We start from the raw sequence: 56375 nt of genomic DNA, 5'->3' as shown, positions 1-56375 counted from the left end.
ATGAATAACGTCAACCCGACCGGCAGCGACGCGCTGCCGGCGTATTTGTCCCGGCTGCCGGCCAGCGAGGCCGAGCGTGAAGCGCTGGCACAGGCTTGGGTGTCGCGTGGTGCCGATGCCGGCGGGGCGTGGACGGCCGCCCTCGCACCCCGTGCGGACGGGCGAGGTGCCGGCGCCAGCCAGCGCGAACGCCTGACCAGCGCCTTTGGCCAGGAACTCCAGGAGCAGGGCGTGCTGCGTGAAGACGCCGATACCGGCGCCTGCATGCTTGCCGCACCGGAACTGGCACGTGCCTCGATGGTGCCCGAGCCCTGGACGACCAATCCCCTGGTGCGGGCCTGGAGCCGCGCGCGCGGCAAGGCTGAACGTCGCCGCTCCGAACCGCGACAGTCCGACGACGCACGTGGTTGGCGAGCGGCGGGGCACTTTCGCCGATCCGTGCTCCTTGTGCTGGTCTTTGCCCAGACCGCGGTAGCCACGTGGTACATGCGCGGCGTGCTGCCGTATCAAGGCGGGCAGTGGCTCGAGATCGCCATCCTGCTGCTCTTCGCCCTGCTGTTCTGCTGGGTGTCGTCCGGGTTCTGGACGGCACTGATGGGCTTCGTGCAACTCATGAAGGGGCGCGACCGCTACAGTATCTCGGCCAGCACCGTGGGCGACGAGCCCATCGCGCCCGAGGCGCGGACCGCCATCGTCATGCCGATCTGCAATGAGGATGTCGCCCGGGTCTTCGCCGGCTTGCGCGCCACCTTCGAATCCGTCGCACGCCACGGCAATCTCGACCGCTTCGACTTTTTCATCCTGAGCGACAGCTACCACGCCGATAACTGCGTGGCCGAGCAGCGCGCCTGGGTCGACCTGTGCCGCGAGGTAGGTGGCTTCGGCAAGATCTTCTATCGCCGACGGCGCCGGCGCGTCAAGCGCAAGAGTGGCAACATCGACGACTTTTGCCGTCGCTGGGGCAACGATTACCGCTACATGGTGGTGCTCGATGCCGACAGCGTGATGAGCGGGGAGTGTCTTACCCGACTCGTGCAGCTGATGGAAGCGCACCCGGATGCCGGCATCATCCAGACGGCGCCCCGTGCGGCGGGCATGGATAGCCTCTATGCGCGCATCCAGCAGTTCGCCACCCGTGTGTACGGACCGCTCTTCACGGCGGGCCTGCACTACTGGCAGTTGGGCGAATCCCATTACTGGGGGCACAACGCGATCATCCGGCTCAAGCCCTTCATCGAGCACTGCGCCTTGGCGCCGCTGCCGGGCAAGGGCTCATTCGCCGGCGCCATCCTGTCGCACGACTTCGTCGAGGCCGCGCTCATGCGCCGGGCCGGCTGGGGCGTGTGGATCGCCTACGATCTGCCGGGCAGCTACGAGGAATTGCCGCCCAATCTGCTGGACGAGTTGAAACGCGACCAGCGCTGGTGCCACGGCAACCTGATGAATTTCCGCCTCTTCCTGATCGAAGGCGTGCACCCCGTGCACCGCGCGGTGTTCCTGACGGGCGTGATGTCGTATCTGTCCGCGCCGCTGTGGTTCCTTTTTCTCGTGCTGTCCACGGCGCTGCTGGCGGTGCATACGCTGATGGAGCCGACGTACTTCGTCGAGCCGCGCCAGCTTTTCCCGATCTGGCCGCAGTGGCATCCGGGCAAGGCCATCGCCCTGTTCACGACCACGGCCATCCTGCTCTTTCTGCCCAAGATCCTGAGCGTGGTCCTGGTCTGGGCCAAGGGCGCGAAGCTCTACGGCGGCTCGGCCAAGCTCTTTGGCAGCATGCTGCTCGAGGTCTTGTTCTCGATGCTGCTGGCGCCCGTGCGCATGCTGTTTCATACCAAGTTCATCGCGGCGGCCTTCCTCGGCTGGAAGGTGCAGTGGAATTCGCCCGCCCGCGGCAATGACGAGACCGGCTGGCCGGAAGCCATTCGCACCCATGGCTTCCAGACCTTGCTCGGCATCGTGTGGGGTGCAGGTGTGGCTTGGCTCAATCCCAACTTTCTCTGGTGGATGGCGCCGATCCTGCTCGCGCTCTTCCTGATCATTCCTGTGTCGGTGTTCTCCAGCCGCGTGAGTCTGGGCCAGGGCGCGTTCCGCTCACGTTTGTTCCGGATCCCGGAGGAAACCGAGCCGCCGCGCGAGCTGCGCGCGACGAGCCGCTACGTGCGCTTCAACCATTCGCAGCCCCAGCCGGGCTTCCACGATGCCATCGTCGATCCGGTCAGCAATGCCTTGGCATGCGCCATGGCCACGGCGCGGCATCGTCCGGTGCCGTTGATCGAGACCGCACGTGAGCACGCGGTGCGCCAAGCGCTCGATGGGGGCCCTGACAGCCTGTCCCAGGCTGCCCGGATCAAGTTGCTGGACGATCCTGTCGTCCTGGCGCGTTTGCACCGTGACGTGTGGTCAGATCCTGCCAGGCGTGCGTCCTGGGCGCCGAGCGACGCGACGTCTTAACGGAATCGACGCTGAAAATCACTCGGTATTGGTGACAAACGTAAATTTGTGTCACAATTCGGCTACGTAAGCACCATTTCGCGCATGCCGCGCGTGTCGTGACTCACGTCAACCGCATGAAGGTTCCGGATTTCCCGCATCTGAACGCCTTGCGGCCCTCCCCGGATGGGGAGATGCCGCAGGCGGTTCCGTTCCGGCCGATGGAGTTGCCTCCGCTGGCCGGCGCCCCCCTGCATCGCCGCTCGCTGCTCATCGGTATTGCGGCAGGGATGCTGGCGGCCGGCGCTGCGGTCATCCTGCTGACGGATGCCTGGCGTCACGAGGATCCCCGCCAGTTCATCGCACAGACCGAACCCGTGCCCGCCCGGCCAGTACCGGAGCGCGCCTGGCCCGGTGCGCGTCTCAATACCGGCGCGGCCGCCACATGGCCCGGTAGCGGCGCCGTTGCGCCGGAGGTACTGGCGCTTGCCATGCCGCCATTGGATCTCGCCGAGGTGGGCCCGACGCTCTCGCCGGAGTGGCAGTTGGTGCTCGCGCCGCCGCCCGTGGCGCCCCCCGTGCCGGCGACGTTGCCGCCGCTGGCCTCGGCGCCTGCCACCGTCGCGCCTGCGGGTGTGCCGACCGCATCGTCGTCGGCAGCCGGCCATCCGAATATTTCCATGCGCGTCTATCGTGTGGCGGGCGCGGGGCCGACCTTGCAGGAGCAGTTGGCGGCCTGCGATGCCAAGAGCTTCTTTTCCCGGCATTCGTGCCGGGTACAAGTGTGCGAGCCCCATCTGGGCAAGGCGGCGGAGTGCCCGGTGCCGCGCCAGGAAGTGCTGCCTTGACAGGCGGTGCTACAATCAGTGGCTGTACTTTCGTGTGCTTGGCTCGGTTAGACGCTAGCGCACGGCCCTTCATTCTGGAGCGCCTGGCACTGTCCGGGCTGCGCCCCACCTTCATCGACTCGATTTGAGCGAATCCATCACTCCCGACGGCACCCCGGTTGCCGGCAGCGAAGGCGCGAGCGCCGACGTTGCACCCCCGACGTTCGATCAGTTCGGATTCCATGCGGATATCCGGCGTGCGATCGCGGACACTGGCTACACCACGCCCACGCCTATCCAGGCGCAGGCCGTGCCGGTCGTCATCGCTGGCCGCGACGTCATGGGGGCGGCGCAGACAGGCACGGGCAAGACCGCAGCATTCACGCTGCCGATCCTGCAGCGGCTGATGCCGCTCGCCAGTCACAGCACATCGCCCGCGCGCCATCCGGTGCGTGCGCTCATCCTCACGCCCACTCGTGAGCTCGCCGACCAGGTCGCCGAGAGCGTCAAGCGCTACGGCAAGTACACGCCCTTGCGTTCGGCCGTGGTGTTCGGCGGTGTGGACATCAAGCCCCAGAAGGAAGCGTTGCGCCAGGGCTGTGAGGTGTTGATCGCCACGCCGGGGCGCCTGCTCGATCACGTCGAGCAGCGCAATGTGGATCTGGGGCAGGTGGGACTCTTCGTTCTGGACGAAGCCGATCGCATGCTGGACATGGGCTTCATGCCGGATCTGGAGCGCATCATCCAGCTCCTGCCGCGCCAGCGTCAGAATCTGCTCTTCTCGGCCACCTTCAGCAACGAGATCCGCAAGCTAGCCCGCTCGTACCTCAGTCATCCGGTGGAGATCGAAGTCGCCGGGCGCAATGCCACAGCGGATACCGTTACGCAGATCGCCTACCCGCTGTCTTCCGACGCGAAGCGGGCGGCCGTGGCGCACCTCGTGCAGTCGCGCGGGCTGAAGCAGGTCATCGTCTTCTCGAATACCAAGATCGGGACGTCCCGGCTTGCCCGCCAGCTGGTGCTCGACGGGGTGAAGGCCGAGTCGATCCATGGCGACAAGTCACAGCTCGATCGCATGAAGGCGCTCGAAGCCTTCAAGGCTGGCGAGCTGGAAGTGCTCGTGGCCACCGATGTCGCTGCGCGCGGCCTGGACGTGGCTGGCGTGCCGTGCGTCATCAATTACGACCTGCCGTACAACGCGGAAGATTACGTGCACCGCATCGGTCGCACGGGTCGGGCGGGGGCCTCGGGCGAGGCTATCTCGCTCTTCACGCCGGAAGAGGAGAAGTTCCTCCTCGACGTGGAGAAGCTCATCGGCCGTCCCGTTCCGCGCGGCAAGCTCGAGTTGCCGGGTGGGGCCCGGAGTGGTCGGGATCGCGAGAGCGGCGAACGCAGCCGCGGTGATCGCCCCGAGCGTGGTGCTCGGCGCGATGAGCGCTCGCGACCGGCCCACGGCCGCTCGCCGTCGCGTCAGCCGGTGGACGAGTTCTTCCTCAAGCCCTACGTGCCGGCGCCGGCGAGCGACACGACGTCGCGGCCGACCGGGAACACCGCGTCCCAGAGCCATGGCAACGGCAGCGGCAAGCGTCAGGTGGGGCTGCTGTTGGGCGGCGGTCGCAAGCCGAGCTGAACGGTCGGCGCGCCTGGCGTGTCAGGGATGAACGGCGGCTGAGGCCGCCGTTTTGCATGGCGGCACAACGGTGAGGTGCTGCATTCGACGACGCCCCGAGCGCATACGCCGCGGCTAGTGGCCCGAGCGGTCGGACGGTGGGGGCACGGCCGGCTTGTCAGGCGCTGCAAGGGTGGATGTGCCAGCGCAGTCGCCACGCGTCGGTGGCCTGCGTCAGAAACGCCGCTGCCGTGGACGCATCCGGCAGGGGGGCAAAGCCGAGCGCCGTCCAGGCTGCCTGCAGCGCGACCAGCGGAGCCTGCGTGTCCACCGCAGGCGCACCATTCTGCTTGGATAGCTTGCGCCCATCGGTATCCACGATCAAGGGCACGTGCATGACGCGCGGCAAGGGCAGGCCCAGGGTCTGTCCCAGGACCTGCTGGCGTGCCGTCGAGCTCAGCAGGTCGGCGCCACGCACGATGTCGGTCACGCCCTGATCGGCGTCGTCGATCACCACGGCAAGCTGATAGGCCCATTGACCGTCCGCGCGGCGCAGGACGATGTCGCCGACTTCGCGGGCGACGTCCTGGCATTGCCGGCCCAGCCAGCGATCCTCGAAGCAGTGCACCCCCGCCGGCATGCGTACGCGCCACGCGCGGGGTCCGCGTCCGGGCTGCAGGCCCGTGCGGCAAGTGCCGGGATAGGGGCGTTCTCCGCTGACCGCGTGGATCGGTGCGGAATCGGCGATCTCGCGGCGGGTGCAGCCGCAGGGGTAGATGAGCCCCATCGCCGTGAGGCGAGCAAGGGCGGCCTCGTAGACCGCGTGTCGCGACGATTGGTAGATGACGTCGTCGTCGCTCGTCATCCCGAGTGCGGCGAGCTGGGCCAGGATCACCTGGTCGGCGCCGGGCACCGTTCGCGGCCCGTCCACGTCTTCCATGCGCACCAGCCAGCGTCCGCCATGCGCGCGGGCATCGAGCCAGCTGGCGAGCGCAGCCACCACGGAGCCCAGGTGCAGCGGCCCGGACGGGCTGGGGGCGAAGCGGCCGACGTAGGGGGAGGCGGGCGATGTCATGGCGCTGGCTGACAGGGGAGGGGCAGTGTAGCCCAGTTGCCCGATGCCGCCGCCCGGGCCCCGGGCTACAATCCTGGCCATGTCCGAGTCCCCCGTTCCCGTTCCCTTCGTCCACCTGCGCGTGCACACCGAAATGTCGGTGTCCGATGGCATCGTGCGCATCCCGGATCTGGTCGCCCGCGTGGCCGAGCTGGGCCAGCCTGCCGTGGCCATTTCCGATCTGTCCAACCTCTTTGGCCTGATCCGCTTCTACACGAAGGCCCGGAGCAAGGGGGTCAAGCCCATCGCCGGCTGTGACGTCTGGATCACCAACGAGGCTGACCGCGATCAGCCCCATCGCATGCTGCTGCTGGTGCGCTCGCACGCGGGCTACCTGAACCTGTGCGAACTGCTCACCCAGGCCTACCTCACCAATCAGCATCGCGGCCGTGCCGAGCTGCGGCGCGAGTGGCTGCAAGAGCGTGCCGAGGGCCTGATCGCGCTCTCGGGTGGACGCCATGGCGACGTGGGCGCCTGCCTGGCCGCGGGCAACCGTGCCGCCGCCGAGGCCAGCGCCCGCCACTGGGCGCAGGTGTTTCCGGGCGCCTACTACGTCGAACTGCAGCGCGGCGGCATGGAAGGCGACGAGGCCTACGTGCGGGGCGCCGTGGCCGTCGCGCAGGCGACTGGGTTGCCGGTGGTCGCCACCCACCCGGTGCAGTTCCTGGACCGTAGCGAATTCCGGGCGCACGAGGCGCGGGTGTGTATCGCCGAAGGCGAACTGCTCGCCAATCCGCGCCGGGTGCGCCGCTTCTCGGAAGAGCAGTACCTCATGTCCTCGGACGAGATGGCCGAGCGCTTCGCGGATATCCCCTCGGCGCTGGCCAACACCGTGGAGATCGCCCGCCGCTGCAATCTCACGCTGGAGCTCGGCAAACCCCGGCTGCCGGATTTCCCGACGCCGGACGGCATGCCGCTGTCGGACTACCTCATCCAGCTGTCGGAGGAGGGCCTGGCCACGCGCATGGAGCAGCTCTTCAAGGATCCGGCCGAGCGCGAGGCCAACCGCGAGGCGTACTACGCCCGCCTGCACCTGGAGTGCAACACCATCATCAACATGGGGTTCCCGGGCTACTTCCTGATCGTGGCGGACTTCATCAATTGGGCCAAGAACAACGGCGTGCCGGTGGGACCGGCCGGGGTTCGGGCGCAGGCTCGCTGGTGGCGTTCAGCCTGGGCATCACGGATCTGGATCCGATCCGCTATGACTTGCTGTTCGAGCGCTTCCTGAATCCGGAGCGGGTGTCCATGCCCGACTTCGATATCGACTTTTGTCAGGACAATCGCGACCGCGTCATCGAGTACGTGAAAGAGAAGTACGGGCGGGCGGCCGTGAGCCAGATCGCCACTTTCGGTACGCTGGGCGCGAAGGCCGTGGTGCGTGATGCCGGCCGCGTGCTGGACATGCCCTATCTCTTCTGCGATGGGCTCTCCAAGCTCATCCCGCACAATCCGGCCGATCCGTGGTCGCTCGATCGCGCGTTGGCCGAAGAGCCTGCCTTCAAGGAGCGCTACGAGAACGAGGAAGAGGCGCGCGCCCTGATCGATCTCGCCAAGCCGCTCGAAGGCCTGACGCGCAACGTGGGCATGCACGCCGGGGGCGTGCTGATCGCGCCGGGCAAGCTCACGGATTTCTGCCCGCTGTATTGCCAGCCGGGCCAGCAATCGAGCGCGGTGTCGCAGTACGACAAGGACGACGTCGAGGCCGTGGGCTTGGTGAAGTTCGACTTCCTGGGCCTGCGCAACCTCACGATTCTTGAACTGGCCGTGCGCTATGTGCGCGAGTTCAATCCGGGGCGGGCCGATCTGGACCTGATGACCCTGCCGCTGGACGATGGCGGCTCGTACAAGCTTCTTTCCGACGGCAACACCACCGCCGTGTTCCAGCTGGAATCGCGCGGCATGAAGGAGCTTCTGAAGAAGCTCAAGCCCAGCAACTTCGAAGATATCATCGCCGTGCTGGCACTCTACCGTCCGGGCCCGCTGGGCTCGGGCATGGTGGACGACTTCGTCAACCGCAAGCACGGCCGCGCGCGCGCCGAGTACTTTGACGATGCTTTGGAACCTGTCCTGAAGAGCACGTATGGCGTGATCGTGTATCAGGAGCAGGTGATGCTGATCTCGCAGATCATCGGCGGCTATACGCTCGGTGGCGCGGACATGCTGCGCCGGGCCATGGGCAAGAAAAAGCCCGAGGAGATGGCCAAGCACCGTGAGCTCTTCCAGGACGGTGCGGCCGCGAAGGGCTACGACAAGCAGCTTGCCGTCACGCTCTTCGACCTGATGGAGAAGTTCGCGGAGTACGGCTTCAACAAGAGCCACACCGCCGCGTACGCGTTGATCGCCTATCACACGGCTTGGCTGAAGTACCACCATCCGGCCGAGTTCATGGCCGCGACCCTGTCCTCGGACATGGACGACACGGACAAGGTCCAGATCTTCTGGGCCGACACGCTGGCCAACGGCGTGAAAGTGTTGCCGCCGGACGTGAACGAATCGCAGTATCGCTTCTCGCCCGTGCACGACGAGCACATGGTCGCTGGCCGCCCGCCCCGTACCATCCGCTACGGCCTGGGCGCGGTCAAGGGCACGGGGCAGGGTGCCGTCGAGGAGATCCTGCGCGAGCGCGGCAATGGCCGCTTCACCGATCTCTTCGACTTCTGCCGCCGTGTCGATCGCCATCAGGTCAACCGCCGCACGATCGAAGCGCTGATCCGTGCGGGCGCCTTCGACGCGCTGCAGCCGAACCGCGCTGCCCTGTTGGCCACGCTCGGCAGCGCCATCGAAGCGGCGGAGCAGACGGCGCGCGCGGCCAGCCAGGTCTCGCTCTTCGGCGACAACGACGTCGCCGAGTCGCTCAACCAGGAGCTGGCCACCGTGCCCCCCTGGGACATGCGCGAACAGCTCATGCAGGAGAAGACGGCGCTTGGCTACTACTTCGGCGGGCACCTCTTCGACTTCTACAAGGAAGAGGCGCGGCGCATCGCGCCCACGCCGCTCGCGCGGCTGCAGCCCTCGCGCGATCCCCAATGGCTCACCGGCATCCTGGCCGACGTGCGCGTGCAGATGACCCGGCGCGGCAAGATGGTGTTTGCCGTTCTGGACGACGGCTCCTCGCAGCTGGAGATCTCGGTCTTCAACGAGCTCTACGAGATGCACCGGGCACGCCTGCGCGTGGATCAGCTCATCATCCTGCAGGGCAAGGTCTCGAACGACGAATATTCGGGTGGCATGCGCATCGTCGCCGATTCGATCTACGACCTGCAGCTGGCACGCGAGAGTCGCCTGCGCGCGCTGCGCATCACGCTCAACGGCAATGCCGACGCGAAGCGCCTGCGCGAGCTCCTCAATCCGTATCGCGCCGAGCCAGAGAACGGTATTCCCGGCACGCCGGTGGAGGTGGCCTACACGAGCGATTCGGCGCGCTGCGTCGTGCGCCTGAGCGACGATTGGCGCGTACGCGTGCCGGATGTGCTCATTGATCAACTCACGCAGTGGGCAGGGGCGCCGGGTGTCCAACTCGAGTATTGAGGCGGTGCCGCGCCTGTCGGTCATCGTCATCACGCGCAACGAGTCCGCATCGATCGCGCGCTGCCTCGCGTCGGTCAGCTTCGCCGACGAGATCGTGGTGGTGGATTCGGGCAGCGAGGACGACACGGTGGCCCGTGCGCAGGCCTGCGGCGCGCGGGTGGTGTCGCACCCGGATTGGCCGGGCTTTGGCCCGCAGAAGAATCGCGCGCTGGATCTCGCCCGGGGTGAGTGGGTCTTGTCGATCGACGCCGACGAGTGCGTCACGCCCGAGCTCGCGGCCGAGATCCAGGCGGTGCTCGCGGCACCTACCCATGCGGGCTACGAGATTCCGCGGCTGTCCAATTTCTGTGGTCGCTACATGCGCCACGGCGGCTGGTGGCCGGATCGCGTGCTTCGGCTCTTCCGCCGCGACGCCGGGCGTTTCACCGATGCGCGGGTGCACGAGAAGGTGCTCGTGCAGGGCAGCGTGGGGCGACTGCGTGCCCACTTCCTGCACGACACGCACCCCACGCTCGACAGCGCGCTCGCCAAGATGAACCGCTACGCCATCGACGGGGCGCTGGCCGCGCACGCGCGCGGCAAGCGGGCATCGCTCGGCACGGCCATTGGGCACGGCGCCTGGACGTTCATCCGCATGTACGTGATCCGACGCGGGTTCCTGGACGGCCGGCACGGCTTCGTCCTCGCCACGGTGTCCGCCATGGGCACCTTCTCGCGCTACGCCAAATTGATGTTCCTCACGTCCTCGCCCAAAGCGGGCTCCGAAGGCAAGCCTGATGATGGTCACTGAAAAGCCCGTACTCACTGGCAGCGTCGCGGGCAATCATGCCGCGAGGAACGCGCTGTCTGCACCGGCGCCGACAACCGTGCGCGTGGTGTGGTACGTCACGCTCGTCGCGGCGATCTGCTTGCCCATGCTGTCGCTCGGTGTGCGCGGCGGCACGAACGCGAGTTACTTCCTGCTCGTGCTGACGAGCCTGGTGGGCCTGCTGCTGCTCACCCGCACGCCGCACGACCGCGGGCTGTCCCGCGCCGAGTTCCGCGCCGTCTATGGGCTCGCCAGCGTGGCCATGATGCTGCCCTTTCTCGCGGTGCTGTCCAGCCAGGTGTTCACGGGCGACTATGCCGATCGGCCGTTCGATTCGCCCGCACGCATGGCGGCCGTCGGCCTGGTCGTCTGGTGGCTCACCCGGTGCCCGCGGCCGTTGCTGCGGCACGTGCAGTGGGGCATGTGCCTCGGCGCCGTGGCCGGTGCCGCCGCGCTTGGCGTCTTCACACATGCCTGGGTGGGTGACGTGCGCCCCACGCCGGGGTTCGCCACGGCCATCACCTTCGGCAATCTGGCGCTGCTGCTTGGGGTGTTCGCGTGGCTGTCGCTCGGCTGGCGGCTGACGCGTTCGGCCATCGAGGCGCCGCTCAAGCTGCTCGCCGGTGCCGCGGGCCTGGTCGCTTCCTTCGTATCGCAGTCACGCGGCGGCTGGGTCGCCGTGCCCGTGCTGGTCCTTGCGCTGTTGTTCGTCTGGCGCGGTCACTGGCGCCTGAAGCTCGCCGTGCTCGGCAGTGCCGTCGTATTGCTCGGTGCGGTCTATGGCGGCAGCGACATGGTCCAGGAACGCGTCGAGCAGGCGGGCACAGAACTCGCAAATTACGCGCACGGGCAGCGCGACGATTCCTCCATCGGCTTGCGCATGCAGTTCTGGCAGGCATCCGTGGACATGTTCTCGGCCCACCCGTGGACGGGCGTAGGCCCTCAGAACATCCGCAGCGAATTCCAGGCGCGAGCCGCCCGCGGTGAGGTCAACGAAGCCGTGGCCGAGTTCACGCACTCGCACAGCGACGTGTTGTGGGCGATGGCGTCGCTGGGTGTGCCGGGACTGCTCGCGCTGCTCGCCATCTACCTGGCACCGCTGGCCGTCTTCGTGCGCGCGGCCCGCTCACCGCGACGCGAGGTCTGCGTGGCGGGATGCATGGGCGTGTGCCTCGTCACCGGTTTTGCCGTGTTCGGCCTGACGGAAGCCATGTTCGCCATCACCATGAACGCGGCGTTCTATGCGGGCATGACCGCCATCCTGCTGGCTCTGTGCCGGCCCGAGCCCTCTCGCGCTATCTGACGCCATGCCGTTTCGAACCGTCCCTGTTCTGATGTACCACCATGTCTCGCCGACACCGGGCATGATCACCATCACGCCCGAGCGTTTTGCCGATCACGTCGCATGGCTGGCGGGTGCGGGCTACACCACGCTGGATGCAGCGGGTTTTGCCCGTTTCCTGGCAGGCGAACCCGTGCCGGAGAAATCCGTGCTGCTCACGTTCGACGACGGCTATCTGGACAACTGGGTCTACGCCCACCCGATCCTGGCCAAGCACGGCCTGTGCGCCACGCTGTTCATCATCACCGGCCAGCTCGGTGACGGACCGGTGCGCGCCCATGCGGGCGAGCAGGGCGTGCTGCCGGCCACGCCCAGCCATCACGAGTGCGAGGCCGCCGTGACCGCCGGGCGTGCAGACGACGTCATGCTGCGCTGGAGCGAAGTCGAGGCGATGCAGGCCGCCGGCACCTTCGACTTCCACAGTCACACCCACACCCGCTGGGATCTGCAAGGCACGCCGGCCGAGGTCAAGCGCGAGCGGATCCGCGAGGACATCGCGGCCTCGCGCGCCGCGCTGCAGGCGCGCCTGGGCGGCGTCTCCGAGCACCTGTGCTGGCCCCAGGGCTACTTCGATGCCGACTACGTGGCCGAGGCGCAGGCGCAGGGCTTCTCGCACCTCTACACCACGGATCCGGTCGGCCAGAACGTGCCCGGCACGTCACCGGCCCACATTCATCGCATCACGGCCAAGGACAAGCCGGCCGCGTGGCTGCGTCGGCGTCTTTTTCTCGCGCGTCACCGGGTGCTCGGGCCACTGTATGACAAGGTGCGGTATTGAGCACGCCGCCTGCGCCGCCCCGGCGTTACCGGGTGCTGTTCCACATCCGGCAGATCGGCGTGGGCGGCATCGAGAATGCCCTGCTGGGTTGGCTGCGCGCGCTGGATCGCAACCAGTTCGACGTTGACGTCTCGGTGGCCCTGCCGACACGCGAACTCGACGTCTATCAGCAGCGCCTGCCGCAGGACGTGACACTGCACACGCTGCTCGCGCCCGGCGCGCTCGTCTCGTTGCATCAGCGCCGGCGCGACCACGCGCTGTCTGCGGGTGGGCGCATGCTGCTCGGCATGGGCATGGCCTTGCGGGGGCGACGCGAGATCCATGCTCGCTTGCGCACCTTGGCGGCGCAGTACGACATCCTCGTGGATTTCGACCTCACCTTGCGCAAGGCCGTGGCCAGCATGCCGGTGCCTGTCGTCGGGGTGCGGCACTTCGCGTTCTGGCCGCGACGTACCGCCAAGGCACGCCGGGTGGGGGCGGATCTCGCCCGCTACGACGGCGTCGCCATGCTCAACCCGACCATGCAGGCTCAGGCGCGCGGGCTGTATGGCGACGCCTTGCGTGCGGTGTTCGAATTGCCCAACGCATTCGATCTCGAGTCGATGCGCCGCCAGGCGGTGCGCGATGGGCCGCCGGACATCGCGGGCGAGTACGTCGTCTGCGTGGCGCGCCTGGACATGCGCACCAAGGGCCTGGATCTGCTGTTGTCTGCCTGGGCACGCCTGAAGCGCGAGCGGCCGGATCTGCCGTATCGCCTGGTGCTCGTGGGAGAGGGCCCAGACCGTGCGGCGCTGGAAGCGCGATGTGCGCAGCTCGGGATCGGGGACGCGGTGCTCTTCACGGGCGTGCAGCGCAATCCGTTTCGCTGGATGCGGTGGGCGAGGGCGCTGGTGCTCGCCAGCCGACACGAAGGCTCTCCCAATGTGCTCATCGAGGCCATGGCCATGGGCTGTGTGCCCGTGAGCACGGACTGCCCTGTCGGGCCGCGCGATCTGTTGGAGGGCGGGCGCATCGGCTTGCTCGTGCCGGTGGACGATGAGACGGCCCTCACGCAGGCGCTCGTACGGGCCGTCACGGATGAGACGCTGCGGCGCGAGAGCGTGGCGGCGGGGCTGGCGCGCGCCGCCGGGTTCGGCGTGGCGGCGAGCAACCAGCGATTTCTTGCCATGACCCGACAGTTGGTCGAAGCGCGGCATTCTCGTTAGAAGGGGCGTGGGCTTGGCTTCGTGGTGGGCGGATGTGCCGGTGGTGGCGATGCTTGTGCGCATGGCCGCCACCGCGGCGGTGGTGGTGGCGATCTCCTGGGCTGTGGGCGCCTTGGGGCCGAGGATCGGTGGTGCCCTGGCGGGCCTGCCCATCGTGCTGGGACCCGGGTTCTTTTTTCTCGCCCATCAGGCGCCGGCTGATTTCGCCGCGCACGCAGCCGCGTACGCGCTGCTCTCGCTGTGCGCGACGCAGTGCTTTTTGCTCGCCTACATCGTGGCCGCGAGCCGGCGCGGTCCGGCGGTGTCGCTGCTGGCCGCGCTCTCCGCCTGGGCTTGTGGGGCGCTGGTCTTTCGCGAGGCGCCTGCGTGGCCGCTCGCGGGTGGGGCGCTGTTCGCCTTGGCGACCTGGCTTGCCTGGCGCATCGGGGGGCCGTTCGTGCCTGCGGCACCCCGTGCCAAGGGCAAGGCCGGTGTCGTGCTCTTGCTGGTGCGTGGCGGCCTCGCGGGCCTGCTGGTCGCAGCCGTGACCACCGCGGCATCCTGGCTCGGTCCCGCTGACGCCGGGCTGCTGATGGCGTTCCCGATCGGCTTCACGGTCATGGCGCTCACGATCCACCAGCAAATGGGCGGGCCGGTCGTGGCGGCCACATTGCATTCGGCGTTGCTGGGCACGCTGGCCCTGGGCAGCTTCTGCTTGTGTCTTGCCCTGACGCTGCGCACCTGGCCGCCTCTGGCTGCCTTGGGGGCCGGTCTCGCGGTGTCGATGGGCGTGACGCTGCTGCTGCTCACGCGCCACCGATGGTGGCCGCGTCGCGCCTGACCCGCGGGCAAGCAAAAGGCCCCGACGCTTGCGCGCCGGGGCCTGTTGACGAAGCGTCGGCCGGGGTCAGAGGACGGCGGCGATCGCCTTGGCGACGTTGTCGATGTTGCGGCTGTTCAGCGCGGCCACGCAGATGCGGCCGGTGGCCACGGCATAGATGCCGTGCTCTTCACGCAGGCGCTCGACTTGGTCGGCCGTGAGGCCGGAGTACGAGAACATGCCGCGTTGCTGCAGCACGAAGCTGAAGTCCTGCTTGGCGCCGTGGGCGGCGAGCTTCTCGACCAGCTCCTTGCGCATGAGGCGGATGCGGTCACGCATCTCGGCGAGTTCCGTCTCCCATTCCTGGCGCAGCGCGGCTTCGTTCAGCACCGAGGCCACCACCGTGCCGCCGTGCGTCGGCGGGTTGGAGTAGTTGGTGCGGATCACGCGCTTGACCTGGCTCAGCACGCGCTTGGCCTCGTCGCCAGAGCCCGCCACGATGGTGAGGGCGCCGACGCGCTCGCCGTACAGCGAGAACGACTTGGAGAACGACGAGCTGATGAACATCGTGACGCCGGCATCGGCGAACAGACGCACGGCGGCGGCGTCAGAGTCGATGCCGTCACCGAAGCCCTGGTAAGCGATGTCGAGGAAGGGGGTCAGCTGACCAGCCTTGACCACGTCGACGACCTGGGCCCACTGGGCATCGGTCAGGTCCACGCCCGTCGGGTTGTGGCAGCACGCGTGCAGCACGACGATGGATTGCGCGGGCAGGGCACGCAGGGCCTCGAGCATGGCGTCGAACTTCACGCCGTGCGTGGCTGCGTCGTAGTAGGGGTAGCTCACCACCGGGAAGCCGGCGCCTTCAAACAGGGCACGGTGGTTTTCCCAGCTGGGGTCGCTGATCGCGACGCTGGCGTTCGGGCTGATGCGCTTCAGGAAATCGGCACCGATCTTGAGGGCACCCGTGCCGCCCAGGGCCTGGACGGTGACCAGACGACCTTCGGCGATTGCCTTGGCGTCATTGCCCAGCAGCAGCTTCTGCACGGCCTGGTTGTAGGCAGCAATGCCTTCGATCGGCAGGTAGCCACGGGCAGCGGCGGCCTCGAGACGCGCGGCCTCGGCTTGGCGCACGGCGCGCAGCAGCGGAATTCGGCCCTGGTCGTCGTAGTACACGCCCACGCCCAGATTCACCTTGGTGGAACGAGTATCAGCATTGAATTGCTCGTTCAGACCCAGGATGGGATCACGGGGGGCCATTTCGATGGCGGAAAGAAGGGAGCTCGACATAGGCGGGTACGGGACGCGAGGGCAGGAAACGGGATGTAAGACGCAAAGAACTGGCTTGATATACAGCAGTTTCGGCGCGAAAATGGCCGGTTGCGTCTCAATCGAAGAGTCTAGCATGTCCGATTCCGGCTTCGTTCGTTACCCGGACAGCCCGTTCCAGCTCTACCAGCCTTACCCGCCCGCAGGCGACCAGCCGCGGGCCATTGAGGGCCTCGTGCAGGGTGTGCGCGATGGTCTCATGTACCAGACCCTCCTGGGCGTGACGGGCTCCGGCAAGACCTACACCATGGCTAACACCATCGCCCAGCTCGGGCGCCCGGCCCTGGTCATTGCGCCCAACAAGACACTCGCCGCGCAGCTCTATTCGGAGATGCGCGAGTTCTTCCCGCGCAATGCGGTCGAGTATTTCGTCTCCTATTACGACTACTACCAGCCCGAGGCCTACGTGCCCTCGCGCGATCTCTTCATCGAGAAGGATTCCTCGGTCAACGAGCACATCGAACAGATGCGCCTCTCGGCCACCAAGAGTCTGCTCGAGCGCCGCGACACGGTCATCGTGGCCACGGTGTCGTGCATCTACGGTATCGGTAATCCGAACGATTACCACGCCATGGTGATGACGCTGCGCACAGGGGACAACCTCGGCCAGCGCGATATCTTGAAGCGGCTCGTGGCCATGCAGTACACCCGCAACGACGTGGATTTCACGCGCGGCAGTTTCCGCGTGCGCGGCGAGACCATCGACATCTTCCCGGCCGAGCACGCCGAGCTCGCGGTGCGCGTGAGTCTCTTCGACGACGAGATCGAGACCCTCGAGCTCTTCGACCCGCTCACGGGGCGCGTGCGTCAGAAGATCCCACGATTCACGGTCTATCCTGGCTCGCACTACGTGACGCCACGCGAGACGGTGATGCGCGCCATCGAGAACATCAAGGACGAGCTGCGTGACCGGCTCAAGGTGTTCTACGACGAAGGCAAGCTCGTGGAGGCCCAGCGCCTGGAGCAGCGCACGCGCTTCGACCTGGAGATGCTCCAGGAGCTCGGCTTCTGCAAGGGAATCGAGAACTACAGCCGGCATCTTTCAGGCGCCCGCCCGGGGGATCCGCCGCCCACGCTCGTCGATTACCTGCCGCAGGATGCGTTGATGTTCATCGACGAGAGCCACGTCACCATCGGCCAGCTGGGCGGCATGTACAAGGGCGATCACGCGCGCAAGTTCAACCTGGTCAACTACGGTTTCCGGTTGCCCTCTGCGCTCGACAATCGTCCGTTGCGGCTGGATGAATTCGAGACCCGCATGCGGCAATGCGTGTTCGTGTCTGCCACGCCGGCCGCGTACGAGAAGGAGCATGCGGACCAGGTCGTCGAACAGGTGGTGCGGCCTACGGGGCTCGTGGACCCGATCGTGGAAGTGCGGCCGGCGAGCACGCAGATCGACGACGTGCTGGGCGAGATCCACACGCGCGTGCAGTTGCAGGAGCGCGTGCTCATCACGACGCTCACCAAGCGCATGGCCGAGGACCTGACCGAATACCTGACCGAGAATGGCGTGAAGGTGCGCTATCTGCACTCGGACATCGATACCGTGGAGCGGGTCGAGATCATTCGCGACTTGCGCATGGGCGTGTTCGACGTGCTAGTGGGCATCAACCTGCTGCGGGAAGGCCTGGATATCCCGGAAGTGTCGCTGGTCGCCATTCTGGATGCGGACAAGGAAGGTTTCCTGCGGTCCGAGCGCAGTCTCATCCAGACCATCGGCCGGGCCGCGCGCAATCTGAATGGGCGGGCCATCCTGTACGCCGACCAGATGACCGATTCAATGCATCGCGCGCTGGACGAAACCGGGCGCCGCCGCGAAAAGCAGATGGCGTTCAACACCGAGAACGGCATCGTGCCGGCCGGGGTGCGCAAGGAAATCCGCGATCTCATCGACGGTGTGGTGGCAGGCGACGACATGGTCACTGCGGTGGCAGAGCCGCAGGCGGGCACGATGAGCGAGAAGCAGTTGGCTCGCGAGATCAAGCGCCTGGAGAAAGCCATGCTCGAGCATGCACGCAATCTGGAGTTCGAACAGGCTGCCCGCTTGCGCGATCAGCTTGGCCAGCTCAAGCAGCAGGCGTTTGGCGCGGCGGGTGGTGCGGCCATCGAAGGGGTCACGTCGAATGCACCATGATGGTGCGATCCGGGAGCCGCAAGTTCTTGGTTTTGGGGTGATTCGGAGTGCATTACTGCCACTCGCCGCGGGTTGGCAACAGTGTGTTGTCGCTCGCGGTCGAACCGTTCTGGATGGGCCTTTTGGACAGGTTCTGTTGCATGCTCGAAACCGGTCTGGCCTATAAAAAAGGCTTGAAATATATCGGGTTTTCCCTCACACTTTGCACCATGATGACCAAGGTTCTTTTCGTAAGTATGGGCAATGTCTGCCGCTCCCCGAGCGCGCAGATGGCGTTCCAGCATATGGCTGACGAGGCCGGGTTGACCGATTTGGTGCGTGTCGAGTCCGCCGGCACTCACGCGTTCCATATTGGTGAAAGCGCCGATGCTCGCGCACTGGCCGCTGCACGAAAACGGGGCCTGGATATTTCCGCGCACACTGCTCGTCAGGTGCGGCCGGAAGATTTCCACGACTTCGACCTCATCCTCGCCATGGACTGGGACAACCTCGCTGCACTCCAGCAGCAGTGCCCGAAAGCCTATCAGCACAAGCTGATGCTGCTCATGCGCTTTGCCAATGAATACGAAGAGGCCACGGTGCCGGATCCGTATTATGGCGGGCCGGAGGGCTTCAATAAGGCGCTCGACTATGTCGGCGACGCCTGCCAGGGCGTGCTGGAGCTGGTGCGCAAGCGTGCCACGCAGTATCAGGCTGCCTGATCGCTCCTGCCACTGAGTATCGATATCGCGCCCAAGGGCGCGATGTTTTTGCCCGTATTCCCTAGTGATTTGGTCGGGTTCCTGGTATACTTGACTAAATTGTTGGGGATTTCTCACCATGCGGCTAACGACAAAAGGCAGGTTCGCGGTCACCGCCATGATCGATCTGGCGCTGCGTCAGCACAGCGGCCCGGTGACGTTGTCAGCGATCAGCGAACGGCAGAACATTTCCCTCTCGTATCTCGAGCAGCTCTTCGGCAAGTTGCGCCGTCACGAACTCGTGGACAGCGTGCGCGGGCCGGGCGGGGGTTATTCGCTCGCCCGGCTGGCCCGTGAAGTCACGGTGGCAGACATCATCTTCGCCGTGGACGAGCCCCTGGATGCCACGGATTGTGGTGGCAAGAAGGACTGCACTCGCGGTACGGATGGCTTGCGTGGCAAGTGCATGACGCACGAGTTGTGGTCCACGCTCAATCGCAAGATGCTGGAATACCTGGATTCCGTGTCCCTGCAGGATCTGGCCGATCAGCAGCGCATGCGCGAGCTCGAGGAGGCCACCAAGGCCCGCTCGGTCCGCATGACGCAGCGCACCGGCCCTGCTGCCACGCCGGCGTCGCCTCTACCGTGTTGAGCGGTCAAGGGCGTTTCACAGAATTGCATTCGTTGAGGACGGTATGAGCACCAAACCGATTTATTTCGATTACTCCGCGACCACGCCCGTCGATCCGCGCGTGGCGGAGAAGATGATTCCCTGGCTCGTCGAGCGTTACGGTAATCCGGCCTCGCGCAGCCACGCGATCGGCTGGGAAGCCGAAGAGGCCGTCGAGGCTGCGCGCGCCGAGGTGGCCGCGCTGGTCAATGCCGATCCTCGCGAAATCATCTGGACGTCCGGCGCCACGGAATCGGACAACCTCGCCATCAAGGGCGCGGCGCACTTCTATGCCGAGCGCGGCAAGCACATCATCACGGTCAAGACCGAGCACAAGGCCGTGCTCGACACCTGTCGCGAACTCGAGCGCCAGGGCTTCGAGGTCACCTACCTGGATGTGCAGGAGAACGGCCTCATCGACATCGAGGTGTTCAAGAAGGCACTGCGCCCGGACACCATCCTCGTGTCGGTGATGTCGGTGAACAACGAGATTGGCGTCATTCAGGACATCGACCAGATTGGCGAGATCTGCCGCGACAAGGGCATCATCTTCCACGTGGATGCTGCGCAGGCCACGGGCAAGATCGCCATCGACCTGCAAACGCAGAAGGTCGATCTCATGTCCTTCTCGGCCCACAAGACGTACGGCCCGAAGGGGATCGGTGCCTTGTACGTGCGCCGCAAGCCGCGCGTGCGCATCGAGGCGCAGATGCACGGTGGCGGCCACGAGCGTGGTTTCCGTTCGGGCACGCTGGCGCCGCATCAGATCGTCGGCATGGGTGAGGCCTTCCGTCTGGCCCGTGTGGAGATGACCACCGAGAACGAGCGCGTGCGCATGCTGCGCGATCGTCTCTGGAACGGCGTGTCGGACATGCAAGAGGTCTACCTCAATGGCGACATCGAGCGCCGCGTCCCGCACAACCTGAACGTCAGCTTCAACTACGTCGAAGGTGAATCGCTCATCATGGGCATCAAGGAGCTCGCGGTGTCCAGCGGCTCGGCCTGCACCTCGGCGAGTCTGGAGCCGTCCTACGTGTTGCGCGCCCTGGGCCGCAACGACGAACTCGCCCATAGCTCGATCCGCTTCAGCATGGGCCGTTTCACCACCGAAGCGCACATCGACTTCGCGATCGACCTCATCAAGCAGCGCATCGCCAAGCTGCGGGACATGTCCCCGCTCTGGGAAATGGCGCAAGAGGGCATCGATCTGAACACGGTGCAGTGGGCTGCACACTAAGGAGAACACCATGGCATACAGCGACAAGGTCATCGATCACTACGAAAATCCGCGCAATGTCGGCGGCTTCGCCAAGGACGAATCCGGCGTTGGCACCGGCATGGTCGGCGCGCGGCCTGCGGCGACGTCATGAAGCTGCAGATCAAGGTCGGCGCTGGCGGCGTCATCGAGGATGCCCGCTTCAAGACGTATGGCTGTGGCTCGGCCATTGCCTCGAGCTCGCTCATCACCGAGTGGGTCAAGGGCAAGACGCTCGACGAGGCGCTGCACATCCGCAACACGGACATCGCGCAGGAGCTCGCGCTGCCGCCTGTGAAGATCCACTGCTCGATCCTGGCCGAGGACGCCATCAAGGCTGCGGTCGAGGATTACCGCAACAAGAACGCCGAGTAAGGCAGGGGGAGCCATGTCCATTGCTTTGACCGAGAACGCCGCGCGCCACGTCGAGCGCTACCTGCAGAAGCGGGGCAAAGGCATCGGGCTGCGCCTGGGCGTGCGGACCACCGGCTGCTCGGGCCTGGCCTACAAGCTGGAGTTCGTCGACGATGCCGACGCGACGGACAGCATGTTCGAGAGCCACGGCGTGAAGGTGTATATCGATCCGAAAAGCTTGCCGTATCTGGCGGGCATGGAGCTCGATTACACGCGGGAAGGGTTGAATGAGGGCTTTCGCTTTCACAATCCCAACGAGAAGGCGCAGTGCGGCTGCGGCGAGTCCTTCACCGTTTGATCGTGCGCCAGGATTCCGCTTCGGGGCGAGACCTCGATCATTTCGCGCTGCTGGGGTTGCCCCGGCGGTTTCAGGTGGATGCCGCGCGGCTCGACGCCGCCTGGCGCGAGCTGCAGGCGAAAGTCCATCCGGATCGCTTCGCCACGGCGTCGGACGCCGAGCGGCGCGTGGCCATGCAGTGGGCGTCTCGGGTGAACGAGGCCTACCGCACGCTGAAGTCGCCGCTCGCGCGGGCGCGCTATCTGTGCGAGTTGCATGGGTCGCCCATCCAGGCCGAGAGCAACACCGCGATGGCGCCGGCTTTCCTCATGCAGCAGATGCAGTGGCACGAGGCGCTGGATGACGCGCGCAGCGCAGGCACGGCGGACGCGTTCGACAGCTTGCACCGCGACATCCAGGCTGCGCGCGCCGAGGTCCTGTCCGCGGTGGCGGGCCTTCTGGACGCGGATCCGCCTGATGCGGCCGCGGCCGTGGGGCGCATCCGGGAATGGATGTTCCTCGAACGACTCGCGGATCAGGTAGACGACGCCGCTTCCGACTAGAACTCACGACCGGGTGGGCGCCGCCGGCCACGCGCAACGACGGGGCAGGGCCCCACCCGAGGACTGTTATGGCTTTACTGCAGATTTCCGAGCCCGGCATGGCGCCGGCACCCCACCAGCGGCGTCTGGCGGTGGGGATCGACCTGGGTACAACCCACTCGCTCGTGGCTGCCGTGCGCAGCGGCGCGGCCGAGGTGCTGGCTGACGAGAGCGGGGCGGTGTTGCTGCCCTCGGCCGTGCGTTATCGCGCCGGTGGCGCGGTGGACATCGGTGCGCCGGCGCTCGCTGCACAGCGCGAAGATCCGCTCAATACCATCGTGTCGGTGAAGCGCTTCATGGGTCGCAGCGCGGCCGATGCCCGCACCGAGGGCACGCCGTATCGTTTCGTGCAGGCGCCCGGCATGCTGCGCATTGCCACGGATCACGGCGAGATCAGCCCCGTGGAAGTCTCCGCGCAGATCCTGGCCAAGCTGCGCCAGCGTGCGGAGGATGTGCTGGGTGACGATCTCGTCGGTGCCGTGATCACGGTGCCCGCGTACTTCGACGACACGCAACGCCAGGCCACCAAGGACGCCGCGCGTCTGGCAGGCCTGAACGTGCTGCGCCTGCTCAACGAGCCGACGGCCGCGGCGATCGCCTATGGCCTGGACCATGGTGTGGAAGGCGTCTACGCCGTCTACGACCTGGGCGGCGGCACCTTCGACATTTCGATCCTGCGTCTGTCCAAGGGCGTGTTCGAAGTCATCGCCACCGGTGGGGACACGGCATTGGGCGGGGATGATCTGGATGACGTCCTGACCAATGACCTCATCGCAAGGCATGCGCTGGGCACGCTCTCGCCGCGCGCGCTGCGCTCGCTGCAGGTGGCGGTGCGCGCGGCGCGTGAGCAGCTGTCCAGCGTCGAATCGGCGGCGCTGCACGCCACGCTCGACGATGGCCGCGAGCTGAATGACACGCTCACCCGCGCTGCCTTCGAGGCACTTGCCGAGCCGCTGATCCGTCGTACGCTGCAGACGGTGCGCCGCACGCTGCGCGACGCGGATCTGGCGGCGGATGCCGTGGCAGGCGTGGTGATGGTGGGCGGAGCCACGCGCACGCCGGCCGTGCGCCGTGCCGTGGGCGAACTCTTCGGCCGCGAACCGCTGATCGACCTCGATCCGGACCAGGTCGTGGCGCTGGGCGCGGCGATGCAGGCCAATCTGCTCGCTGGCAATGGCGCACCAGGCGAAGACTGGCTGCTGCTCGACGTAATCCCGCTGTCCCTGGGTCTGGAAACCATGGGCGGGCTGGTCGAGCGCGTCATCGATCGCAACACGACGATTCCCGTGGCGCGTGCCCAGGAGTTCACCACCTTCAAGGATGGCCAGACGGCCATGGCGATTCACGTGGTGCAGGGCGAGCGCGAGTTGGTTGACGACTGCCGCTCGCTCGCGCGCTTCGAGCTGCGCGGTATTCCGCCCATGGTGGCGGGCGCTGCGCGCATTCGCGTCACGTTCCAGGTGGATGCCGATGGCGTGCTGGCGGTGACGGCCACCGAAGAGAGCACGGGCGTGCAGGCCAACATCAGCGTCAAGCCTTCCTACGGTCTGACCGACGATGAGGTGGCCACCATGCTGCAAGACGGCATGAACCGCGCGGACGACGACATGCGGGCGCGCGCGCTGCGCGAGCAGCAGGTCGAGGCCCGCCGTCTCGATGAAGCCGTGGCAGCTGCGCTGGCGGCCGACGGCGATCTGCTGGACGAGGCCGAGCGTGCTGCACTGGACGCCGAACGCGAATCCTTGCGGGCCAAGGCCGCGGGCGACGACACGCAGGCCATCCGCGAGGCCATCGCGGCCTTGTCCCAGGCCACTGACACCTTTGCTGCGCGCCGCATGGACCGCAGCATCCGGGCCGCATTGACCGGCCGCAAACTCGACGAACTGGCCTGATGCCTAAGATCACGATTCTCCCGCACCCCGACGTCTGTCCCGAGGGCAAGACCATTGATGACGCGCCCCAGGGCGTGTCTATCTGCCGTGTCATGCTGGATCACGGTGTGAACATCGAGCACGCCTGCGAGCTCTCGTGCGCGTGCACCACCTGCCACGTCGTCGTGCGCCAGGGCTTCTCCTCGCTGGACGAGGCCACTGACGACGAGGAAGACCTCCTGGATCGTGCCTGGGGCCTCACGTCCACCTCGCGCCTGTCATGCCAGGCCAAGATCGCCGGCACCGATCTCACCATCGAGATCCCGCGCTACACGATCAACCACGCGAAAGAAAACCACTGAGGCGGGGCAAGCCCCCCGGGCGCAACGCGCGGGGGCATACGGTGCGCGGCCGCGACGCGGTTTGCGCACGGCGTGCGGGCATCAGGCGAGCGGCAGACGCGCCTGTTTCAGCCGCCGCAGCACGAATGACGACTTGCTGTGCCGGATGCCGGGAATGCGATAGAGCTTCTCGCGCAGCAGTCGCTCGTAATCGCGCGTGTCGCGCACGGCGATCCGGATGTAGTAGTCATAGTCGCCCGACACCAACAAGGCCTCCAGCACCTCCGGGATCTCCGCGAGGGCGCGGCCGAACTCGTACAGCGTTTCCTCGCTGTGGCTCTCCAGCGTGACGTGGACGATGACGGTGTCCTGATAGCCCAGCGCCTCGGGATCCACATCGATGGTGTAGCCCCGGATCACACCGGCGGCCTCCATGCGCTTGATGCGATTCCAGCACGGGGTGGACGACAGCCCGACGGCTGCGCCGATGTCCGCCAGACTGGCGCGCCCATCCTTTTGCAACGCGGCCAGAATGGCGAGGTCGAACTTGTCTAGGGTCATTTTTCTTCACTTGTGGAAGTTCGAGGAATGATATTCCTCTAAAGCGTCGTTTGCCCAGGAAATAAGACAGAAATTCTCCATGCCTGTGCGTAGAATTTTCGTCATGAATCCCTCTTTCTCCGGCGCGCTCTCCAATCGTCTGGCCGGCGACGATGCCCTGACCTGTGCCACAGCGACTGATGACGCGTCCCTGCAATCGGCGCCCGTCTTCTGCTGGATGCGCTGATCGCGCGCGGCGTGGATACCGTGTTCGGCTATCCCGGCGGCGCGGTGTTGCCGCTCTACGATGCCTTGTTCGACGAGCCTCGCCTGCGCCACGTCCTCGTGCGTCACGAGCAGGCGGCCGTGCACGCCGCGCAGGGGTATGCACGCTCCACGGGCCGGACGGGGGTCGTCTTCGTGACCTCGGGGCCGGGCATGGCGAACACGACCTCCGGGTTGCTCGACGCCTTGTGCGACTCCATTCCGGTGCTGTGCGTGAGCGGGCAGGTGGCCACCACGGCCATCGGGACGGATGCCTTCCAGGAGTGTGATGCCCTGGGGATCTCGCGGCCCGTGACCAAGGGGAATGTGCAGCTGCGTCGCGCAGAGGACGTGTTGGCGGTCGTTACCGCGGCCTTTGACCTGACGCAGCAAGGGCGTCCGGGCCCCGTGCTCGTCGATGTCCCGAAGGACGTGCAGGCCGCCGTGGTCTCCACCTCGGCCCCACAGAGCGCGATGCCCGACGCTGCGACGGCCGGCGGGCCGAACGCTGGGGCTCGCGCTGACATTGACGGTGATCGTCGGCCTGCAGACGGCGCGGCGAGTGATGCCATGCGCAGTCTCCTGGCCTCCTTGACCAAGCCTGCCTCACGGCCGACCGGCATGCTGCGGGCGGCGAGTACGGATGTCTTTGCTGCTGCCGATCTGATTGCCGCTGCCCGGCGACCTGTGTTCTACGGTGGTGGCGGGCTCATCAATGCCGGCGACGCCGCGTGCGCCGCGTTCACGGCGCTGGTGCGCGCCACCAGCGCGCCGTGCACGTTGACCCTGATGGGGCTGGGCGCGTTCCCGGCATCGGATCCGCTGTTCCTGGGGATGCTGGGCATGCATGGCACCCTGCAAGCCAACCTCGCGATGCATCGGGCGGACTTGGTCGTGTGCGTGGGGGCTCGGTTCGACGATCGCATCACGGGCCGAGTGGATGGCTTCTGTCCGGATGCCCGCATCGTGCACCTGGACGTGGACCCTGGTTCGATCGGCAAGGTGGTGTCCACGGATGTGGGCCTCGTCGGCGATTGCGCAGAGACGGTCGTGGCGTTGCACGCTGCGCTGGCGCATCGTCATGGTCGCCTGGCGTCGGGCCGGCTGGACGCCTGGTGGACGCAGATCGCGCGCTGGCGCGCCGAGCGCTGCCTGGACTTCACCGCGGCGACCGACGCCATCCTGCCGCAGCACCTGATGCAGACGCTGGATGCGCACTTGGCGGGGCGGGACGCGGTGGTCTCTACCGACGTCGGGCAGCACCAGATGTGGGCCGCGCAGTATCTTGGCTTTGATGTGCCGCGCCGATGGTTGACCTCGGGCGGCGCGGGCACCATGGGCTACGGCCTGCCTGCGGCCATCGGGGCACAGGTCGCCCATCCGGACAAGACCGTGGTGTGCGTGAGTGGCGATGCCTCCGTGCTCATGAACATCCAGGAGCTCGCCACGGCGCGCCAGCACGACACCCCGGTCAAGGTGGTGTTGTGCAACAACGGCCACATGGGCATGGTGCGGCAGTGGCAGGACCTGAATCACGGCGGGCGCCGCAGCCATAGCTACAACGAGGCCCTGCCGGATTTCGTGGCGCTGGCCAAGGCTTTCGGCTGGGGCGCGGCCCGCGTCGAGGATCCGTCGGCGCTGGATGCCGCGCTCGCGGCCTGTCTAGCCTGGGAGGGACCGTTCTTCCTGGACGTGAGGGTGACCGCCCAGGAGAACTGCTTTCCGATGATGCCGGCGGGCGGCACGCACGACCGCATCCTGCTGGCGCAGGACAGGTGGTACGCGCAAGACTAGGCACAGGCCGCGTCAGCGCTGACGCGGCCCGAAGGGCCTCAGGCGTCGGACGAGGTACCGCCTTGCTGCGACGCCATCAAGGCCTGGATGCGCGCGTCATCCCAGCCCAGCACGCGCGAGAGCACGTCCTGGGTGTCTGCGCCCAACAGGGGCGGGGCCTTGCGGTATTGCACCGGGGTCTCGGAGAACCGGATCGGGTTGGCCGTGGTGGGCGCGGTACCCGCGGTGGGGTGGGGCACCGTGCGCCAGATCTCGCGGGCCTTGACCTGCGGGTCGGCAAACACCTGGTCCAGCGTATTGATCGGACCGCATGGCACGCCGACGCTCTCGAGCCTGGCGAGCCAGTCGTCACGCTTGCCTTCGCGCATGATGCCGGTGAGGATTTCGATCAGCGCGACGCGGTTGGTGATCCGGGCGCGATTGGTGGCGTAATCCGGATCGGTGCCCAGCTCGGGGCGGCCGATGGCCGCGGCGTACGCGCGGAACTGGCTGTCGTTGCCCACGGCAACGATGAGGTGCCCGTCGGCCGCCTGGAACACCTGGTAGGGCACGACGTTCTGGTGGGCGTTGCCCGCGCGTTGTGGGGCCACGCCGGACGTCATGTAGTTCAGGTTCTGGTTGGCCAGCATGGCCACGTGGGTATCGAGCAGGGCCAGGTCGATGTGTTGGCCCAGTCCGCTGCGCTGGCGTTCCTGCAGCGCGGCCAGGATGCCCACGGTGGCATACATGCCGGTGAAGAGATCCGTCACGGCCACGCCGGCCTTCTGGGGGCCGGCACCGGGCAGGCCGTCACGTTCGCCCGTGATGCTCATCAGGCCGCCCATGCCCTGGATCATGAAGTCGTAGCCCGGACGCTTGGCGTAGGGGCCGGTCTGGCCGAAGCCGGTGATCGAGCAGTAGATCAGGCGCGGATTGAGTTCGCGCACCGAGGCGTAATCCAGGCCGTAGCGGGCAAGCCCGCCGACCTTGAAGTTCTCGACGAGAACGTCGCACTGCTTGACGAGCTCACGCACGGCCGCAGCGCCTTCCGGCGTGGCGATGTCCAGCGTGACCGAGCTCTTGTTGCGATTGGTGCTGAGGTAATACGCCGCCTCGGACGTCTCGCGGCCTTCGGCATCGCGCAGGTAGGGCGGGCCCCAACCGCGCGTGTCGTCGCCCGCGCCAGGCCGCTCGATCTTGATCACCTCGGCGCCGAGATCGGCCAAGGTCTGGGTGCACCAGGGGCCCGCGAGGACGCGGGTGAGGTCCAGGATGCGGGTACCGGTGAGCGGGCTGGAGCGTTCGGTCATAGGATGGCAGTGGTCAGATGGGATCCCAGGCGATCACGTCGCCCGAGCGTTCAAGGGGGAAGAAGCTGTTGCGCATCGCGGGGATGGCAATTTCGGCCACGGATTCCGGCGTCCAGCCTTCGCTCTGGTGCACGGAGCGCACCGGGCGCGGCTGCGAGAACAGCATGATCTCGTTGGCCCGCACGGCGAAGATCTGGGCATTGACTTCCTTGGCCTGGTCGCTTGCCAGGTAGACCGCCAGCGGAGCGATCTTGCCGGCTTCCATCTTCTGCAGGCGCAGCACGCGGGCCTTCTCCTCCGGCGTCTCTGCGGGGATCGAGCTCGTCATGCGGCTCCAGGCGAAGGGCGCGATGCAGTTCGAGCGCACATTGTAGCGGGCCATGTCCAGGGCGATGGACTTGGACAGCCCGACGATGCCCAGCTTGGCCGCCGAGTAGTTGGCCTGGCCAAAGTTGCCGATGAGGCCGGAGGTGGAGGTCATGTGCACGAAGGCGCCGGCTTCCTGGTCACGGAAGTGGTTGGCGGCAGCGCGGCTCACGTGAAAGCTGCCGAAGAGGTGGACTTCGAGCACCTGGCTCCATTCCTCTTCGCTCATCTTGTGGAACATGCGGTCGCGCAGATTGCCCGCGTTGTTCACGACGGCGTCGATGCGGCCGAACGTGTCCAGGGCGCATTGCACGATCTGGTTGGCGCTCGCGGCACCGGCCACGCTGTCGGTATTGGCCACGGCTTCGCCGCCCGCGGCGCGGATCTCGTCGACCACGCGCTGGGCGGGGCCTTGATCGCCACCCTTGCCGTCCAGGCCCACGCCCAGGTCATTGACGATGACCTTGGCGCCCGCGGCCGCCATGCCCAGGGCCACGCCGCGGCCAATGCCGCCGCCTGCGCCCGTCACGATCACTACCTTGCCTTGCACCATGCCACTCATTGCTATCTCCTGTGTCCTCAGTGGGTCGGGAAGGCCGCCTCGACACGTGCCGGGGCGGCCGAATTGTTCTGTCAGTCCGTCTTGCGCGCGATCAGTTTGAACGTGGCACGGGCCACGGCGAGCACGCGAGTATCGTCCGCGCGGCGGATGGTGCCCTCGCAGAAGGCGATGGAGCGACCACGGCGCAGGCACCGCGCCTCGATCACGACGTCGCCGGTGACGGCGTCCATGAAGTGCGTGGACATCTCGATCGTCATCACACCCGTGGTGTGGGGGGCGTGCGAGCGCGCGGCCGCGCTCAGCGTGAAATCGAAGACCGACATCACCGTGCCGCCGTGCATGTCGCCACGACTGTTCGTGAGCTCGGGGCGCAGGGTGAGCCGCGTGCGGCTGTAGTCCTCGTCGATCACCTCGGGCTGCAGGCCGAGATACTGCATGAACGGCACGGAAATGCCAAAGTAGTCAATCGGGTCGGCAATGTGGGCGTTCTGGGGAGCCATCGAGAATCCTGGGGGAGCGACCGCGGCGCGGCGCGAAGCGCCGCCATTGTAGGAGGGGCCGCAGGCCGGCCAAGCGAAACATGATAGATTTCCTCGGCAGGCCCGGGAAGTCCGGTTTGGTGAAGGGATGCTTTGGCGCGGTGAAACATGCGGTATGACCTGACGGATCTCCGTCTCTTTCTGAACGTGGGCGACACGTTGAATCTCACGCGGGCCGCGGAGAAGAGCTTTCTGTCGCTGCCGGCGGCGAGCACGCGCATCAAGCAGATGGAGGACGCCTTCCAGACCCCGCTGCTCATTCGCCAGGTCAAGGGGGTGAGTCTCACCCCGGCAGGCGAATCCCTGCTCACGCATGCGCGCGAGGTGTTCCATCGCCTGGAGTGCATGCATGCCGATCTCTCGCCGTATGCAAGCGGCGTCAAGGGGCGTTTGCGGGTGCTGGCCAACACCACGTCGACGAATTCCTTCCTGCCCGAGGCACTGTCGAGCTTTCTGGCTGAGCACGCCAAGGTGGACGTGGAGCTCGAGGAGCGCCTGTCGCGCGACATCGTGTCCATGCTGAGCTCGGGCAGCGCGGATCTGGGGATCGTGGCCGGCAACGTCGCCACCGAAGGCCTGGAGGTGATGCCACTCTATACCGACGAGCTCGTCGTGATCGCCTCGGTGAATCACCCCATGCACGAGTTCAAGCGCATCCGTTTCGCGGACCTGCTGGACAACTACCGTTTCGTGGGCATCAGCCAGGCGAGCGCGATTCAGTCCTTCCTGGATCACATCGCCCACGGCATCGGCAAACGCATCAGCCTGCGCATCCAGGTCGGCAGTTTCGATGCGGTGTGCCGCATGGTCGAGGCCAACGCCGGCATCGCCATCGTGCCCGTCACGTGCGCGCAGCGCTACTCCAACCAGAAGGCCTTGCGCATCATCCGGCTGGAAGACGACTGGGCCTTGCGCGAGATCCGGCTGTGCCGGCGCCCCGGCGGCGACCTGCCACGCTTCGCGCAGGACTTCATCCAGCATCTGGTGCAGGCGGCCACGCGTCAGCGCGCACAACGGCGCGTGAAGTAGGGCGCCGGCTTTCCAAATCGGCTAATCCTCTCTTCGGCAAAAGTGAACAGGGCAGGGCAGGTGCGCGGGCCATAATGGCCACGTCTCATTCACCCGCCTGCATTGCGCTGCCATGACGCCTACCCAAGATCATCTGTATCCCGATATCCGCGCCGCCCTGCGCGACCTCTGCGGGGGCTTCGACTCGGCCTACTGGCAGGAGATCGAGGAGCAGAACGCCTTCCCCGAGGCCTTCGTCAATGCGCTGACCTCGGCGGGGTGGCTCTCGGCCCTGATTCCGGAAACCTACGGCGGCGCGGGCCTGCCCCTGGTGGCGGCCTCGGTGATCATGGAAGAGATCAATCGCAACGGCGGCAATTCCGGTGCGTGCCATGGCCAGATGTACATCATGGGCTGCCTGCTGCGCCACGGCTCGGATGAGCAGAAGCAGCGCTACCTGCCCGGCATCGCCTCGGGTGAACTGCGCATGCAGTCCATGGCCGTGACCGAGCCCACGACCGGCACCGACACCACCAAGTTGAAGACCACGGCTGAGCGTCGCGGCGACAAGTACGTCGTCAACGGCCAGAAGGTGTGGATCTCGCGCGTGCAGCACTCCGATCTCATGCTGCTGCTGGCTCGCACCACGCCGCTGTCGGAGGTCAAGCGCAAGTCTGAGGGCCTGTCGGTCTTCATCGTGGACCTGCGCGAAGCCATCGGCCACGGCCTGACGGTGCGCCCGATCCGCAACATGGTCAATCACGAGACCAACGAGCTCTTCTTCGACAACCTCGAGATCCCCGCCGCCAACCTGATCGGCGAGGAAGGCAAAGGCTTGAAGTACATCCTGGACGGGCTCAACGCTGAGCGCATCCTGATCGCCGCCGAGTGCGTCGGCGACGGCTACTGGTTCACCGAGCGCGCGCGCCAGTATGCGAGCGAACGCCGTGTGTTCGATCGCCCCATCGGCCAGAACCAGGGCGTGCAGTTCCCGATCGCCAAGGCATTCATCAACGTCGAGGCGGCGAGCCTCATGCGCATGAAAGCCGCGGAGCTCTTCGACGCCGGAGAGGCGTGCGGCGCGCAGGCGAACATGGCCAAGCTGCTCGCGGCCGACGCGTCCTGGGAAGCCGCCAACGCATGTCTGCAGACGCACGGTGGCTTTGGCTTTGCTGCCGAATACGACATCGAGCGCAAGTTCCGCGAGACCCGTCTCTACCAAGTGGCGCCGATCTCCACCAACCTCATCCTGTCGTACGTGTCCGAGCACGTGCTCGGCATGCCCCGTTCGTTCTGATCCGGCTGGAGACCCCGTGAGCGATTCCCCCACCCAGGCCCTGTGCCGATTTCTCGCCGAGTTCCAGCTGTCTGACGTGCCCGCGCCCGTCGTGGAGCGCACCAAGGACTTGTTCGTCGACTGGTTCGGCTCGGCTTTGGCCGGCAAGGGAACCAAGCCGGTGGCCAGCATCGAGCGCTTCGCGCTGGCCCAGGGGCCCGAGCACGGGCCATCGCAGATCCTCGGCAGCCGCCGCTACACGACGCCGTACTTCGCGGCCATGGTGAACGCTGCGGCGTCCCACGTCGTCGAGCAGGACGACGTGCACAACGGTTCGGTGTTTCACCCTGCGGCCGTGATCTTCCCGGCGGTGCTGGCCGTGGCGCAGGCCGAGGGCCATGACGGGGCGGCTGTGCTCACGGCCTCGATCGCCGGCTACGAGGCCGGGATCCGGATCGGCGAATTCCTGGGTCGTTCCCACTACAAGATCTTCCACACGACAGCGACCGTGGGCACGCTTGCCGTGGCCGTGGCGATCGGCAAGCTCTGGAAGTTCGATGCCGAGCGCATGGCCCAGGCGCTGGGCTCGGCGGGGACGCAGGCCGCCGGTCTGTGGGAATTCCTGCGCGACGCCGCCGATTCCAAGCAGCTGCACACGGCCAAGGCTGCGTCCGACGGCATGATGGCGGCCTGGCTCGCACGCGACGGCTTCACGGGTGCGCGCGACATCCTGTGCGGCCCGCAAGGCCTGGCGGCCGGCATGTCCACAGACGCGGATCCGAGCCGTCTCACCGACGGCCTGGGCACGCGCTGGGCCACAGCCGAGACGTCCTTCAAGTACTTCGCTTCGTGCCGCCATACGCACCCCGCTGCCGACGCGTTGAAGGTGTTGATGGCCCGTGAGAGCCTGGCGGCGGCCGACGTCGAGGCCGTGACGGCCCACGTGCACCAAGGCGCCATCGACGTGCTGGGCCCGGTGGTGTCGCCACAGACGGTCCATCAAGCCAAGTTCTCCATGGGCACCGTGCTCGGCCTGGTCGCTGTGCATGGTCACGCTGGCCTCACCGAGTTCGATGCGCACGGTCTGACGGATGCCCGCGTCTCGGATTTCCGCGAGCGCGTGGTCATGGTGCTCGATGCCGAGATCGATGCGGCCTATCCCCGCCAGTGGATCGGGCGGGTCACCGTACGCACGCGCGACGGCCGCACGCTCGAGGCGCGCGTGGACGTGCCCAAGGGCGACCCGGACAACACCCTCAGCCGTGAGGAGATCGAGGCCAAGGCGATCGCGCTGGCGCGCTACAGCGACAGCGCGTCGGAAGACGAGATGCGCGCGGTCTTCGCGCGCGCCTGGCACCTGGAACGAGAGCCCCACGTGAATCAGTGGCTGGGCGGCGAACGCCGGCGCCACGTCCGGGTCTGACACGCCCGCCCGTCCTTGAGGCGGGGAAGCACCAATTTGCGCATTGCGCCGGTACGCCGACACACGATTGGCGGCCCCGCCTTGCGAAGCGCCGGCATCCGCCGGCGCAGCCTGGAGGAAGGAGACAGCATGTACACCCGTTTCAACCTGAGCCTGCGTGCCCTGGGCGCCTGCGCCGCGTTTGGTATTGTCAGTACATTCGCCATGCCGGCCGTGGCGGCCGATGCCGGCAACTATCCTGACAAGCCCATCCGCATCGTCGTGCCGTTCCCGGCAGGCGGCGGCACGGACACCATGGCGCGCCTGGTGGGCAAGGGCCTGCAGGATGCCTGGGGCCAGAACGTCATCGTCGACAACGTGGCGGGTGCCTCGGGACAGATCGGGGCGGGGCAGGTCGCGCGGGCAGCGCCGGACGGCTACACCGTCATGGTCAGCATCACGTCGCTCATCCAGCAGATCCCGCTCTACAAGAATCTGCCGTACGACGTCTTCAAGGATTTCCAGCCCGTGTCGGTGCTGGCCTATTCGTCTGACCTGCTGATGGTGCCGGCGAGCTCGCCGATCCAGAGCGTCGAGCAGCTCATGGCCAAGGCCAAGGCTGAGCCGGGACGTCTGTCGATCGGCTCGTATGGCACAGGCACCTCGTCGCACCTGCACGTGGAGCTGCTCAAGCTGCTGGGGGGCATCCAGGCCATCCACGTGCCGTATAAGGGCGCCGCGCCCGAAGTCGTCGATCTCATGGGCGGGCAGCTCGATGCGGCTTTCGTCGACGTGACCTCCGCGAGCCCGCACCTGAATTCCGGCAAGGTGCGCGTGCTGGCCGTCACCGGTGGCAGCCGTGTGTCGGTGGCGCCCGATGCCCCCACGCTCAAGGAGCTCGGCTACGAAGGCTTCGACGCCAATGGCTGGTTCGCCACTTTCGTGCCCAAGGGCACGCCGCAGCCCATCGTCGAGAAACTCTCGGCCGAGATCAACAAGATCATCAAGACGCCCGAGTTCGCCGAGAAGCTCAAGGCCCTGAGCCTGCGCGCAGGGGGCACCACGCCAGGGCAGATGAATGACGTCATGACCCGGGACGCCAAGGGCTGGGCCTCGATCGTGGAACGCGCGAAGGTCAGCATCGAGTAAAGCCTCGCTGCCAGCGCTGCCGCGGTCGTGGCACGGTAGCGCCACGGGGTATGCCCGCAGCAGCGCTATCATCATGGCTCGCGCCGTGATGGCGGCATGAGGTGCAGGAGCGATGACAGGAGTCGAGCGGCAGGCATGGTGGCGGCGTCCCGGCGCACGCACGTTCGGTGCGATGGCGGCGGGCGTGCCGCTCGGCGTGGGCGTGGCGTTGCTGCTCTACGCGGTGTTCGCCGGTCTCACGCCGCTCGCACACGAATTCGTGTCCGGCATGGGCATCTTCGGCATGCCCTTCTTCATGGGCGCTGCCACGCTGTGCCTGAGCACGCCGTCTCAGCAGGCCACCGTGAGCTACCGGATCCTGGCGCCCTGGGCGACGGTGATGATTCTGTACGTGGTGCTGGCCGCCATCGCAATCGAGACCGTGATCTGCCTCATCATGCTTGCGCCGCCGGCCATGGCCCTGGCCAGCGCGGGTGGGGTCACCGCCGGCTTCATCCTCACGCGCTGGCGCAGCCGGCGCGCGCGAGGCACCACGCTGGCCTCGGTCGTGATGCTCCCGCTGTTACTCGGCCCGCTCGAGCCTTCCCTGGTCCCGGTCAAGCAGGAGATCGTGACGATTTCGGATCGCATCGTGGTGGCGGCCTCGGCCGATGACGTCTGGCGCACGCTTCTTCAGGTGCCGGACATCCGCGACGAGGAGCTCGAGCGCAGCTTCTCTCACGCGATCGGCCTGCCCAAACCGCGCGCGGCCCTGATGACGGGCAGCGGGGTGGGGGCCGTGCGGGATCTGTACTGGGACGACGGCGTGCACTTTCGCGAACGCATCACGAGCTGGCAGCCCGGCAAGCTGCTGGCCTACGATGTGGACGTGTCGCCGGCGCGTGAGGCACTGCGTCGGCTCGACACCCACGTCGTGATCGGCGACCGGTACTTCAACGTCGAGAATGGCCGCTACGAGCTGCTCGCGCTGGACGACGGGCGCACGCAGCTCACGCTGCGTACCACGTACCGCATCAGTACTCGTGTCAACGGCTACGGCAAATTCTGGGCGGATCGCACCCTGCATGACTTCCATCGCGTGGTGCTGGCGCTGGTGCGGGATCGCGCCGAGACGCCGCTCGGCACATCGGTGGCGCTCGGGCAGTGAGCGCCCGCCCTGCTCACGCTCCGTAGCGTGGCGTGAGCAGGGCGCGAATGCCCTCCGGTGCCAGAGGCTTCATGAGCCCGAAACCCTGGCCGAGTTCGCAGCCCAGCTCGCGCAGTAACTGCGCCTGCTCGTCCGTCTCGATGCCCTCGGCGGTGACGTGCATGCCCAGGCCGTGGGCGAGGCCGAGGATGGCGCGCACGATGGCGAGTGCGCGGGTGTCGTCCGGCAGATCCTTCACGAAGGCGCGATCGATCTTGAGCCGGGCCACCGGAAAGCGCGCGAGATAGGACAGGGACGAATAGCCGGTGCCGAAATCGTCGATGGCCAGACTCGTGCCCAAGCCGATGAGCCGCTCGAAGATCGCGCCGGCATCGACGCTGTCGTCCACCAGCACCCCTTCGGTGATCTCGAGCTCCAGCTGGGCGGGATCGAGGCCGGTGCGTGCCAGGACGTCCGCGACCTCCGCTGCGAAATCGCCCGAGCGCAGTTGTAGCGGTGACACGTTGACGGCCACGCGCGGAGCGTCCCGGTAGCGCACGTCCATCTGACGCGCGAAGCGGCAGGCGGCATCCAGCACCCAGCTGCCCAACGCGTCGATGAGCCCGGCTTCCTCTGCCAGTGGAATGAACACTGCGGGGCTCACCGGACCTCGGCGCGGACAGCGCCAGCGCACCAGGGTTTCGACCGCGACGATGCGACCACTTTGCAGATCGATCTCGGGCTGGAAAACGAGGTGCAATTGGCCCGCACTGACGGCGCGGGCCAGATCGCGGGTGAGCTCCCACCGCTCGCTCAGCGCCTCCTGCAGACGCCGCGAATAGGTGCGCACGCCGCTGCCGCCAGCCGCCAGGGCATCCGCGGCGGCAATGCTTGCGCGGTGCACGACGTCGGTGCCCGCCGTATCGTCGAGCGCGGCATGTCGATAGACGCCGATACAGACTTCCGGGCGGATGACCTGATCGCCGACACGAATGGGCTCGCCCAGTCCGGTCAGCAACGCCGCCGGCTCCGCAGGATCGTCGCCGGTCAGGGCCAGGAAGAATTCGCCACCACCCAGGCGCGCAGCCATGCCGTGCGTGCCGGCGACCTGCCGCAGGCGCGCAGCGGTGATCTGGAGCCCGGCCGCCCAGGCCGGCACCCCGCCTGAACGACGCAGACGCCCGCTGTCACGAACGTGGATGACGTAGGCCGTGAGCGTGCCGCGGTGCGCGCGCAAGGCGGCCAGGCGCAGGTCCAGGCGTTCTTCCAAGAGTTGTTGATTGGGCAGGCCTGTGGCGGCGTCATGGTGGGCCGCATACCAGACATTCTCGTTCGTCGCGGGCGCGGCGAAGGCATCCAGCGCGACGCCGATGAAGTGCCCACTGTCGTCGCCCACCGGCGCGACGCTTTGATGCAGGGTGATGAGGCTGCCGTCTGGTCGCCGGTAGTGCGATTCGCCGCTGAACGCCTGGTCGTCGCGCAACGTCCGCAGCCACGTCTGACGTCGGTGCGTGCGGCTGTCGCCGGGTTCCCACCGTGCAGGAAGGGTGCACTCGACGAGCGTATCAGCCCCTGCATCTTCTGTTGAAACGCCAAGCCAAGCGAGAAAACGCGGATTGGCCGCGAGCAGTTCTCCGTGTGCCGTGCAGAGAAAGATACCGCAGGGTAGACGGGTGGCCGGGCCGACGATGGTTGCGAGAAGGTCCAGGCGCATGGGCGCACACAGGTTCCGGGGAGGAGGTCCTGCATGATAGCGCCGGTCCACGTGTGTGCCGTGACGTCGTCATCCGCGTCACGACAAGTTGCGGCCTGCTCGCGGCTCAGCTGGCCGCGTCTTCCTCCATAGGTTCCAGCGCACGTGCGTCGTCGAAGGCAGGATCCTTGATGTCACCCGTCACCGGATGCCATTGAAAGGCCGGGGGCGGCAACAGCAACTCCATCGCGATCAACCGCGCCTGTTCGGCGGTGGTCGACGGATGCATCCACACATCGGCATCCTCGGCAGCGAGGATGACGGGGCGATGATCGCGCGCGGTGAGCAGGCCGTTGCCCGCCTGCGCGGTGATGAAGATCACACCACCCTCAGCGGCAGGGGCACCATCGTCGGCCAGGTCCGCGATGGCTGCGATGAACATGGGCGCATCATCCGGCAGGTGGATCCGGAACGGCAGCTCGCGGTCCTTCTCGCCTTGCCACTCGTACCAGCTATCGATGGGAACGACGCAACGGCCAGCTTGCCACAGCCGCTCGAAGGCCGGTTCGGTCAGCGCGTTCTCGACGCGGGCATCGACCACGGGTTTGCGACGTTTCCCGGTCGAGTGCCCCCAGCGCATGCGTTGCATGCGCGGGGTCCCGTCGGGCAAGCGATGGGCAATGCGCACCAGTGCGCCAGGCGCGAGATTGTAGCCCGGCACGACTGGCTCCAGACAGGTGTCCGGCGCGTCGGTGGGCCATCCCAGGGCGCCTGCATAACGAGCGCCGGGGGCGTATTGGGTGATGCGAACACACATGGTCGTCCTCCTGTCGGGTGGGCGTCGGCCGCCCGCCGTACCAAGCAACCGCCATGCCGCGGCCAGGCGCCGCGCGCCGATCCCGTATCATGCGAGACAGACCAAAGCCGTTGCCCGTGATCGGTCACGAGCGCAACGCGACGATTCGGAGAAGACGATGCGGGAAGAGTCCTGGCGCCGCACGGCGCAGACCTACGGCGAGCTCACCAGCATCCCGCCGCGCTACGCGGATGTGGACGTGATGCGCCATCTGAACAACGTGGCCGTGGGCGTGATGCATCTGGAAGCGCGCATGCGCTGGCTGATGCGCACCCTGGCCCCAGATGCCTGGCGTGCCGATGGCGTGCGGCTGCGGCCCCGCTGGCTTGCCACCGATTTCCTGGGGGAGGGGCACTACCCGGACGCCGTGGATGCCGGCGTGCGCTGCCTTCGCGTGGATTCGGAAGGCTGGGACATGGCGTCAGGCCTCTTCCAGCACGGCACGTGCTTCGGCACTCAGCATGCGCGGCTGTCCGCGTGGTGCGATGGTATGCCCATCGCGTTGCCCGACGCCATCCGGCACAGCTTGCAGGCAGCGAGCCAGCCGTTGGCGGGATCGGGATCGCCGACCCCGATGGCGCCGCGGCCCGAGATCGGCGATTTTGCCTGGAGTGTGTCCCTGCAGTCGCGGTTCGCCGACATGGATGCGGATGGCCACGCCGGCGAAGTGGCGCTGTCCCGCTACATGGAGACGGCCCGTATTCTTGGCGTGCGCGATGGCGTGCCTGACCTGTCGCGTGCCTTGCAGGCCGAAGGCATGGGGCTTGTCGTGGGCCGCGTCGAGATGACGGTGTTCAGCCTGCCGCGCCCGCCGCGCCAGTGGCACGCGGGCGTACGCATCTCGCGGCTGGGGACGGCCTCGTTTACCGTGCAATGTGCGCTTTTTGCGCGCGATGCCTGTGTGGCGGCGTCCGATACGGTGCTCGTGTCCATCCAGCGCGACGCCATGCGCGCCCGGGCGCTGCCCGAGACGGCGCGCGAGGCGCTCGCACCCCTGATCCAGACGGCGCTCGCCCGCTAGCGGCGGGCGCAGGAATACCGCATGCTGTGCCCGGCAGCATGGCCCCCGGGCCTTCCGCGCCCCCGTGGCGCGTCAATCTTGGAGGATGCATGAGCACGGAAATCGTCAAACAGAAGCCACCCGTCGTCATCAATGGCGTCGTGCAGTTCACGGCGCTGATGGGGGGCAGACTGAATCAGACGTTCGAGGTGTCCGCCGACGTGCTGGTCGAACATTTCGGTGCAGCGAGCCGGCGCGACGAGGATCTTCTCGAAGCGTTCCGTCGCGGCAAGACAGAAATCCTTGCCGCTGCCGCGCAAAGCGCGAATACCCCCGTCAATGACGTGATTACGCTCGGCACGGGTGATTTCGCGGGCGAGAACGACGACACGACGACATCCTCCTAGGCACGCTGCGTGCGGTCTTGCCGGTAGAAATGACAACGAGGCCCCGCGGGGCCTCGTTGTCATGGATCGCCGGATCCGTCGGGATGTAGAGGCTTACTGGGCCTTCATGCGCGGCACGGCGATGTCGATCACGTTGGACGGCATGCCTTCGATCTTGCCGACCGAGGTGGGTTTGCCGGTTTCCAGATCCACCGTGTGGAGTTCGCCGCCGGTCAGCAGGAAGGCCGTGTTGCCGCCCTTGCCATCGGACCAGATGTCGAAGGCGGCGCTCGTGATGCCATCCTTGATCTTGCCGCGCGTCTTCAGGATGCCGTCATTGGGGGGATCCTGCAGGAGCAGGGCGCCGCTGTTGGCGTCCACGTTCAGCAGCTGCGTGGCCTTCGTGCCGGCGTACGAGTTCGTGTAGGCGCCCGCCACCACCTTGGGGGTCTTGTCCTTCCACTCGCTGTCCGGGGCGTACGACAGCGTCTTGTCCTTCACGACTTCACCGGATTCCACGTTCACGCGGAAGTTCGTGCCGTCAGCCGCGATCAGGCGGAAGCGATCCGCGACCGGGTTGAAGCTTGCCAGCGCCCAGCCCGTACCCGGCAGCGCCTCGCTCAGCTTGGCGCCCGGCTTGGCCGTCGCCGTGGCGGGATCGATCGTATAGAGGACGTTGTCCTCGCCCAGCGCATAGAGCTGGCCGTTGGCGGGACGGATGTCCATGCCGCGCAGAGTCGTGTCGGTACCCTTGACCTTCCAGGTGCCGGTGGTCTTCTTGGCGTCGGTATCAAACTTCACCAACTGGTTGTCGGCGGTCAGGGCCCAGAGCTCGGCGGCACTTGCGGCCGAGATCCCGGAAACCAAAGCGGCAGCGCTGGCAATCAGCATGGCAGTTTTCTTCATGGCGACATCCTCTCTAAAGTCATACACAAGGGGGGAATGCGTAATACGCGACGAGCCCACCGAACACGGCGTTGCTCCCCACCTCGACAGTTACGCAATTCGCGGCCCCGTGGATGCGTTGCCTTGCAAAGCGTTGCATATTTCGTAGGGTGTTGACACGTCCAAAAGAAGAGGTTAATATTTCGTTCTCGGTTGCAGGCGGTTAGCTCAGTTGGTTAGAGCGCCACGTTGACATCGTGGAGGTCGTAGGTTCGATTCCTATACCGCCTACCAAAGGATGCCTGCCAACGTCGTAAGACGTTGCCAAAAACCCGCGTCACTCGTTGAGTGCGCGGGTTTTTTGTTGTCCTGCGTCGTGCTCCCCGACGTTGTGCAGGCAGCGTTGCCAGCGCGATCACGTCCCGGCGATGACGTGCATATACAGAACCGACGCGGTGCGCTGCCATACCTGGGTCGTTCACGTCCTCAAGAAGCCATTCGCGTCGGATACAGGGGATCGAAGAGTTCGTTCACGACCGAAGTGTCCGAGGATCCGGTCAGCCAAAGGGGGGTGCGCATGCTCATCTTTGCGCCCGTCACGTAAAAGTCGCCCACATCTGCCCAGCTTAGACCCCCGGAGGCTGCCGTCAGCGCATCGTCGCTCAGCACCGGGTTCGCTTGCTGGACCGCAGGGATCGAATCGGACATGGCGTGCTTCCTTTCTATGTGACCCATCGCTGAGCCGATGGAGCCACTGTAGGCTTGCCTGTCTGCCTCGCCTATGGCTCTGACGTGCCATGCTTTTTGCGTGGCGCGCATGCTGCGCGCAAGGCTGCCGGGCCGAGGCGTCAGCGCCCTAGGACGGCAAGGCGCGCAGCGCGTGCAAACCCGTTGCAAATCTCGTTTGGGAAAGCGTTGCAAATCTCGTTTGGGAAAGTTCGCATTCCCGCGTATAGTGTCGCCAGATTCTTCAAGTGTCGTGATCTGTTCGGCTGTCCGCTCGCGAACGGGTGCACCTTCCGGGGTGCGTCATTGCTGTCCATGTCCCACCTTGATTGTCTGTCCTGGACATCTGTCCGCTTTTACTTATCAAGGATTCTCATGGAAACCGGTATCGTCAAGTGGTTCAACTCCGAAAAGGGCTTCGGCTTCATCGTTCCTGACAACGGTGGCAAGGACCTGTTCGCGCACTTCTCCGAAATTCAAGGCTCGGGCTACCGCTCGCTGGAAGAAAACCAGCGCGTGAGCTTCACCGCCGGCAATGGTCCCAAGGGCCCGCAAGCCACGAAGATCACCCCCCTGTAAGTATCCGACTGCCCGCCTTCGCGGCGGGCGTCTGGAACGACGCGGGTAAAAGGGCCGAATCCTTCACGGGATTCGGCCTTTTGTCATGGGCGCTCGATGCTCACTCGACGGGCATGCTCAGCCGCAAGCCCGTCCGGCTGACGACGTCCTGCCAGGTTTCGCCTTCGCGCAGCAGCAGATCGTGCAGTTCGCCCGGGGTGGAAGTCTGCACGGTGGCGCCATCCTGCGCCAGCCGGGCCACCACGTCGGGATCGGCCAGCACGGCATTGAGTGCGGCGTTGAGGCGGCGCGTGACCGCGTACGGCGTCTTGGCCGGTGCAAAAAGGGCGTACCACTGCGTCATCGACAGCGCCGAAAGGCCAAGCTCCTGGAAGGTCGGTACATCGGGGCAGGCGGCGAGCCGCTCGGGGCCGGCCACGCCCAGGGCGCGCAGCCGATGGCTCTTCAGGTGGGGCAGGGCGGTGAAGAGACTGGGAAACATGATGTGGGTCGCACCGCTCGCCACATCGAGGATGGCCGGGCCCGCCCCCGAGAATTCCGTGCGGCGTAGCGACGTGCCCGTCTGCAGCTGAAAGAGCTCGGCGGCCAGGTGCGGCACGGTGCCCACGCCAGCAGAGGCGTAGGAGAATTGGGCATCCGATTGGCGCAGCAGTTGGATCAGGCCGGCAACATCCGTGATCGGCAGCGCGGTCGGGACGACCAGCAGCGTGGGTGAGAACCCGATCAGTCCGATGGGCGAGAAGTCCGCCACGGGGTCGTAGTTCAGCGCCTGCAGAGCGGGATTGATGCCGTGGGTTGCGATGTAGCCAAAGAGCAGGGTGTCCCCATCGGGCTTGGCCGCCCGTACGTAGTCGCAGGCTACGCTGCCATTGGCGCCAGCGCGGTTGTCCACGGCGATGCGGCGGTCCAGCAGGGGTTCCAGCTTGCTCACCAGGGTGCGCGCGATGGTGTCGTTGCCGCCGCCGGCGCTGGTGGGCACGATGATGTGCAAGGGTCGGGCAGCCGCGCGCCGCGGCGGGTCGGCGTCATCGGCGTCGCTGGGGAACACGTAGGGCGGCAGTTGCAGCAGGCCTTGCATGATCCGGCGTGCCGTGCGCACCAGGGCGGCACGCGTGACGACGACACCTTCGTCCTGACATTCCAGCGCGACGGCAATGTCGATCTGACCTGCCGGGTGCAGCACGCGCACGTCGTGCTGACCGGGCGTGCGCATGAGCCCGCTCGCCACGGTGCCGGGCAGGCAGAATGCCGTCGCCACCCCGATCGCGCCGGTCACGGCGTGCGATGCATGACACTTGTGCGGGGTGAAGTAGCGCGAGGTGATGCTGTCTGCCGAGTCACCTTCACTCACGAGTACGGGCTTGGGAATCACGCTGCCGGTGACGTCGCCCAGCCCCATCATGCGGCCGGCCTGCAGCCGCAGCGTTTCCAGGCGCGCCAGGAGATCTGCGTTGGCATCGAGCTCGGCAGGCCGCTCGCGGCCGGAGACGCCCAGATCGCTCGCGCGCACGATCATGAGCGGCATGGCAGCGTCGATGCAGGTCAGTTCGACGCCGTCGACGGCGTCGATCCGCTGGCCCGTCGGAAAGACGCTGCCCGTCACCGCGCCCCAGGCGTCGAGGAAGTTCAGCAGGATGGGGGCGGCCGTCCCGGCGACACCGTCGATGCGAGCGTCGCCTTCGTACGTCACCTTGCCGTGCGGCGTGCGCACCGTGGCGTCGATCTTGGCGCCGGTGTTCACGTTGAAGATCCGCACGGTGGTGGTGCCGTCGGTTGCCGGGATGAGCCCTTGTTCGATCGCAAAGGGCGCCACGCCCGCCAGCATGTTGCCGCAATTCGGGCGGGTGTCCACCGAGCGGTGTCCCACGCCGACCTGTGCGAAGAGATAGTCCAGATCGCAATCGGCATGGCGGGACCGCGACACGATCGCCACTTTGCTGTTGAGGGTGCTGCCGCCCCCCAGCCCATCCAGCTGCAGAGGGTCCGAGGCACCGATGGCCCCGATGAGGACCTGGTCACGGGCGGTCTCATCATCGGGCAGCCAGTCCTTCAGGAAGAACGGGCCTCGGGACGTGCCTGCGCGCATCAGGACACAGGGGATGGCGTGTTTCATCGACGGTCTCTTCGGGTGCTGCGGTCAGTTGATGGCGATGTTGGTCTTGGTGACGACGTCCTTCCAGCGCGCGAGCTCGGACTTCACCAGGTCGCCCAGCTCGGCCGACGTACTGAGTGCGACGTCGGCGCCGTGCTCCTTCATGCGGCGCACCACGTCCGGATCCTTCAGGACGGCGTTGAACGCCGCGTTGAGTTTTTCCACGACGGGCGCCGGGGTGTTGGCCGGGGCGAAGATCGCATACCACTGCTGCACCTCCACGCCGTCCACGCCGGCTTCCTTCAGCGTGGGGATATCGGGCATCGAGGGGGCGCGTTCCGGGCCGGCGATGGCGAGCGCCTTCAACTGGCCGCCCTTGATGTAGGGCGCGGCGGTGAACAGACTCGGGAACATGAGCTGGGTCTGTCCGCCCACGGTGTCGGTCATCGCGGGCGCCGAGCCCTTGTACGGGACGCCGAGCATCTTCACGCCGGCGTTGAGCTGGAAGAGCTCGCCCGCGAAGTGCGGCGCCGTGCCGTTGCCGGCCGTGGCGTAGGCGTACTTGTCCGGGCTGGCCTTCAGTTGCGCGACGAGGTCGCCCACATCCTTGATGTCCGCTTTCGGGTTGGCCACCATCACCGTTGGCGAGTAGCCCAGGAGGCTGATGGGCGTGAAGTCCTTGACCGGGTCGTAACGCAGCGTCTGCAGGGCAGGGTTCATCGCATGGGTGGCGATGTAGCCGAGCAGCAGCGTGTACCCATCCGGGGCGGCGCGCGCCACGGTCTCCGTGCCGATGGCACCGTTGGCACCGGCGCGGTTTTCCACGATGACCGATTGGCCCAGTAGCGGGCTCAGCTTCTGGGCCAGGGTGCGCGCGATCAAGTCGTTGCCGCCACTCGGTGCAGTGGGTACGACGATGGTGATGGCGCGCGACGGATAGGGTGCGGATTCACTCGCCAGGGCGAGCGTCGAGACGCACAGGGTGAGGGCGGCCAGGCCAATGCGGGTCATGGAGTGTCTCCGTGTTGTGTAGTGATGACGAGCGCATCTTATGGGGCGGGCGTTATTCGGTGAATTGCAAAGAAACGAAGCATTGATAGAATAAAAACATCAATCCCTGGGTCAGCGTCATGGCGTCTCCGTTCGATATCGACGATCTCCTGGCATTTCGCGCCGTGGCCGAGCTCGGCAGCTTTCGCAAGGCAGCCGAGTCGGTGCATTTGTCCCAACCGGCCTTCAGCCGGCGCATCGACAAGCTCGAACAGGCGCTCGGTGTGAAGCTGCTCGAGCGCACCACTCGCCGCGTGAGCCTGACCGTCGTCGGCCGCGATTTCGAGCGCCAGCTCCGGCAAATCCTCGATGCGCTGGACACCACGCTGCTCGCAATTCGCGGGGTAGCAGCCACGCGCATGGGGGAGGTGAACGTCGCCGCCGTGCCCTCGACCGTCAACTACTTTCTGTCGAGTGTGATCGCCCAATTCCATTTGCGCTATCCCAAGGTGCGCGTGAAGATCGTCGACGAGAGCGCGAACACCGTGCTGCACGCTGTGGCACGCGGCGAAGTCGATTTCGGCCTGAACTTCGTCGGTTCGCAGGAGGCCGATGTGGATTTCGAGCCGTTGATGGAAGAGCAGTTCGTGGCGGCCTGCCGGCGCGATCATCCGCTCGCGCGCAAGCGCACGGTGCGCTGGTCAGAACTCGCGCAATACGACTACATCGCAGCGGACAAAGCCTCGGGCAATCGGTTGTTGCTCGATCAGGCGCTGGCGGGCCTGCCGGATCAGCCGCGCAGCCTGTACGAGACGCGGCACGGCACGACGATGATCGGTCTGGTGGAGGCGGGGCTGGGGGTGGCGGTGGTGCCGTCGATGGCCATGCCGGCAAAGGATCACCCCATTCTCGCGAGCGTGCCGATCGTCGATCCGGTGGTCAAGCGCATGGTCGGGCTGATCCGGCGGAAGTCGACTGTGCTCAGCCCGGCCGCGCAGGCGCTATACGACCTGTGTGCGCAGATGCGGCAGGCCAAGCGCGGGCGCCGTCCCCGCGCCTGATGTCGGCTGTGCGACAACGCCGCTGAACGTCGCGCCGGCGCCACTTCGGGTATGACACTGTGTTTCTTATTGAGAATAAGTATTAGAATCGATAAAGTTTTTGATCGCAGCGCAGTCCTCTCAATCTTTTGACCCGGAAACTCTCCATCGTGAACTCCGTTCCCCTCCGCGGCGTGCCGCCTGTCGGGCTCACCACCCTGGCCCTATCGCTCGCGCTCGCCTTCGGCATGACCGTCACGCCAGCGCTCGCGCAGGAGCGCGCCGCGAGCTCGGGCACGCCCGCCGCATCCCCCGAGTCCGCACCGCCAGTGGCGCGGCTCCAGGCCGTGACGATCACGGGCGGCATCCTGGGTGATCTCTCTCCGGTGTATGCGGGCGGGCAGGTGGCCACGGGCGGCAGCCTCGGGCTGCTGGGGGCGGAAGACATCATGGACACGCCCTTCAGCACCATGAACTACACGTCCGAGTTGATCCACGATCAGCAGGCGCGCACGCTCGCCGACGTGATCGTGAACGACGCCTCCGTGCGCAACCTCACCAGCACCGGTGGCTTCGGCGAGGACTTCCAGATTCGTGGCTTTGCCGTCGGCAGTGGCGACGTCAGCGTGAACGGCCTGTATGGCCTGGTCTCCTCCAGCCGCGTGCCGGTGCAGATCCTGGAGCGGGTCGAGGTACTCAAGGGCCCCGGGGCGCTGATGCGCGGCATTCCGCCCAGCGGCTCGGTGGGCGGCGGCATCAACGTGGTCACCAAGCGCGCGGACGACGAGCCGCTCGCGCGCGCCACGCTGGGCTACATGAGCAAGTCGAACGTGACGGCGCAGGTCGATCTGGGCCGCCGCTTCGGCGAGGACAACGCCTGGGGCGTGCGTATCAATGGCGTCAAGCGTGGTGGTGAATACACGCTGCGCGGCGGCGACCAAGGCCTCGAAATGGGTGCGATCGGCATCGACTACCGGGGCGATCGCCTGCGCTGGTCCATGGATGCGATCCATCAGGGCGACGAGATCGAGGGTGTGCGCTCGCAGATCGGCTGGCTGTCCACGCTCACCGAACTGCCGGCGCCGCCGGACGGGCGCGTAGACTTCTATCCTGGCACGCGGCTCACGCAGCGCGACTCGACCATCATGTCGCGCCTGGAGTACGACTTCACCGACAACATCTCAGGCCACATCGGCGTGGGGTATCGCGAAGGCTACAACCGCCAGGTCTTCCCGGTAAACGTGATCAGTGCCACGAATCTGGGTCGCCAATCGGTGGATGCCAATGGCAACTTCTTCGTCAATACCACCTTCTACGATTCGTACAGCGAGACGCTGAGCACGGATGCGGGGCTCACCGCGCGTTTCCAGACGGGGCCCGTCGGGCATCGCGTGGCCTTGGGCGTGAGCTACCTGGACCAGGAGGCGGGCAACGCCTACACGCAGGGCGCCGGCGCCGTCGCTTCGAATATCTACAACCCGTCACATCTGCTGCCCGGGCCGTCGACGCGCCCTGATCCGGTCAAGGCGTCCCAGACTGGCCTCACCAGCTTCGCGATCTCGGACACGCTGTCCTTCGTGGACGATCGTGTGTTGGTGACCCTGGGGGCTCGTCGCCAGACGGTGGACGTGGACAGCTTCGCGGCCACCGGCGCCGTCTCCAGCGGCTACCGCGCCACGGCCACGTCCCCGCTCGTGGGCATCGTTGTCAAGCCCTGGGAGCACGTCTCGGTCTACGCCAACATGACCGACGGCCTCACGCGCGGCACGATCGTGGGCCCGACCTATGCCAACCGCGACGAGATCCTCGCGCCCTACAAGTCCCGTCAGTACGAGACGGGCGTCAAGGTGGACTGGGGCAACGTCATCACCAGCGCGGCCCTGTTCCAGATCGCCCGGCCCGCCGGCCAGGCCGACGACAACAACGTCTACGGCTACTTCGGCGAGCAGCGCAACCGCGGCCTGGAACTGGCCGCCTACGGCGAGGTGATGCCCGGCCTGCGCCTGATGGCGAGCGCGGCTTTCACACAGGCTGAGCTCACCAAGACGCAGAACGGTGTCAACCAGGGCAACCGTGCCGCGGGTGTGCCGGCCCGTACCTACAACCTGGGCCTGGATTGGGATACACCGTGGGTGGACGGCCTGAGCCTGAATGGCCGTGTCATCCGCACCTCGTCCCTGTATCTGAACAACCAGAACACGCTGGGCCTGCCTGGCTATACGCGCTTTGACGTGGGTGCGCGCTATCGCACGCAGATCGCCGGCAAGGACGTGGTGCTGCGCGCGAACATCGAGAACCTGGCCGACCGCCGCTACTGGCTGGCCTCGGGCTCGTTCGCGACGAACGCCGCTGGTCGCACCTACATGCTGTCGGGCTCGATCAGCTATTGACGTGCGTGATCCGGCACGCCTGCGCCGGATCCTCGACGGTGCGCCCGCTGAAGGCCGCCGTGCGTTCGATTCACCCCGGGGTAGACATGCCCCGGGTGAATCACGCTAGAATCGTGGTCGGGTTTCGGTCACACGCTGTGGCCGGGAGGTGTCATGCACTGGTCGGGCCGCCAGTGCGGGCTTGACCATACCGTGAACCCGTCTCCTACCTGGCGCGCATCGCTGTGCGCCTCGCGCCCTCGCTTTGGCCGTCATGCCGCGCTTTCGCCGATGACGTCCGGATCCCTTCCCAACGACGACAATCCGGTCCAGGTGCTGCAACCTCGGCTTGGTGTGCTTCGTCGCGCATGCGCGTATCGCGCACGCCCGACGCGCCGGATTGTGCCCGGAGGCCAATCTTGACTTTGATCACCCTGTTGCTCCTCGCCTGGGGCGGCGCCTTCCTGGGCTGGCGCCTCGCGCGCCTGCCGGGGCCATTGCGCTATCTGCCTTGTCTCCTGCCGCTCGGCTTCTTCCTTGTGTTCTTCGGATACACCGGTGCCATCGAGCGGGGCGAGGTGGTGCAGCACAGCCTGGCCTGGGCACCCACCCTGGGCGTCGATCTCGCCCTGCGACTCGATGGTTTCTCTCTGCTCTTCGCGTTGCTCATCACGGGCATCGGCACCCTGGTCACGATCTACGCCACCGCGTACTTTTCCGACGCCACGCCGAAGGACCGCTCGCGCTTTCTCTTCCTGATCCTGGCCTTCATGGCCGCCATGCTGGGCACGGTGCTCTCGGACAACCTGATCGCGATGTTCGTGTTCTGGGAGGCGACGAGCCTCCTATCGTTCCTGCTGATCGGGTTTGAAGCGCAGAAGCTGCAGGCGCGCAAGGCGGCGCTGCAATCGCTCATCATCACGGGTGGGGGGGGCTCGCGCTCTTTGGCGGGCTGCTGCTCATCGGGATGGCCGCCGGTTCCTTCTCGTACTCCGACGTGGTGGCCACGGCCGACACCTGGCTCTCGAGCCCCTGGACGACGCCCGCCATCATTCTGATCCTGGTGGGCGCGTTCACAAAGTCGGCACAGTTCCCGTTCCACTTCTGGCTGCCCCAGGCCATGGCGGCGCCGACCCCTGCGTCTGCGTACCTGCATTCGGCCACCATGGTGAAGCTGGGTGTCTACCTGCTTGCGCGCTGGGAATCGACGTTTCGCGAGGTGCCCTGGTACGGGCCGACGCTGGTGGTGATCGGCTCGCTCACCATGCTCATCGCGGCGGTCGGTGCCATCCGGGCCACCGGCTACAAGGCCGTGCTCGCGCAGTCGACGGTGGCCTCGCTCGGCATCCTGGTGATGCTGATAGGCCTGGACGGGCCGGTATCGGCCGTGGCCGTCGCGGGGTTCATCCTGGCGCATGCGTTCTACAAGGCGGCGCTGTTCTTTTGCGCCGGTACGGCCATCCATGCGACGCATGAGGCCGAGCTCGGCAAGCTGGGCGGACTCGCGCGCTTTCTGCCGGTCACCGCCGCTGCGGTGGTCCTCGCCAGCCTGTCCATGGCTGGGCTGCCGCCGTTCATGGGTTTCATCGCCAAGGAATATCTCTTCGAAGCGCAGCTGGAGAGTTCCTGGAGCGTGTTCCCGGTCGTGGTCGCGGTGGTCGTCAATGCCGTCATGGTCGCCGTGGCAGGCGTCGTCTCCCTGCGGCCGTTCTTCCTGCACCGTGATCGCATCTCGCATGTCTACCACGGCGAAACGCCCGGGCTGCTGGCAGGCCCACTCACCCTGGGCCTGCTCGGCGTGCTCGCCGGGCTCGTACCGGGTTGGTTCTCCGCGCATCTGCTGATCCCCGCGGCCGACGCACTCAACGGCGCGCCTGTCGATACCTACGTCTCGCTCTGGCACGGCCTCACCCCGATGCTGGCGCTGAGCGGCCTCGTGGTCACGCTGGGTGCCTTCCTGGCATGGCGCTGGGAGCGTTTCCATGTGGCGCTGGGCGGCGGTGAAGACGGGGGCCGGTTGAGTGCCGCGCGCCTGTACCAGGCCACCTTCGATGGCCTGCTCGGCGTGGCCCGTGGCTGCACCCGGTACCTGCAGAACGGGGACATTCGTCGCTACACGCTGATCACCGTGCTGACGCTCGTGGCGACCACGCTCTGGGCGCTGATCCGCTCAGGCAGTCTCGGCGCGCTGTCATTCGGTGGCCCGATCCTGCCGTTGCCGGCTGTGCTGCTCGTCTTCGGCGTCATCGGTGCCGTGGTGGCTGCCGTCAGCCGGTCGCTCGTCACCGGCGTTATCGGCGTGGGCGTCGTGGGTTACGGCTCTGCGCTCTTCTTCGTGCTGCACGGCGCGCCCGATCTGGCGCTCACGCAGTTCGCCGTCGAGACCTTGGTGCTCGTCGTCCTGATGGCCGTGCTGGTTCGCCTGCCGGCCCGCGCCGAGGTGACCCGCCGCCCGGGCGAGCGCCGGATCGACGCGATCGTCGCTGCGACGTTCGGCGTCGTTGTCTTCCTCGCGCTCACCAGCCTCCTTGCGTTGCCCTTCGATTCACGCCTGTCCGACTACTTCTCGGCCACGAGCTATGACCTCGCCCATGGCCAGAACGTCGTCAACGTCATCATCGTCGACTATCGCGCACTCGACACCCTGGGCGAGATCGCAGTGGTCGGCTTTGCGACCCTCGGCGTCTGGGCGCTGCTGCGCCGGCGCCGCGGTCGTCGCCCGGCCGCGTCTGCCGCCGTTGTGCAAGGAGCGAAACGATGAATTCCGTGATCTTCTCTGCGGCAGCGCGGCTGCTGTTCTGGGGCATGCTCCTCGCCTCGGTCGTCATCCTCTGGCGCGGCCATAACGAACCCGGTGGCGGCTTCGTCGGCGGCCTGGTGGCGGCCATGGCGTTCGGCGTGGTGGCGCTGGCCGACGGGGTCTCCAAGGCCCGGGCTTGGCTGCGCGTCCACCCGGTGGCGCTCGCCGGCGCGGGCGTCGTGCTGGCCGTGCTCTCGGGCTTGCCCGGCATGGCACTGGGGCAGGGCTTTCTCACGCATCAGTGGCTGATCTTCGACAGCGGCTTCAAGCTTGGCACGACGCTGATCTTCGACATCGGCGTGTACTGCTCGGTCATGGGTGGCATGCTCTGCCTGGTCTTTCGCCTGTACGACGAGGACGAAGAATGAATCTGATCTATGCGGCGGGCATCTCCGCCATCCTGGCCGTTGGCCTGTATCTCCTGTTGTCGCGTCACGTCGTGCGCATGATCTACGGCGTCATGCTGATCTCGGCGTGCGTGAACCTCGTGATCTTCCTCGCCGGGCGCATCGGCGCCAACGCGCCGCCGGTGATGGCCGCGGGCGAGACGATGCTCGCTGAGGGCGCGGCCAATCCATTGCCGCAGGCGCTGGTACTCACGGCCATCGTGATCGGCTTCTCGCTGGTGGCCTTCGTCGTGGCGCTCGCCCTCAAGACGTATCGTCGCCTGAATACCCTGGACCAGCGTGCGCTCGGTGAGGCCGAGGCGCTGGGCAGCCCGTATGTCGATGCACGGCCGCACGCCGGTGCCAAGGAGGCGGGCCGGTGATGGACACGTTGCAAACCTACGCCGTGCTGTGGCCGGTCCTGGTGCCAATGGCCGCCTCCGGCCTGTGCATGATGCTCTGGCATCGGCCCAGCGCGCAGCTCGCGGTGCATCTGGCCGCGCTCGTGCTCATGCTGCTGGCATCGCTGGCGCTGCTGCGCCAGGTGATGTCGGACGGCATCCTCGCGCTCTCCTTCGGTGGCTGGGCGCCGCCCTTTGGCATCAGCTTCGTGGCAGATGGGATGGGCGCGGCGATGGTCGTCGTCACCGGCGTACTCGCCATGGCGATCGGTATCTTCAATCTCGCCAGCACGCGGCAGCGTCACGTCCACAACGGCGTGTATCCGCTTCTGCTGGGCATGCTGGCAGCCGTCAATGGCGCCTTTCTCACGGGCGACATCTTCAACCTGTACGTCTGGTTCGAGATCATGCTGATCACGGCCATGGGCTTGCTCGTGATCGACAAGACGCGCGCGCAGCTCGATGGCGCGCTGAAGTACGCGGTGCTCAACCTGCTCAGCACGCTCGTCTTCCTCTTGGCGATCGGCATCCTCTACGGGGTGGCCGGGACGCTGAACATGGCGGACCTGGCGCGCGTGTTGCCGCAGATGGAGAACAGCGCGGCGCTGGTGGTGTGTGCGGCCCTGTTCCTGATCGGTTTTGGCATCAAGGCCGGCTACTTCCCGATGTTCTTCTGGCTGCCGGCGTCGTACCACACGATGTCGATCGGGCTGCTCGCGATCTTTGCTGGTCTGCTGACCAAGGTCGGCGTCTACGCGTGTTTTCGTGTGTTCTCGCTGCTCTTTGCCGGTGGGGAAGGGCTGCGCGAGATCATCGCCCTGATGGCAGCGGGCACCATGCTCTTCGGCGTGTTCGGCGCGGCGGTGCAGTGGGACGTGCGACGCATCCTGGCGTTTCACATCATCAGCCAGATTGGCTACATCCTGCTCGGGCTCGCCGTGGGCACAGCGGCGGCCTTCGCAGGCGGCGTCTTCTACATCGTCCACCACATCATCGTGAAGGCCAATCTCTTCCTGGTGGCAGGGGCCATGTACCGGATCACGGGCACCTACGATCTGCGCCGCAGCGGCGGTCTGGTGCGCAGTCACCCGCTGCTCGCATGCCTCTTCGCCATTCCCGCGCTCTCGCTCGCGGGCATTCCGCCGCTGTCGGGCTTCTGGGCCAAGTTCATGGTGATCGATGCGTCGTTCCGCGGTGGCGCAGCCTGGCTTGCCGGGGTGGGCCTCTTCGTGGGCCTGTTGACGGTGTTCTCCATGAGCAAGATCTGGATCGAGGCGTTCTGGAAGCAGCCGTCGTTCGAGCGCCAGCAAGTGCGCCGTGTGCCGCTGCCCATGCTCGTGAGCATCGCCGCGCTGGGCGCCATCACGGTGTGGATCGGTTTGCAACCCGAAACGCTCGTGCAGTTCTCGCAGCAAGCGGCAGCCTCGCTGGTCGACCCCGCGGGCTACCAGGCGGCCACCTTCGCTGAATCCGGCGCTCCGGCGCCTGTCACGGGAGCACCATGATGGGACGCACCTTCCGCCGCGTGCGCGCGAGCCTGATCCTGTCAGCCGTTTTCCTGCGCGAGCTCGCGCTGTCGTCATGGTCTGTGGCGAAAGCCGCCTTTGCGCGCGACCAGCAGCTCTCACCCGCCATCATCGCGATGCCGCTGCGGCTGCGTACGGACATGGGGATCGCCACGCTGGCCAACCTGGTCTCGTTGACGCCAGGCACCACGTCGCTCCATGTGAGCGCTGATCGCTCGACGCTGTACGTGCACTGCCTGGATGCGGCGGATGCCGAGGCGGTCATCGCCGGCATCCGGCGCACGTTCGAAGATACGCTTCTGGAGATTGAAGGATGATCGAAAGCCTGGGCCAGATCGGCCAATGGGTCACGACGGCCTCGCAGATTCTGCTGGCGTTGATCGCCGTGCCGCTCGGCATGACGTTGCTGCGCATGTTGCGCGGTCCGGCATATGCCGATCGCTTTGTTGCGCTGGACATGCTGACCGGCGTGGCCGTTACCGCGGCCGCGCTGGCCTGCGCGGCCAGCGGCCGGCGCGAGTTCCTGGACGTCGGGCTGGGTCTGGCGGTGTTCGGTTTCGTCGGCACGTGTGCGCTCGCCGCCTTCCTCGAACGTCGCAAGCGGGGGCAATCATGATGCTCGTTCTCACCGTCGTCGCGCTGCTGCTCAAGGTCGTCGGCTTCGTATTTCTTTTTGCCGCCGCCCTTGGCCTGCTGCGGTTCTCCGATCCGCTGCAGCGCATGCATGCCTCCACGAAGGCCGGCACGGTCGGTGCCGGCCTTACCGTGGCGGGCGCCGCGCTTGCCAGTGGCGACGCCACAACCCTCGGCGTGGCCGCGCTCACCATCGTCTTCCTGATCTTTACCGTGCCGGTGGCAGGGCACATGCTGGGCCGGGCGATCTATGTTTCGGGCGCCAAGCTGCACGGCATCGAAGGCAAGGACGCCCTGAAGGGCGTCATCGAGCAGGAAGCCGCCCCTCGGCGCCACCCGGACTAGCGCCTGCCGTAGCCTGGCGTTGCTTGCGCGAGCCAGGGGAGACTAGACCGTGGGCCATCGCCGTGGGTGCCGCCGTGGGGTGGCATCTCCCGGGGCCGGCTTGTCTGTCACGCAAACGCCCGGCCGACGCGCTGGCGTATGATCGGGAGCCTTCCCGCCGTTTTTCTCGTGAGATTTCCGACGATGGTCCATCGACGCTCCACCGCCGCGCCCTCGATCGAGGGCGACCATGGCTGACGCCGCCCGCCTGCAGGTCTTGATCGCCGGTTGCGCCCGCGCCGAGCAGCCCGCCCTGGCCGAGCTCTACCGAGCCACCGCACCGCATCTGTTTGCGCTCGCCACCCGTATGTTGAGACGGAGGGACCTGGCAGAGGAAGTGATCCAGGAGTGTTTCGTCAGCGTGTGGGACAACGCGCATCGCTATGCCGCCGATGAGGGGCAGGTGATGACGTGGATGACTCGCATCGTGCGCAATCGCTGCATCGACGTGCTGCGTCGGCCGGACCGCGAACAGGCGGATCCGGATGGCGAAATCACCGATGCTTGGGCCGACGAGGCGCCGGGCCCTTTGGCGAGACTCGAATCCTCGCGCGACGGGGCACGTCTGGCCGAGTGTCTCAAGCAGCTGGTGGGACAGCAGCGCATGGCGATCGCGTTGTCGTTCTTCGAGGATTTGAGTCATAGCGAGATCGCAGCCCGCATGACGGCGCCGCTCGGTTCGGTCAAGAGCTGGGTGCGGCGTGGTCTGGAGCGGTTGAAAGGATGTCTGGGATGAACTATCGAGATCCTGAGTTGCGCGACAAGCTGGCGGCCGACTACGTGTCGGGCGTCATGCGCCGTGGCGCACGCCGGCGCTTCGAGCGGCTGCTACGTGACGACGCAGACCTGCGCCGCACGGTGCTCGCCTGGGAAGAGCGGCTCTACCCGCTCATCGAGGCCTTGCCGCCCGAGATGCCGCGTGACGAGGTCTGGCAGAACATCCGTCGCCGGTTGCGCGCCCGTGATCGAACGCAGTCGGCCTGGGGGTTCAGCGGAGTCAATTTCTGGCGGGTGCTCTCCGGCGGGCTGGCCGCAGCCCTCGTGGCAGTGGTGGTCACCGGGCAGCAGGTGGCGCCCGAATCGGCGCCCACCATGGCCGTGCTGCAGGACGGCGAAGCGCGGGCCGGGCTGGTGGTGGCGGCCATGCCCGATGGTGCCGTGCGCGTGCATGCGCTCGCGTCGATGTCACGTCCGGAAGCGGGTCGCGTGTTCGAACTCTGGGGGCTGCCGGCCAGCGGAGCCCCGCGATCGCTCGGCTTGCTGACGCCAGAAGGGCGCATGGCGCAGGCCAGCACCATGGACACGTCAGCGTTCACCGGCCTGGCCGTCAGTGTGGAGCCCACAGGTGGCTCGCCTACGGGTGCACCCACCGGTCCGGTGATCCTGTCCGGCAATCTGCTGCATCTGTAGTCGTCTACGCCTCCCATAGAAGGCCCGCTTCGGCGGGCTTTCGTCGTTTGGCGTGCACACTGCGACAGTCGTGGGTTTGTCAGCACATTTTCGTGTAGATGGGCTGCAACGATGCATCCATTCGCGCCGATGCCGCGTATCTCTCAGTGCAGGCCAACACATCCTCTCTAGGAGACTTCCATGAAACGCGCCATCCCCGCTGTGATCTTCTCCGCTACCCTCATGGCCTGCGCGGCCATGGCAGCCGACAACGTGAACGTCGGCGGCCAGCCCATGCTGCCCACCAAGGACATCGTCGACAACGCCGTGAATTCGGCGGATCACACGACGCTCGTGGCGGCGGTCAAGGCGGCGGGACTCGTGCAGACCCTGAAGGGCGCTGGCCCGTTCACGGTGTTCGCGCCCACGAACGCCGCCTTCAACAAGCTGCCCGCCGGCACGGTCGACACCCTCGTCAAGCCCGAGAACAAGGCCACGCTCACAAGCGTGCTGACCTACCACGTGGTGCCCGGCCGTTACGATTTCGACACGATGGCCAAGGGCATTCAGTCGAGCGGCAAGGGCGTGCTGGAGTTGAAGACCGTGAACGGCGCACCGCTATGGGTCATGGCCAATGGCAAGCACAACCTGACGCTCAAGGACGGCAAGGGCAATGTCGCGAACATCAGCACCTACGACGTCTATCAGTCCAACGGCGTGATCAATGTCATCGACACCGTGCTCATGCCCAAGTAAGGCCGCGAGCCGCCGCCGTCCCTGGCGGCGGCTCAGCCCGGTGGCGTGGCCCTGCCCGCGTCGTGTGACGTGGCGCCGTCGGCGCGCCGCAGGTCGCCACGTGAGAGCCGGGTGGTGGATCCCGTAGGCACTCAACGGCGAGTGGCGTCCTCA

Annotated in this window: 52 protein-coding genes, 1 tRNA gene and 2 pseudogenes (1 of these 55 only partly in view); 43 read left to right on the top strand and 12 right to left on the bottom strand. The window is 66.6% G+C overall.

What is annotated here, in order from left to right:
- Positions 1-8: the end of a glucan biosynthesis protein G gene (locus tag IMZ29_RS00560; RefSeq protein ID WP_253206622.1), read on the top strand. The gene continues 1597 nt to the left of window position 1, outside the view; 8 of the gene's 1605 nt are visible here — the last part of the coding sequence; the start codon falls outside the window, past its left edge; its stop codon occupies positions 6-8.
- Positions 1-2451, top strand: coding sequence for a glucans biosynthesis glucosyltransferase MdoH (gene mdoH / locus IMZ29_RS00555; protein ID WP_216179151.1), 2451 nt, complete (start codon positions 1-3; stop codon positions 2449-2451). The genes IMZ29_RS00560 and mdoH overlap by 8 nt, the downstream gene beginning before the upstream one ends.
- Positions 2452-2549: 98 nt before the next feature.
- Entirely contained in the window at positions 2550-3278 is a 729-nt protein-coding gene (locus IMZ29_RS00550) for a hypothetical protein (protein WP_216179150.1), read from the top strand.
- Positions 3279-3507: 229 nt separating this feature from the next.
- A complete protein-coding gene (locus IMZ29_RS00545; protein ID WP_216179575.1) occupies positions 3508-4887 on the top strand; it encodes a DEAD/DEAH box helicase in 1380 nt (459 codons plus the stop codon).
- Positions 4888-5044: 157 nt separating this feature from the next.
- Here the strand turns inward: IMZ29_RS00545 and gluQRS are convergent, their stop codons facing one another.
- On the bottom strand, positions 5045-5941 hold the full coding sequence (gene gluQRS, locus IMZ29_RS00540; RefSeq protein ID WP_216179573.1) for a tRNA glutamyl-Q(34) synthetase GluQRS: 897 nt from the start codon (positions 5939-5941) through the stop codon (positions 5045-5047).
- Positions 5942-6020: 79 nt separating this feature from the next.
- Between gluQRS and dnaE the strand changes: the two are divergent.
- The 6 genes and pseudogenes from dnaE (at position 6021) to IMZ29_RS00510 (ending at position 14464) form a co-directional block, all read left to right on the top strand.
- A pseudogene (gene dnaE, locus IMZ29_RS00535) lies at positions 6021-9511 on the top strand (DNA polymerase III subunit alpha).
- Complete coding sequence (locus IMZ29_RS00530; RefSeq protein ID WP_371820052.1) at positions 9492-10301, top strand: glycosyltransferase family 2 protein; 810 nt, start codon at positions 9492-9494, stop codon at positions 10299-10301. Before dnaE ends, IMZ29_RS00530 begins: the two are co-directional and overlap by 20 nt.
- Entirely contained in the window at positions 10288-11622 is a 1335-nt protein-coding gene (locus IMZ29_RS00525; protein WP_216179146.1) for an O-antigen ligase family protein, read from the top strand. The genes IMZ29_RS00530 and IMZ29_RS00525 overlap by 14 nt, the downstream gene beginning before the upstream one ends.
- Positions 11623-11626: 4 nt before the next feature.
- Positions 11627-12439 carry a polysaccharide deacetylase family protein gene (locus IMZ29_RS00520; protein WP_216179144.1) on the top strand — a complete coding sequence of 271 codons (813 nt, stop codon included), beginning with the start codon at positions 11627-11629 and terminating at the stop codon, positions 12437-12439.
- Positions 12436-13644, top strand: a complete 1209-nt coding sequence (locus IMZ29_RS00515; protein ID WP_216179142.1) for a glycosyltransferase — start codon at positions 12436-12438, stop codon at positions 13642-13644. Before IMZ29_RS00520 ends, IMZ29_RS00515 begins: the two co-directional genes overlap by 4 nt.
- A gap of 13 nt (positions 13645-13657) precedes the next feature.
- Complete coding sequence (locus tag IMZ29_RS00510) at positions 13658-14464, top strand: hypothetical protein (RefSeq protein WP_253206620.1); 807 nt, start codon at positions 13658-13660, stop codon at positions 14462-14464.
- 66 nt (positions 14465-14530) lie between these two features.
- On the opposite strand, the gene IMZ29_RS00505 is transcribed toward IMZ29_RS00510, so the two are convergent.
- Positions 14531-15733, bottom strand: a complete 1203-nt coding sequence (locus tag IMZ29_RS00505) for an amino acid aminotransferase (RefSeq protein ID WP_216179140.1) — start codon at positions 15731-15733, stop codon at positions 14531-14533.
- Between the two features lie 115 nt (positions 15734-15848).
- Between IMZ29_RS00505 and uvrB the strand changes: the two genes are divergently transcribed.
- From uvrB to fdx, 9 genes and pseudogenes are all read left to right on the top strand, one after another.
- Entirely contained in the window at positions 15849-17906 is a 2058-nt protein-coding gene (gene uvrB, locus IMZ29_RS00500; RefSeq protein WP_216179138.1) for an excinuclease ABC subunit UvrB, read from the top strand.
- A gap of 209 nt (positions 17907-18115) precedes the next feature.
- The gene (locus IMZ29_RS00495; protein WP_216179569.1) at positions 18116-18607 is read left to right on the top strand and encodes a low molecular weight protein-tyrosine-phosphatase; all 492 of its coding nucleotides are present in this window, start codon (positions 18116-18118) and stop codon (positions 18605-18607) included.
- A gap of 118 nt (positions 18608-18725) precedes the next feature.
- On the top strand, positions 18726-19238 hold the full coding sequence (locus IMZ29_RS00490) for a Fe-S cluster assembly transcription factor (RefSeq protein ID WP_216179136.1): 513 nt from the start codon (positions 18726-18728) through the stop codon (positions 19236-19238).
- Positions 19239-19281: 43 nt separating this feature from the next.
- Positions 19282-20493, top strand: coding sequence for an IscS subfamily cysteine desulfurase (locus tag IMZ29_RS00485; RefSeq protein WP_216179134.1), 1212 nt, complete (start codon positions 19282-19284; stop codon positions 20491-20493).
- Positions 20494-20503: 10 nt separating this feature from the next.
- A pseudogene (gene iscU / locus IMZ29_RS00480) lies at positions 20504-20886 on the top strand (Fe-S cluster assembly scaffold IscU).
- 13 nt (positions 20887-20899) lie between these two features.
- Positions 20900-21223: an iron-sulfur cluster assembly protein IscA gene (gene iscA, locus IMZ29_RS00475; protein WP_216179131.1), complete on the top strand. Its 324-nt coding sequence runs from the start codon at positions 20900-20902 to the stop codon at positions 21221-21223.
- A gap of 2 nt (positions 21224-21225) precedes the next feature.
- Positions 21226-21765: a Fe-S protein assembly co-chaperone HscB gene (gene hscB / locus IMZ29_RS00470; protein ID WP_216179129.1), complete on the top strand. Its 540-nt coding sequence runs from the start codon at positions 21226-21228 to the stop codon at positions 21763-21765.
- A gap of 68 nt (positions 21766-21833) precedes the next feature.
- The gene (hscA, locus tag IMZ29_RS00465; RefSeq protein WP_216179127.1) at positions 21834-23696 is read left to right on the top strand and encodes a Fe-S protein assembly chaperone HscA; all 1863 of its coding nucleotides are present in this window, start codon (positions 21834-21836) and stop codon (positions 23694-23696) included.
- On the top strand, positions 23696-24037 hold the full coding sequence (gene fdx, locus IMZ29_RS00460) for an ISC system 2Fe-2S type ferredoxin (RefSeq protein WP_216179125.1): 342 nt from the start codon (positions 23696-23698) through the stop codon (positions 24035-24037). The genes hscA and fdx overlap by 1 nt, the downstream gene beginning before the upstream one ends.
- Positions 24038-24118: 81 nt before the next feature.
- Here fdx and IMZ29_RS00455 read toward each other — a convergent pair whose 3' ends face one another.
- Entirely contained in the window at positions 24119-24577 is a 459-nt protein-coding gene (locus IMZ29_RS00455) for an Lrp/AsnC family transcriptional regulator (protein WP_216179123.1), read from the bottom strand.
- A 103-nt stretch (positions 24578-24680) separates the two neighbouring features.
- Here IMZ29_RS00455 and IMZ29_RS23020 point away from each other — a divergent pair, with 103 nt between their 5' ends.
- Both IMZ29_RS23020 and ilvB read left to right on the top strand, forming a co-directional pair.
- Positions 24681-24803 (top strand): hypothetical protein, encoded by a 123-nt coding sequence (locus IMZ29_RS23020; protein ID WP_256445136.1) that lies wholly within the window; start codon positions 24681-24683, stop codon positions 24801-24803.
- Positions 24804-24814: 11 nt separating this feature from the next.
- A complete protein-coding gene (ilvB, locus tag IMZ29_RS00450) occupies positions 24815-26614 on the top strand; it encodes a biosynthetic-type acetolactate synthase large subunit (RefSeq protein ID WP_371820051.1) in 1800 nt (599 codons plus the stop codon).
- Positions 26615-26652: 38 nt separating this feature from the next.
- Here the strand turns inward: ilvB and IMZ29_RS00445 are convergent, their stop codons facing one another.
- The 3 genes from IMZ29_RS00445 to IMZ29_RS00435 form a co-directional block, all read right to left on the bottom strand.
- Positions 26653-27903, bottom strand: coding sequence for a CaiB/BaiF CoA transferase family protein (locus IMZ29_RS00445; RefSeq protein WP_216179121.1), 1251 nt, complete (start codon positions 27901-27903; stop codon positions 26653-26655).
- A gap of 13 nt (positions 27904-27916) precedes the next feature.
- Complete coding sequence (locus IMZ29_RS00440; protein ID WP_216179119.1) at positions 27917-28831, bottom strand: SDR family NAD(P)-dependent oxidoreductase; 915 nt, start codon at positions 28829-28831, stop codon at positions 27917-27919.
- Positions 28832-28902: 71 nt separating this feature from the next.
- The gene (locus tag IMZ29_RS00435) at positions 28903-29331 is read right to left on the bottom strand and encodes a PaaI family thioesterase (protein WP_216179117.1); all 429 of its coding nucleotides are present in this window, start codon (positions 29329-29331) and stop codon (positions 28903-28905) included.
- A 147-nt stretch (positions 29332-29478) separates the two neighbouring features.
- On the opposite strand from IMZ29_RS00435, the gene IMZ29_RS00430 reads away from it, so the two are divergent.
- From IMZ29_RS00430 to IMZ29_RS00410, 5 genes are all read left to right on the top strand, one after another.
- Positions 29479-30399 carry a LysR family transcriptional regulator gene (locus IMZ29_RS00430; protein WP_216179115.1) on the top strand — a complete coding sequence of 307 codons (921 nt, stop codon included), beginning with the start codon at positions 29479-29481 and terminating at the stop codon, positions 30397-30399.
- A gap of 112 nt (positions 30400-30511) precedes the next feature.
- Complete coding sequence (locus tag IMZ29_RS00425; protein ID WP_216179113.1) at positions 30512-31675, top strand: acyl-CoA dehydrogenase family protein; 1164 nt, start codon at positions 30512-30514, stop codon at positions 31673-31675.
- 16 nt (positions 31676-31691) lie between these two features.
- On the top strand, positions 31692-33077 hold the full coding sequence (locus tag IMZ29_RS00420; protein WP_216179111.1) for an MmgE/PrpD family protein: 1386 nt from the start codon (positions 31692-31694) through the stop codon (positions 33075-33077).
- A gap of 129 nt (positions 33078-33206) precedes the next feature.
- Positions 33207-34205, top strand: a complete 999-nt coding sequence (locus IMZ29_RS00415) for a Bug family tripartite tricarboxylate transporter substrate binding protein (RefSeq protein WP_253206619.1) — start codon at positions 33207-33209, stop codon at positions 34203-34205.
- A 112-nt stretch (positions 34206-34317) separates the two neighbouring features.
- Positions 34318-35352 (top strand): SRPBCC family protein, encoded by a 1035-nt coding sequence (locus IMZ29_RS00410; RefSeq protein ID WP_216179109.1) that lies wholly within the window; start codon positions 34318-34320, stop codon positions 35350-35352.
- 13 nt (positions 35353-35365) lie between these two features.
- Here the strand turns inward: IMZ29_RS00410 and IMZ29_RS00405 are convergent, their stop codons facing one another.
- Both IMZ29_RS00405 and IMZ29_RS00400 read right to left on the bottom strand, forming a co-directional pair.
- On the bottom strand, positions 35366-37045 hold the full coding sequence (locus IMZ29_RS00405; protein ID WP_216179107.1) for a sensor domain-containing protein: 1680 nt from the start codon (positions 37043-37045) through the stop codon (positions 35366-35368).
- Positions 37046-37151: 106 nt separating this feature from the next.
- Complete coding sequence (locus tag IMZ29_RS00400; RefSeq protein WP_216179105.1) at positions 37152-37841, bottom strand: SOS response-associated peptidase; 690 nt, start codon at positions 37839-37841, stop codon at positions 37152-37154.
- 157 nt (positions 37842-37998) lie between these two features.
- Here IMZ29_RS00400 and IMZ29_RS00395 point away from each other — a divergent pair, with 157 nt between their 5' ends.
- Together IMZ29_RS00395 and IMZ29_RS00390 are read left to right on the top strand one after the other, a co-directional pair.
- Positions 37999-38901, top strand: coding sequence for an acyl-CoA thioesterase (locus IMZ29_RS00395; protein ID WP_216179103.1), 903 nt, complete (start codon positions 37999-38001; stop codon positions 38899-38901).
- Positions 38902-38990: 89 nt separating this feature from the next.
- Positions 38991-39287: a DUF1488 family protein gene (locus tag IMZ29_RS00390; protein ID WP_216179100.1), complete on the top strand. Its 297-nt coding sequence runs from the start codon at positions 38991-38993 to the stop codon at positions 39285-39287.
- A gap of 93 nt (positions 39288-39380) precedes the next feature.
- On the opposite strand, the gene IMZ29_RS00385 is transcribed toward IMZ29_RS00390, so the two are convergent.
- Complete coding sequence (locus IMZ29_RS00385; protein WP_216179098.1) at positions 39381-40172, bottom strand: DUF4394 domain-containing protein; 792 nt, start codon at positions 40170-40172, stop codon at positions 39381-39383.
- A 196-nt stretch (positions 40173-40368) separates the two neighbouring features.
- Between IMZ29_RS00385 and IMZ29_RS00380 the strand changes: the two genes are divergently transcribed.
- Positions 40369-40445 (top strand) — tRNA-Val (locus IMZ29_RS00380).
- Positions 40446-40637: 192 nt separating this feature from the next.
- Here IMZ29_RS00380 and IMZ29_RS00375 read toward each other — a convergent pair.
- Positions 40638-40859 (bottom strand): hypothetical protein, encoded by a 222-nt coding sequence (locus IMZ29_RS00375; protein WP_216179096.1) that lies wholly within the window; start codon positions 40857-40859, stop codon positions 40638-40640.
- Between the two features lie 393 nt (positions 40860-41252).
- On the opposite strand from IMZ29_RS00375, the gene IMZ29_RS00370 reads away from it, so the two are divergent.
- Complete coding sequence (locus IMZ29_RS00370; RefSeq protein ID WP_216179094.1) at positions 41253-41456, top strand: cold-shock protein; 204 nt, start codon at positions 41253-41255, stop codon at positions 41454-41456.
- A gap of 100 nt (positions 41457-41556) precedes the next feature.
- On the opposite strand, the gene IMZ29_RS00365 is transcribed toward IMZ29_RS00370, so the two are convergent.
- Positions 41557-43569, bottom strand: a complete 2013-nt coding sequence (locus IMZ29_RS00365; protein WP_216179092.1) for a 4-oxalomesaconate tautomerase — start codon at positions 43567-43569, stop codon at positions 41557-41559.
- 24 nt (positions 43570-43593) lie between these two features.
- Complete coding sequence (locus IMZ29_RS00360; protein WP_216179090.1) at positions 43594-44559, bottom strand: Bug family tripartite tricarboxylate transporter substrate binding protein; 966 nt, start codon at positions 44557-44559, stop codon at positions 43594-43596.
- 119 nt (positions 44560-44678) lie between these two features.
- Between IMZ29_RS00360 and IMZ29_RS00355 the strand changes: the two genes are divergently transcribed.
- The 13 genes from IMZ29_RS00355 (at position 44679) to IMZ29_RS00295 (ending at position 56222) form a co-directional block, all read left to right on the top strand.
- Positions 44679-45599 (top strand): LysR family transcriptional regulator, encoded by a 921-nt coding sequence (locus tag IMZ29_RS00355; RefSeq protein WP_216179088.1) that lies wholly within the window; start codon positions 44679-44681, stop codon positions 45597-45599.
- 149 nt (positions 45600-45748) lie between these two features.
- Positions 45749-47968 (top strand): TonB-dependent receptor, encoded by a 2220-nt coding sequence (locus tag IMZ29_RS00350; protein ID WP_371820049.1) that lies wholly within the window; start codon positions 45749-45751, stop codon positions 47966-47968.
- Positions 47969-48366: 398 nt separating this feature from the next.
- Entirely contained in the window at positions 48367-49005 is a 639-nt protein-coding gene (locus tag IMZ29_RS00345; RefSeq protein ID WP_216179086.1) for a proton-conducting transporter transmembrane domain-containing protein, read from the top strand.
- Positions 48915-50708: a hydrogen gas-evolving membrane-bound hydrogenase subunit E gene (gene mbhE / locus IMZ29_RS00340; protein WP_216179084.1), complete on the top strand. Its 1794-nt coding sequence runs from the start codon at positions 48915-48917 to the stop codon at positions 50706-50708. Before IMZ29_RS00345 ends, mbhE begins: the two co-directional genes overlap by 91 nt.
- Positions 50705-51115 carry an MnhB domain-containing protein gene (locus IMZ29_RS00335; RefSeq protein ID WP_216179082.1) on the top strand — a complete coding sequence of 137 codons (411 nt, stop codon included), beginning with the start codon at positions 50705-50707 and terminating at the stop codon, positions 51113-51115. The genes mbhE and IMZ29_RS00335 overlap by 4 nt, the downstream gene beginning before the upstream one ends.
- Positions 51112-51516 (top strand): NADH-quinone oxidoreductase subunit K, encoded by a 405-nt coding sequence (locus tag IMZ29_RS00330; protein ID WP_216179074.1) that lies wholly within the window; start codon positions 51112-51114, stop codon positions 51514-51516. Before IMZ29_RS00335 ends, IMZ29_RS00330 begins: the two co-directional genes overlap by 4 nt.
- Positions 51516-53039, top strand: a complete 1524-nt coding sequence (locus IMZ29_RS00325; RefSeq protein WP_253206618.1) for a proton-conducting transporter transmembrane domain-containing protein — start codon at positions 51516-51518, stop codon at positions 53037-53039. Before IMZ29_RS00330 ends, IMZ29_RS00325 begins: the two co-directional genes overlap by 1 nt.
- Entirely contained in the window at positions 53036-53377 is a 342-nt protein-coding gene (locus tag IMZ29_RS00320; protein WP_216179072.1) for a Na+/H+ antiporter subunit E, read from the top strand. The genes IMZ29_RS00325 and IMZ29_RS00320 overlap by 4 nt, the downstream gene beginning before the upstream one ends.
- Complete coding sequence (locus tag IMZ29_RS00315) at positions 53374-53676, top strand: MrpF/PhaF family protein (RefSeq protein WP_216179071.1); 303 nt, start codon at positions 53374-53376, stop codon at positions 53674-53676. Before IMZ29_RS00320 ends, IMZ29_RS00315 begins: the two co-directional genes overlap by 4 nt.
- Positions 53673-54038, top strand: a complete 366-nt coding sequence (locus IMZ29_RS00310) for a cation:proton antiporter (RefSeq protein WP_216179069.1) — start codon at positions 53673-53675, stop codon at positions 54036-54038. Before IMZ29_RS00315 ends, IMZ29_RS00310 begins: the two co-directional genes overlap by 4 nt.
- Positions 54039-54267: 229 nt before the next feature.
- The gene (locus IMZ29_RS00305; RefSeq protein ID WP_216179067.1) at positions 54268-54813 is read left to right on the top strand and encodes an RNA polymerase sigma factor; all 546 of its coding nucleotides are present in this window, start codon (positions 54268-54270) and stop codon (positions 54811-54813) included.
- Complete coding sequence (locus IMZ29_RS00300) at positions 54810-55487, top strand: anti-sigma factor (protein ID WP_216179065.1); 678 nt, start codon at positions 54810-54812, stop codon at positions 55485-55487. The genes IMZ29_RS00305 and IMZ29_RS00300 overlap by 4 nt, the downstream gene beginning before the upstream one ends.
- A gap of 180 nt (positions 55488-55667) precedes the next feature.
- Positions 55668-56222, top strand: coding sequence for a fasciclin domain-containing protein (locus IMZ29_RS00295; RefSeq protein ID WP_216179063.1), 555 nt, complete (start codon positions 55668-55670; stop codon positions 56220-56222).
- Positions 56223-56375: the final 153 nt, after the last annotated feature.

It is taken from the genome of Verticiella alkaliphila, from assembly GCF_018904615.1.
Classification (GTDB): Bacteria; Pseudomonadota; Gammaproteobacteria; order Burkholderiales; family Burkholderiaceae_B; genus Verticiella; species Verticiella alkaliphila.
This window is presented reverse-complemented; position numbering and strand designations above follow the sequence as displayed.

Coding starts and splice junctions, on each gene's coding strand:
- IMZ29_RS00360 (WP_216179090.1), bottom strand. CDS start 44,559: ATGACCCGCATTGGCCTGGCCGCCCTCACCCTGTGCGTCTCGACGCTC.
- IMZ29_RS00455 (WP_216179123.1), bottom strand. CDS start 24,577: ATGACCCTAGACAAGTTCGACCTCGCCATTCTGGCCGCGTTGCAAAAG.
- IMZ29_RS00295 (WP_216179063.1), top strand. CDS start 55,668: ATGAAACGCGCCATCCCCGCTGTGATCTTCTCCGCTACCCTCATGGCC.
- IMZ29_RS00415 (WP_253206619.1), top strand. CDS start 33,207: ATGTACACCCGTTTCAACCTGAGCCTGCGTGCCCTGGGCGCCTGCGCC.
- IMZ29_RS00310 (WP_216179069.1), top strand. CDS start 53,673: ATGATGCTCGTTCTCACCGTCGTCGCGCTGCTGCTCAAGGTCGTCGGC.
- IMZ29_RS00370 (WP_216179094.1), top strand. CDS start 41,253: ATGGAAACCGGTATCGTCAAGTGGTTCAACTCCGAAAAGGGCTTCGGC.
- fdx (WP_216179125.1), top strand. CDS start 23,696: ATGCCTAAGATCACGATTCTCCCGCACCCCGACGTCTGTCCCGAGGGC.
- IMZ29_RS00525 (WP_216179146.1), top strand. CDS start 10,288: ATGATGGTCACTGAAAAGCCCGTACTCACTGGCAGCGTCGCGGGCAAT.
- IMZ29_RS00505 (WP_216179140.1), bottom strand. CDS start 15,733: ATGTCGAGCTCCCTTCTTTCCGCCATCGAAATGGCCCCCCGTGATCCC.
- IMZ29_RS00400 (WP_216179105.1), bottom strand. CDS start 37,841: ATGTGTGTTCGCATCACCCAATACGCCCCCGGCGCTCGTTATGCAGGC.
- IMZ29_RS00410 (WP_216179109.1), top strand. CDS start 34,318: ATGACAGGAGTCGAGCGGCAGGCATGGTGGCGGCGTCCCGGCGCACGC.
- IMZ29_RS00315 (WP_216179071.1), top strand. CDS start 53,374: ATGATCGAAAGCCTGGGCCAGATCGGCCAATGGGTCACGACGGCCTCG.
- IMZ29_RS00395 (WP_216179103.1), top strand. CDS start 37,999: ATGCGGGAAGAGTCCTGGCGCCGCACGGCGCAGACCTACGGCGAGCTC.
- IMZ29_RS00320 (WP_216179072.1), top strand. CDS start 53,036: ATGATGGGACGCACCTTCCGCCGCGTGCGCGCGAGCCTGATCCTGTCA.
- IMZ29_RS00520 (WP_216179144.1), top strand. CDS start 11,627: ATGCCGTTTCGAACCGTCCCTGTTCTGATGTACCACCATGTCTCGCCG.
- IMZ29_RS00425 (WP_216179113.1), top strand. CDS start 30,512: ATGACGCCTACCCAAGATCATCTGTATCCCGATATCCGCGCCGCCCTG.
- hscA (WP_216179127.1), top strand. CDS start 21,834: ATGGCTTTACTGCAGATTTCCGAGCCCGGCATGGCGCCGGCACCCCAC.
- mbhE (WP_216179084.1), top strand. CDS start 48,915: ATGGCCGCCGGTTCCTTCTCGTACTCCGACGTGGTGGCCACGGCCGAC.
- IMZ29_RS00325 (WP_253206618.1), top strand. CDS start 51,516: ATGGACACGTTGCAAACCTACGCCGTGCTGTGGCCGGTCCTGGTGCCA.
- IMZ29_RS00405 (WP_216179107.1), bottom strand. CDS start 37,045: ATGCGCCTGGACCTTCTCGCAACCATCGTCGGCCCGGCCACCCGTCTA.
- IMZ29_RS00355 (WP_216179088.1), top strand. CDS start 44,679: ATGGCGTCTCCGTTCGATATCGACGATCTCCTGGCATTTCGCGCCGTG.
- IMZ29_RS00365 (WP_216179092.1), bottom strand. CDS start 43,569: ATGAAACACGCCATCCCCTGTGTCCTGATGCGCGCAGGCACGTCCCGA.
- gluQRS (WP_216179573.1), bottom strand. CDS start 5,941: ATGACATCGCCCGCCTCCCCCTACGTCGGCCGCTTCGCCCCCAGCCCG.
- IMZ29_RS00495 (WP_216179569.1), top strand. CDS start 18,116: ATGATGACCAAGGTTCTTTTCGTAAGTATGGGCAATGTCTGCCGCTCC.
- IMZ29_RS00300 (WP_216179065.1), top strand. CDS start 54,810: ATGAACTATCGAGATCCTGAGTTGCGCGACAAGCTGGCGGCCGACTAC.
- uvrB (WP_216179138.1), top strand. CDS start 15,849: ATGTCCGATTCCGGCTTCGTTCGTTACCCGGACAGCCCGTTCCAGCTC.
- IMZ29_RS00330 (WP_216179074.1), top strand. CDS start 51,112: ATGAATCTGATCTATGCGGCGGGCATCTCCGCCATCCTGGCCGTTGGC.
- mdoH (WP_216179151.1), top strand. CDS start 1: ATGAATAACGTCAACCCGACCGGCAGCGACGCGCTGCCGGCGTATTTG.
- IMZ29_RS00305 (WP_216179067.1), top strand. CDS start 54,268: ATGGCTGACGCCGCCCGCCTGCAGGTCTTGATCGCCGGTTGCGCCCGC.
- IMZ29_RS00375 (WP_216179096.1), bottom strand. CDS start 40,859: ATGTCCGATTCGATCCCTGCGGTCCAGCAAGCGAACCCGGTGCTGAGC.
- IMZ29_RS00490 (WP_216179136.1), top strand. CDS start 18,726: ATGCGGCTAACGACAAAAGGCAGGTTCGCGGTCACCGCCATGATCGAT.
- IMZ29_RS00485 (WP_216179134.1), top strand. CDS start 19,282: ATGAGCACCAAACCGATTTATTTCGATTACTCCGCGACCACGCCCGTC.
- IMZ29_RS00390 (WP_216179100.1), top strand. CDS start 38,991: ATGAGCACGGAAATCGTCAAACAGAAGCCACCCGTCGTCATCAATGGC.
- IMZ29_RS23020 (WP_256445136.1), top strand. CDS start 24,681: ATGAATCCCTCTTTCTCCGGCGCGCTCTCCAATCGTCTGGCCGGCGAC.
- IMZ29_RS00435 (WP_216179117.1), bottom strand. CDS start 29,331: ATGGCTCCCCAGAACGCCCACATTGCCGACCCGATTGACTACTTTGGC.
- iscA (WP_216179131.1), top strand. CDS start 20,900: ATGTCCATTGCTTTGACCGAGAACGCCGCGCGCCACGTCGAGCGCTAC.
- IMZ29_RS00440 (WP_216179119.1), bottom strand. CDS start 28,831: ATGAGTGGCATGGTGCAAGGCAAGGTAGTGATCGTGACGGGCGCAGGC.
- IMZ29_RS00385 (WP_216179098.1), bottom strand. CDS start 40,172: ATGAAGAAAACTGCCATGCTGATTGCCAGCGCTGCCGCTTTGGTTTCC.
- IMZ29_RS00430 (WP_216179115.1), top strand. CDS start 29,479: ATGCGGTATGACCTGACGGATCTCCGTCTCTTTCTGAACGTGGGCGAC.
- IMZ29_RS00335 (WP_216179082.1), top strand. CDS start 50,705: ATGAATTCCGTGATCTTCTCTGCGGCAGCGCGGCTGCTGTTCTGGGGC.
- IMZ29_RS00445 (WP_216179121.1), bottom strand. CDS start 27,903: ATGACCGAACGCTCCAGCCCGCTCACCGGTACCCGCATCCTGGACCTC.